Origin of the sequence: Uliginosibacterium paludis, assembly GCF_039631355.1 — a bacterium.
Taxonomy (GTDB): Bacteria; Pseudomonadota; Gammaproteobacteria; order Burkholderiales; family Rhodocyclaceae; genus Uliginosibacterium; species Uliginosibacterium paludis.
Genome location: NZ_JBDIVF010000004.1, coordinates 111,777 through 166,901, shown reverse-complemented (window position 1 = coordinate 166,901; position 55,125 = coordinate 111,777). Strand labels below are relative to the sequence as shown.

Genomic DNA, 55,125 nt, shown 5'->3' with positions numbered 1-55,125 from the left:
GCCCTCTGGCTCGGTGCGCCCGTGTGCTGGGCTGTATGGCCCTGCTGGGCTCGGCCATGCTGGAGATCGCTCAGCGCGGGCTTTCGATCGGCCTGACGGCATGGTTCGGGCTGCTGACGCTGGCCGCGATGACGCTGGTGCTCGCGTTGAGCTACCGGCCCGCATGGCTCGGTGCCCGGCTGATTCGCGCCCTTCTGGGCCGTGCCTTCGGTTCGGGCCCTTCGGCAAGGCCTTGATGCCATTTCCGGGACCTCGTCCGGTGAAGAACCTTCGTGTTGCAGCGAGGCCCCCCGGACTCGCCCGTGTGCCCCCGATCAACCCTCCGGACAGGCGTTGGCCTCTGGCGAACAAGTGCCGGCGCAGGCTGCATGAACCGCCTCCCTTGCGCCCGGCGCGCAAGGCAGGGAAAATTAATGGTGCGAACTGATTTGAATAGCAAACCGGATACATCGGATAGCGCAGAAAAGTCCCGGCGTGTGCGCTGGGTAGCCTGGCTGGTGACCGCGGCGCTTTTCATGGAAGTGCTGGACGGCAACATCATCGCGACCGCTCTGCCGCAAATGGCCGAATCATTCGGCACCGACGCCTTGCGTCTGAATATCGCGATGAGTGCCTACCTTCTGGCTTTGGGTGTCTTCATTCCTGTCAGCAGCTGGATCGCCGATCGCTTGGGCGCACGGCCGGTGTTTGCCTGGGCGATCGCTGGATTCACGGCCGCTTCGCTCGGCTGCGGCCTGGCAGGCAATCTGCACCTCTTCGTGGCCTTGCGTGTTCTTCAGGGTGTTTTCGGTGCGCTGATGGTTCCTGTCGGGCGCTTGCTGGTGCTCCGCAATACCCCACCGGCGCAGCGCATGGTGGCCATGTCCAATCTGGTCTGGCCGGCGCTGGTGGCCCCGGTGATCGCGCCACCGCTGGGGGGCTTCATCACGACACACGCCAGCTGGCATCTGATTTTCTTCATCAATGTGCCGCTCGGGATCATCGCCTTGCTGCTGGCGCTCAAGCTGGTTCCCCACGTGCCGCCTACGGCGCCTCGCCGCTTCGACTGGCTCGGATTTCTGCTCAGCGGGCTGGGTATATTTTTGCTGCTCAACGGCCTCGACTCGCTGGCTGCCGAGCCGGGCATACCGGGCCTGGGGCTGCTGATCGGAGGCCTGGTGCTGCTGGCCGTCGCATTGCGACATTTTCGCCGGGTGACCAACCCGATGCTGGATCTGTCTCCAATGCGGATCGCCACTTTCAGGGTGGCCATGCTTGGCGGGTCGATTTCGCGCATGGCCATCGGTTGCCTGCCCTTTCTGCTGCCCCTGATGTTCCAGTTGGGGCTGGGCATGAACGCATTTCACGCAGGCGCGCTGTTGCTGGTGGTCTTTGTTGGCAATGTGGGTCTGAAAACCGTAACGACGCCGATCTTGCGCCGTTTTGGATACCGTCCGGTGATGCTCTTCAACGGGGTGCTGGCGGCAGCGTGTCTGGCGGCTTGTGCTTTGATCGGCCCGAAGTCTTCCATGATGCTGATCGTCTCCATCCTTCTGCTTTGTGGCATGACCCGCTCCATGCAGTTCACCAGTCTGGGAACCATCGCGTTTGCAGATGTGCCCGACCGGCAGATGGGGGACGCCAATGCACTGTTCAACGTGGTCTCTCAGGTCAGCATGGCTGCAGGCATCACACTGGGCGCCATGGCTGTCCAGTTCGGGCTGCAGCTCAAGGAGTGGGCTGGGTGGACTGTGCCCGCTGCCGAATTCAAGTTTGCGCTGCTGCTCTCGGCTTTGGTGGCGCTGCTTGGGCTGGTGGATGTGCTGAGCCTGCCGCGGGATGCCGGTGACCGTTTCGTGGGCCGGTCGGGATAGCCGCCACTACCCTATCTCTGCGCAAAGCCCTGAACCTGGCTCTGGCTACCGTTGTGTCATCGCCTGCGCGATGCGAGTGCTGCATGACGCGTGCCGCGGCCCACGCGCAGCGCATCCTGTCGATGCGCTGCGCGTATTGCATGTCCTGAACTCAGTCTGCAGCGAGCCGGTAGCGCGCCAGCCAGTGTGCATAGGGCGCGGGCAGCACCCAGGAGGGGTTCTCAACGCCGAGCTGCTTTGCCAGCGCATAGGGGTAGTGCGGGTTGGCGAGCATCGCGCGGCCGATCATCACCAGATCCATCTGGCCGCTGGCGACCACGCGCTCGGCATCCTGCGCGCGCTCGATTCCCCAGCTTGATGCCACAGGAATGCCGGCTTCACGCTTCACGCGTTCGGCCACCGGCGCGAGGAAAGCCGGGCCCCAGGGAATGTTCGCTGCAGGTGTGCAGAAGTTCACGCTCACATTGAGCAGATCCAGGCCGCCTGCCTTGAACTCGCGCACGAGGTGGATCGAGTCGGCGAGGGTTTCCTCGTCCCGCCCGTCGTATTCGATTACGCCGAAGCGGGCGGTGAGCGGCAGATTTTCGGGCCATTCGGCGCGCACGGCGGCAAGCGTTTCAAGCAGGAAGCGGCTGCGGCCGGCGTGGTCACCGCCATAGGCATCGCTGCGCTGGTTGGCATGCGGCGAGAAGAAGCTCTGCGCCAGATAGCCGTGGGCGAAGTGCAGCTCCAGCCATTCGAAGCCGGCTTCGCGCGCGCGGCGGGTGGCGGCGGCAAAGTCGCCGGTGACGCGAGCGATGTCGGCCAGGCTCATTTCGCGCGGCACGCGCGGCAGGTTCGCGCCGAAGGCCAGCGCGGAAGGCGAGAGCGTTTCCCAGGCGCGCGGATCGTCGGCCGCGATGTGGTCGTCACCTTCCCAGGGGCGGTTGGCGCTGGCCTTGCGCCCGGCGTGCGCGATCTGGATGCCGGGCACGGCACCGGCTGCACGGATCGCGGCGGCAATGCGCGCGAGCTGCTCGGCCTGCGCGTCATTCCACAGGCCAAGGCAGGCCGGCGTGATGCGGCCTTCGGGGGATACCGCGGTGGCTTCCACGATCACCAGGGACGCGCCGCCGCGGGCAAGCCCGGTGTAGTGCGCGAGATGCCAGTCATTGGCGAGGCCGTCGGTGGCGCTGTACTGGCACATCGGCGGAATCGCGATGCGGTTGCGCAGGCGCGCGTCTTTCAGCTGGAAGGGGGAGAAGAGGGTCATATCTGTCGGGAGTGGGGAGTCGGGAGTGGGGAGTAGGGAGTCGGGAGTGGAGAGTCGGGCGCAGGGCGCAGTGAGCAAAGCGAACTGCGCCATCCCGGAAGCATGTCGGGCTTACTTGCCTTCGCGCAGCGCCTGCAGGACCAGTTCGGCGACCCGGGCGGAGGAGGCCGGGTTCTGGCCGGTCACGAGGCGCCCGTCACGCAGGGCGAAGGGCTGGAAGTCGGGGCCGCTTTCATAGCGTGCGCCGAGGCTGCGAATGCGCGTTTCCAGCGCGAAGGGCACGGTCTTGTCCATGCCGGCAGCCACTTCCTCGGTGTTGGTGAAGGCGGCCACGCGGCGGCCAGCCACCAGCGGCTGGCCCTTTTCGTCCTTCACATTCACCAGCCCGGCCGGACCATGGCAAACCGCGGCCACCACCTTGCCTTCGCCCCAGGCTTCGCTCAGCAGGCGGGCCAGTGCGGCGCTGTCGGGCAGATCCCACATCGTGCCGTGGCCGCCCGGCATGAAGACGGCGTCATAGTCGGCGGCATGCAGCCCGTCGAGCTGCTTCGAGCTTGCCAAGCGGGCTCGCAGCGCTTCGTCCTTCAGATAGCGCTCGACGCTGGCGGGGTTCTTCCCTGCGGCCTCGATCGAGTGCGGATCAATCGGCACGGCGCCGCCGGCGATGGAGGCGACTTCCACCTGCGCGCCGGCATCGGCAAAGGCGTAATAGGGCGTGGTGAATTCCTCGAGCCAGACGCCGGTGGGCTGGGTGCCGGCGGTGGCGTGGGAGGTGAGGATCACGAGGATCTTGAGGGCTGGCGTCATGTTGCTTTCCTTTCGGGGAGGACGTTGCCGCATGTCAGCGGCATGGTTCGGAAATTCGGGGCGGACCTGGATCAGGAGGCGGGTGGTGGCGCGAGCTGCAGCACGGTCTTGCCGGGCAGGCTGCCGTCACGCAGGCCGGCGAGCAGGGCTGGCAGTTCGTCGAAGCCCGCCTCGCGCAGCGCGGGCGCGGCGAGGCGGCCATCGGCCAGGTTCGCGAAGAGAATGTGTTCGGCAGCGGCAATCAGTTCGGCCCAGGCTTCGTCGCTGCCTTCGTGATGCAGCGCGCCGAGCGCGACTTCATGCAGGGACAGCGCCCGGCCAAAGGGCGCGCAGGGCCATTCCGGCAGACGCCCCTGGATGCACACCAGCTGGCCGCTGGCGAGCAGGCTGTCGGCCAGCATCCTTGCGCTGCTCACGCCGACGCAGTCGATGATCGCGTGGAAGCGAAGCGCTGCCGGCGGACGGGGGCCCGAATGACAGGCGATGGCACCAAGGCCCTGGAGGCGTTCGGCATGGCGCGGATGGCTCATCGCATGCACTTCGAATCCGCGGGCGCGGGCGAGCTGAACGAGGAAGTGAGCCACCGTGCCGCCCGCGCCGCTGACCAGCAGACGACGACCCCGCGCCGGGGGCAGCTTTTCGAGCGCCTGCCAGGCGGTGAGGCCGGGGCAGGGGGTGGCGGAGGCCAGCGTTGCCGTCAGCCCTGGCGGGCGGCGGATCAGCCCCCGCGCGCGAATCCTGGTGAAGCTCGCAAAGCTGCCATCGCGCTGCAGGTCCTGGTGGTAGGCCACCGCCTGGCCCAGCCAGCCGGCGGGCACGCCTTCGCCCAGCGCCACCACCCTGCCGGCACCGTCTACGCCAGGCACATGGTCCGGCTGCCAGCCGGGCATGCCGAGCACTTTCCAGTCGACCGGGTTGAGGCCCACCGCCTCGTTGCGTACCAGCACTTCACCGGCCGCCGGTGCGCTGAGCGGAATCTCGGCCTGCTGCAGGGCGAGCGGATCATTGCCCGTCCGCCAGACCCAGGCGCGATGGCGGTCCGGCAGCACGAAGCCGTCGAGGGTACGGAGGCCGTTCATGCTCAGTCGGCTGCGCCATAGGCGCCGGCGGAGTAGGTCAGCTCATAGCTGTGGCTGTAGATCTCCAGGATGTTGCCGAAGGGATCTTCCATGTAGACCATGCGATAGGGCTTCTCGCCGGGGAAGTACTCGCGCACCGGCATGCGCTGCTTGCCGCCGGCCGCCACGATTTTCGCGGCGAGGCCCTCCACGTCCGGGTCCTGTACGCAGAAATGGAAGACGCCGCTCTTCCAGTATTCGAAATTGGCTTCGCGCCGCTCGGCCCCCGGAAACTCGAAGATCTCCACGCCGACGCGGTCGCCGGTCGAGAGATGCGCGATGCGGAAACTGCCCCAGCCGGCGCCGAACACATCGCTGCACATCACGCCGATGGCGCTGTCATCTTCGCGGATCGTGGTGGGCGGCATGATCAGGTACCAGCCCATCACCCTGGTATAGAACTTCACGGCGGCGTCGAGATCGGTGACCGAGAGGCCGATATGGGAAAAGCTGCGCGGGTAGGGAGACATGGCCAGACAAGGAGTTTCAGGAGTGGTTGAGTTTAGAAAGCCTGATTTGTGACGTAAACTTATTGATGTTTATTGAGTGCATAACAAGTCATTATGTTTAGTCCGCAGTGGATCCATTCTTTTCTCGCCATTGCCGAAACCGGCAGCTTCACCCGTGCATCCGAGCGCCTGGGCCTTACGCAGGCTGCCGTCAGTCAGCATGTCCGCCAGCTCGAAACACGGCTGGGACCTCTGCTGCTGCGTCAGACGCGAACCCTGGAGCTCACGCCGGCCGGCACGGCATTTCTCGATTACTGCAGAGCGGTTCAACAAGCCACGCGGCGGCTGGAGGTGCGTCTGGCCGATGCCGATGCGCTCTGTGGCGAGGTCGGTCTGACCACGCCGGGTAGTGTCGGGCTGGCGCTGCACGGCCCCTTGGTGGCCTTGCAGTCACGCCATCCCGGCCTGGCTGTCCGCCACCGTTTTGCGCCGGACAACGAGATCCTGGCGGCGCTGCTCGAAAAGAAGTACGACTTCGGTGTGGTCACGGTCCGCCCCGACGACCCCCGCTTTGCGGCCAGGGAATTTGGTGCAGAAGTACTCGAGCTCGTTGTGCCTGCGGGGCAAAACGTTGATGCGTGGGATGATCTGGTCAGGCTGGGCTTCATCGAGCATCCGGATGGTCCAGCCATGGCCACGCGCTTGCTCAGCCGGGCCTTTCCCGGCAATCCGGGAGTGAGCAGTCTGCCCTGCCACGGTTACATCAATCAGGTCAGCCTGATTCTGGACGGCGTCGCGGCAGGATTCGGTTTTACGGTGATTCCGCGGCATGCCCGTCAGGTGTATGCACGGCCGGACGACATCCGGGTCGCCCTGAGCGGCAAGCCCTATCCCTTGTGGCTGGTGCACCGCGCTGAATGGCCTTTGACGGCGCGTGCGTCATATGTTCTCGAGCAGATCGACCAGTTCATGCGGGCGACATGAAGGCCGCAGCCAGCCCGGTTGCCTGAGCCTGGTGGCAGGAATGACGCCGCTGCAGCGATTGGTAAGCATGCAGTTCCGACCCGAGAAGGGTGAGACGCCGGAGCAAGGCTTCAACGCCTTGGTTGAATGCCTTTGTCATCTTGCTGGTGTCGTGCACCAGTGGCGCGTGCCTGTGCGCGCGTCCGCGAGCTTGTCAGCGCGAGTAGTGACGCGATGCGGCAAGGCGGCTTGGGGACATGTGGCTCGGAGGGATTTTTCGCTTTGCTTCGGAGCCTGGGGTTGGCTGCGCTCTTCGTGGTTTGCCAAGCTGGCGAGTGGCGATGCCGATGATCCGGCAACGCCGAAAAGCGGGGGCGGCGAGCGAACGAGGCGCTTCGGAGCGGGGGCTGCGAGGGGCTTCTGCGCGCAGGATTCGTATGCGCTGCTGGCGTCGGGGCGCGTGCGGCAGCCACTGCCTCCCCCTGGTTGTCGGCCCCGCAGGGCAGGGGAGGTGGCGGCAATTTCTGACGATGTGCGAGGGTGATTTTGCTGCCTGTCGGGGAGCAGAAGCGCACGGAAGCGTAAGGGGATTCGATGCAAATGGTGCCGAAGCTTGAGCGGATTGAGCGTCGTTGTGTGCGGGTGAGTCGAGCGGTTTTGCGTCAGATCCGATGTGTTGTCGGCGTCATGCGCAGGCAGATTTGAGGCAACTTTCCGTAGTCATGGGTGGTCCATTTTCGTCCGCACCCGAAGCTGAGGCGAGTGTTCGAGGGCGAGCGATTCTGCTGCCGACCACTTCCTGTCGAGCCGAGAAGCCAGACCCTTGGCGGTGAGCCCAAGCACAATCTGGTTCTCCAGTTCCGTCACGCGTGTGGCAAGCGTCGCAGGCGGCAGGTCCGCGACGCGCTCGTGTTTGTAGTAGCGCGTCATCAGCTCATCAAGTTCTGTCTCGGAAAGGTGGGCGAGTGGATCGGGGCGCGACATGACAAAGCGATCTCAAAAGCTGCGCACTATAGCGCGAAATGTCACTTATAGAGCGTGGCCTGAAAGTGTTCGGATTCCTAGCATCGGTGCATGGAAACCAATCTCAGCCCCGAGCAGCAAAGAGACCTGCAGGCTTTCGGCAAGCGCCTGGCCGTGATTCGCAAGTCGCGTGGCTGGTCCCAGGAAAAACTGGCTCTCGAGAGCGGGCTTGCCCGCAGCTATCTTGGAGGGGTCGAGCGCGGGCAGCGGAACATTGCCGTGCTCAATATCCTGAAGCTTGCCCGCACACTTGAGTGCGACCCAGGGGCGTTCTTCCAAACCTGATTACGGATCCACCACGGATGGCGGGCTTCAAAGAGTCGTCGGCCTGAATGCCTGGCAAGCAGGCAACTGTGCTCTCCGGCGGAATGAGTGCTGCGCACGAGCCAAGCGACACGTCCTTGACCGACGATGATCGGAGGGAGGAAGAACCTAACTTCCCGTACAAGGGGCGCCGTTTCGACGATTCTCATGGCCGAGACCATTGCCGATTTCACCAAGGTCCGAGGAGTGCCTATGTCCGCAGGTCGGCCTAAGCAGACGCTCAGCTCTTGTTCGCCAATAGTCTGGTTTGCGCTACTGGGCGGACAGCGAGGTGATCGATGAAAAGTTGAGCCGAAAGGTATGCCTTTGCACCGAGCAATAAATTCGCATAGCATCAAAAAAGCATTGATACCTCTCTTTGTGTCTTGGATCGGGTCCTAGACAACGACTTTGTCGGTGGGGACGTATCTCTGCGGAAACAACCCGAATGTCAGTCCTGACACCACGCTTAGCTTTGCTCCAAGCGCTTTCCAGACCCGAGGGAAGTTGTGGCTGTCCGTTCTGGCTCAACCTGAAGGAGCAAACCTATGAGTCATTTCCTGTCAAAAGCCGACATCGATCGTCGGTCTCTACAACTCAACCACATCTCACCCCAGTACTACCGGAAACGGGGTTACTTACTTCAGGACGCAACTGCGTTGGCAGCACTCACGCTGCAACGACTCCAGATCGAAGCCTCCCATCTGAAGCAAACGCAGAAACGCGAAAGCGACTGATCGTTGCGCTTGCCGGAACTCTCCTTGCGGGAGTTCTGGCTCTCATCCTGGGAAAAATCATGACAAAGACAGTATTGGTCACCGGCTCACGCGGCCTGGTGGGGCGGCGGCTTTGCGCGTCGCTGAGGAATGACGGGTTTTCGGTGAAGGAACTGGATCTGCTCGGGCACGGAGAGCATTACGGTGATGTGACCCGCTTAGCCGACGTTGAGACAGGCATTCAGGGTTGTGTCGGTGTTGTTCACCTGGCCGCCGTTTCAAGGGTCGTCTGGGGGCAGCGAGACCCTGAACTGTGTTGGCGCACGAACGTCACGGGCCTTCAAAACCTCGTTCATGCGGCATTGGCCCAGAGTTCCAAACCGTGGATTCTGTTTTCGAGCAGCCGAGAGGTCTACGGGCAGGCTCCATCACTCCCGGTTGCTGAGACAACCGAGTTGAATCCGCTCAATGTCTATGCGCGCTCCAAGGCAGAGGGCGAGCGCGTAGTTCTGGATGCGCGCAGCCAGGGTCTGCAAACCGCTGTCGTGCGGCTTTCGAATGTGTATGGGTGCACGAAGGATCACGCAGATAGAGTCATTCCTGCGTTTGCCAGGGCAGCGGTCGAAGGCTCGCCCTTACGCGTTGAAGGCAGCAACCACACCTTCGACTTTACGCACGTCAATGATGTCGTTCGAGGTCTTCGTGCCTTGATCGGACTGTTCGAGTCCGGCGAGCAGTCATTGCACCCAGTGCACCTGGTATCAGGGCACCCAACCTCTTTAGGCGAGCTTGCTGCGATTTGTTGTCGACTGGCGAAGAGCGATGCAGTCGTCACTGAGGCTGCGCCGAGGTCTTACGACGTTGCGCGCTTCTATGGAGACCCGGGGAGAGCACGTGAGTTTCTCGGCTGGGAGCCTGAAATTTCTTTGGAAGCCGGCCTGATACGTCTCATTGAAGACTTCAGGCAGGAACACGCATTGCACGGCGCCATGGAGGCATCAGCATGAAAATTTTGAAAGTGATTCACGGTTATCCGATGCGCTACAACGCCGGTTCCGAGGTCTATAGCCAGACCTTGTGCCAGGGGCTGGCTGATCGACATGAGGTCCATGTCTTTACCCGCGAAGAGGATCCCTTCGCGCCGGATTACCGCCTTCGCCAGGATCGAGATCCTGATGACGCAAGGATTACCCTGCATCTGGTGAATAACCCGAGGTTAAAGGACAGATACCGGGCTGAAGGGGTCGATCAGCGTTTCGCCGAGGTATTGGCCGAAGTGCAGCCCGATGTTGTGCATGTCGGGCACCTTAATCATCTCTCGACGTCCTTATTGAAGGAGGCGGCCAATCGTGGGATACCAATTGTCTACACGCTTCACGACTACTGGGTCATGTGTCCGCGCGGCCAGTTCATGCAGACCCTCCCGGAAGATCCTGACAATCTGTGGGCAGCTTGCGATGGGCAGGAAGATCGCAAGTGTGCCGAGCGTTGTTATGCGCGTTACTTCAGCGGGGCTCCCGATGAATACGAAGCGGATGTGGCTTACTGGCAAGACTGGGTGAAGCGTCGCATGGCACACATGCGCGAGATGGCCGAACTGGTGGATGTGTTCGTTGCCCCGGCGCGTTACCTTCTGGAGCGCTATCGTCATGACTTCGGCCTGCCCGAGCGCAAGCTTATCTATCTGGACTACGGTTTCGACAGAAAGCGTTCCGCCAACCGCACCAGGGTTCAGGAACCAGAATTCACGTTTGGGTACATTGGCACCCACATTCCGGCCAAGGGAATTCATGACCTGATCCGCGCATTTGGGCGCCTCACCGGCAAAGCCCGACTCAGGATCTGGGGGCGCCCGCGTGGTCAGGAAACGGACGCACTGAAAGACATCGCCGCAAGCCTGCCTGCCGAGATTGCAGACAAGATCGAGTGGATGCCTGAGTACAGGAATCAGGACATCGTTCGCGATGTCTTTGATCGCGTGGATGCGATTGTTGTGCCGTCGGTATGGGTGGAGAACTCGCCGTTGGTCATTCATGAAGCCCAGCAGGCGCGCGTGCCGGTGATCACCGCCAACACCGGCGGGATGGCCGAGTATGTCCATCACGAGGTCAATGGACTCTTGTTCGAGCATCGCTCATTCGCGGCGCTGGCGGAGCAGATGCAGCGTTTTGTCGATGCGCCTGAACTGGCGGCCAAACTGGGGAGTCGTGGCTACGTTTTCAGCCAGGATGGTGACATTCCCGATATCGATACCCACGTGCAGGATATCGAAGCCTTGTATCAGCGAGTCCTTCGTCGGCGGGACAGGACAAAGCTTTCGCATACGCAGGCCCCCTGGCGCATCACTTTTGATACCAACCCGGATACCTGCAACCTCAAGTGCGTGATGTGCGAGGAGCATTCACCACACAGTGCGTTGCAGCCACTGCGCAAACTGGATGGGCGTCGTCATCGCCGCATGCCCTTCGAGATGCTGAAGCGTGTCGTCGAGGAAACCGCTGGGAAAGGGCTGCGTGAAATCATCCCTTCAACCATGGGTGAGCCTTTGCTCTATGAGCATTTCGAAGACATCCTGGCTTTGTGTGCGAAGCACGACGTGAAACTGAATCTGACGACCAACGGGACCTTCCCGAAGTATGGGGCTAGCGATTGGGCTGCCCGCATTGTGCCGGTCACCTCCGATGTGAAGATCTCCTGGAACGGTGCCTGCAAGACCACCCATGAGTCGATCATGCTGGGCTCGAAATGGGAAGAATCGCTGCGCAACTTGCGTGAGTTCATTGCGGTGCGTGATGCGCATGCAACGAATGGCGGCAACCGTTGCCGCGTGACGCTCCAGCTGACCTTTCTGGAATCCAATGTCGAGGAACTGGCCGATATCGTGCGACTCGGTATCGATCTCGGCGTGGATCGGATCAAGGGCCATCATCTCTGGGCGCATTTTCCTGAAATCGAAGCCTTGTCGATGCGCCGCAATGCTGACGCGATCCGGCGCTGGAATGTCGCTGTCGAGCAGGCTCAAAAGATCGCTTTGGCCCAGCCGCTCGCGAATGGGCGCACGATTCTCCTGGAGAACATCTTCCCGCTGGATGAAGAAGCAACCCAGGAACTCACGCCTGATGGCCTGTGCCCATTCCTGGGGCAAGAGGCATGGGTCAGTGCTCAAGGACGATTCGATCCATGCTGTGCGCCGGACGCGCAGCGCAGGACTTTGGGAGAGTTCGGCGAACTGCTCGACACATCCTTGCTCGATATCTGGCAGGGCGATGCTTACCGCGCGCTAGTGGCCAGTTACAGGAATCGATCTTTGTGTGCCTCCTGCAACATGAGAAAGCCGGCCGGGGAGTCGCTATGAACTGGCGTGATCTGAGCGTGTCTGCATGTGGGAAGTACCATGAGCGCGATGGTCAGCCCGCGTATGACGGGCGTTTCGACGAAGTGCTTAAGTTCCATGCTCCTGGCTTGGCGCCCGTAAAGCGTGGCGACGAAGCCTGGCATGTTGGGCCAGATGGCAATGCCGCCTATTCCCGCCGCTTCATTCGTACGTTTGGTTTCTATGAGGGCTTCGCTGCGGCACAGGCCCAGGATGGCTGGCATCACATTCGTCCAGATGGAAGCGATACCTATCCTGACCGGTATGACTGGTGCGGAAATTTCCAGGGCGAACGCTGTACGGTGCGATTGCGCGATGGTCGCTATCGACATGTGTTCTCGGACGGCTCAATCGCGTATCCGGAAACCTGGCGCTATGCCGGAGACTACAAGGATGGATTCTGTGTCATTCAGAGTGATGCAGGCCTATGCACGCATCTGGATCTGAACGGTAAGCCGTTGCATGGCAACTGGTTCGCTGATCTGGACGTTTTTCACAAGGGATTCGCACGCGCACGTGATGGCGACGGGTGGATGCACGTTGATCTGCGTGGAGTGCCTGCCTATGCGCGACGATTTGCAGCTGTTGAGCCGTTCTACAACGGTCAAGCAAGAGTGGAGCGATTTGATGGCGGCCTGGAGGTCATCAATGAGCAGGGGCAACGCCTGATCGAACTTCGTCCTGCCAGGCAGTCTGAATTTGCGGCGCTTTCAAGCGATATGGTTGGTTACTGGCGCACTGAAACGATTGCGGCAGCGGTACGTCTGGGCGTCATCGAGGGCTTACCTTGCACATCTGACGCACTAGCCGAAAAGTGCGGACTCTCCAGCGATGGAGCCATGCGACTACTGCGGGCCCTAGGGGAACTCAGACTCGTTGAGCGTAAAGCTGAAAACTGGGGTTTGAGCGTTCGTGGTGAGCTCCTGTTGGCAGACCATTCGCTGAGTCTGGCGGACGCGGCCCTCGAATACTCAGACGCCCTCAGCGACCTGTGGTCTTCCTTGCCGGAGGCGCTCAAAGCGAAGGGAGATTGGCGCGCACCGGATATTTTTGGAGATGTCGCCAAAGATCCTGCACGTCTGCAAGGGCATCACCGAATGTTGCGCAGTTATGCCCGCCATGACTACGCACTGATTCCTGGTGCGCTCGGCTTGCAGGGCAATGAGCGTGTGGTGGATGCGGGCGGTGGATTCGGAACGCTTGCAACGAACATACTGAGTGCATGTCCCGACGCTCACGTGACTGTGCTCGATAAGCCTGAAGTGGTTGAGCAGGCACGCGACAGCCTTGGGTTGGTGCCGGGCTTGAACTGGCAGCCTGGCGACCTCTTTGAGCCCTGGAGTGCCCAAGCTGATGTCGTGACACTGGCCAGAGTGCTGCATGACTGGGACGACGGTGACGCAATCAAAATCCTGTCTCAAGCTCGCGCGGCCCTCCCGCTGGGAGGAAAACTTTTCATCATCGAAATGCTGATGGAAGAGCACGGTGTATCGGGAGCTTTGTGTGACTTGCACTTGCTGATGGCTACCGGAGGACGGGAGCGCTCGAAGGAGGCCTTTGAACGCTTGCTCGCTGAAGCAGGGTTCCGTCTGGTTGAGGTTCGTCGAGTAGCTGCGCTTCCTGCGGTGTTGTGTGCGGAGGCGATATGACCAAGGCGCACGCTTGGGAGATTCCTGAGTCACTCCTGCGCAATCTTGAGCAGACTCCGGTCGATCTGCCTATCGCCTTGCTCCTCCGGCATTCCGTGCGAGACGAACTCCCTCCGGGCGAGGCCGGTAATGAAGTGCCGATCACTGACGCGGGCAAGGACATTGCTCTCAAACTGGGCCAGAAACTTGGCGCTCGCCTGAGATCACTCCATAGCAGCCCACTGCCTCGCTGTGTTCAAACGGCCGAAGCCATGCGGCTCGGCTCGGGTGGCGATGCTCGTATTTCTGAGAGCCGGCTACTGGGCGACCCCGGTGTGTACGTGCTCGATGGCCGCTTGGCGTGGAGCAATTGGGAGACGCTCGGTCACGAAGAGGTGATGCGGCATCTTATGGCTGAAAAACAGGCTTTGCCGGGGATGGCGCAGCCTGATGAGGCGGCCCGGGTTCTTGTGCAGAGCATGTTGTCGTCGGCTGAAGGTGATCCAGGTATTCATGTCTTTGTGACACACGACGTTCTGGTAACCGCTACGGTCGCAAGGCTGCAGGGTGTTCATCATGCGTCTGACGACTGGCCGCTATTTCTTGAAGGGGCTCTATTCTGGCGAAGCGAGCTTGGTGTCTATGTTGTGTATCGAGACATCGCACACTTGGTTGCGCCTTCATATCTTGTGCCATCTAGTGGACTAAGTCCCTGAATCGCGCGCCGGCGCTCGTGGACGCGCCAGAGGGCCGTTTTACTCCCTATCGCAGCCGGTGCGGCGAAGTCCGTGGAGCGTCAGCAAAGGCCGAATTCCGGGTGCTGAGGATGGACTTGGCGAAGGGGGCGACAGGCTTTCTTGCTCAGGCCGACGCGTCGTCGTTGTCATTCGCGCTGTTATTTGGAGTCGTCAGCCATATCAGGCAGAGCAGCCATTCAGTCAGGAGCATGGCTGAATGGCCGTTTTCTGATTGATAGCACACCGAACTCATTCAGCATTCGCTCCATGCCATCAATGCAGTGCAGGACGGTGCGGCACACCAAAGCGGGATGTCAGGCTGGCAAGCCGCTTATGCGCTGAGCCCGCATCTGCCGCTCTCTGTCGAACCCTTGCTGGATGGGGCGAGTCTGCGCCCAGTACAGTGGTATTTCGACAACTTCCTGCCGGAAGATGCGCAGCGGGTGCTACTGCCAGAGCGCGTCTTGAATCTGCAAATGTCAGACGGACTACTGCGACGAAGTCTGTGCAGGGGCTTGTTGCTGCCGGAGTGATAGCTAGCCGGGTCGGCGGCCCACTCAAGAACATCTGAATGCCGCCATGCTGTGATGCCTGGGGAGAGCTTGATGGGGGGCGGAAAGCTGCCATCCGCTACACGACGCCAGAGCGTCGAGCGGGAAAAGTTGATCAAGCCAGGCTGGCCTGGGCGGCCGATCAGGTCTTTTTCCCTGAGAAAGGTGAGGGCGTTCATTTTGGGTGTGGCTTTCTATACGGTCAGGTAACGAGGTCATCCGGGTGGTGACTTGAACGTATAGCGAGGGCTTGGTAAAACCGGGCATGAATTTTTCATTCATGTTGACGGTGTCGCGGTGCCGGAGTGCGCTTGAACGTGGAGTGCGCCGGAGAGAGGCGCTCGCGGTGCAATTTCGCGCCCAAAAAAAGAAAAACCGCCACGAAGGCGGTCTCTCATTTTGTCTCAACCTGACTCACCTGATCACAAGATTTTAGGTGGGTAGGTAGGCGGGTAGAAGATTAAAATTCTCTGAAACCCGCTTGTAGACAGTGTTTGTGGCGGAGAGGGTGGGATTCGAACCCACGGTAGGCTTGCACCTACGCCTGATTTCGAGTCAGGTACATTCGACCACTCTGCCACCTCTCCGCGAGCCGCGCATTATATATGGCCAGGCGGAAATGTCCAGCGCTGTTTTCAGAACCCGGGATTCAGGCCTTGCTCAGGATGGCCTTGCCGTCCACCAGCGCTTCGACCTTGGCGAGCGTGACGACCGGGACGCCGGCAGCTTCCATGAGCTTGTGGCCCTGCTTGAAGCTCTTGGCGACGAGGAAAGCGGCGGCCACCGGGGTGCAGCCAGCTTCCTTGGTGATGTCGACCAGGGCGGCGGCGGTGCGGCCGTTGGAGAGGAAATCGTCCACGATGGCCACGCGCAGGCCAGAAGTGAGGTACTTCTGGCTGACGACCATCTTCACCTCGCCACCCTTGGTGGGCGATGGGATCTTGCGTGACAGCGCGGGAATTTCAACATCGGGGTGGTATTTCTTGCCGTATACCATCGGAATATCAAGTTCGAGCGCCACCATCAGGCCTGGAGCGATGCCGCTGGCCTCCGCGGTGAGGATCATGTCGGGTTTGAACTGGCGCAGGCGTGCGGCGATCTCGCGTGCCATGCGCTGCATGAAGCCGGGCTCGATGCGATGGTTCAGGAAATGGTCGATCTTGAGGATTTCGTTGCCCTGCACGATGCCTTCGCGTTCGATGCGTTCGGCAAGTTCCGGCATGGGGCTGATGAGTGAGGTCATGATGTGTCTCGGAAAGTGATGGATGCGGATTTCTGGGGCCTGAATGCAAGAACCGGGCTCGTCAGAAGGCGAGCCCGGTTCTCCGTGGGGTTCTTTCGTGCAGCCGGTTATTCCGGACGCATCTGCGGGAAAAGGATCACGTCGCGGATCGCCGGGCTGTCGGTCAGCAGCATGACCAGACGGTCGATCCCGATACCGCAGCCGCCTGTGGGCGGAAGGCCTGATTCGAGCGTGCGGATATAGTCCGCGTCGTAATACATGGCTTCTTCGTCACCGGCATCCTTGGCCTTGGCTTGAGCTTGGAAGCGTTCGGCCTGGTCTTCGGGATCGTTCAGCTCGGAGAAGGCGTTGGCAATCTCGCGGCCGACGATGAATAGCTCGAAGCGTTCGGTGATGCCAGGGTTGGCGTCCGAGGCCCGGGCCAATGGGCTGACTTCCACCGGGTAGTCGATGATGAAGGTCGGGTTCCAGAGCTGGGCTTCGGCGGTTTCCTCGAAGAAGGCGAGCTGCAGTGCGCCAAGGCCGACTTCTCCCTTGGGCAGGGCCTTGCGGCGAGAGAGCTCTTCGCGCAGCCAGGCGGCATCGTTCAGCTGGGCGTCGGTGAATTCCGGGCAGTACTTCATGACGGCTTGAACCACGGTCAGCCGATCGAAGGGCTTGCCGAGATCCAGGTCGCGACCCTGGTACTGGAACTGTTCGGTGCCCAGCGCTTCGCGAGCGGCATGGCGCAGCAGGCCTTCGACGAAATCCATGAGCGTGCGGTAGTCCGCATACGCGTCATAGAACTCGATCATGGTGAATTCGGGGTTGTGACGCGGGCTGAGACCTTCGTTGCGGAAGTTGCGGTTGATCTCGTAGACCTTTTCCAGACCGCCGACCACGAGGCGCTTCAGGTAGAGCTCCGGCGCGATGCGCAGGAACATCTGCTGGTCCAGCGCATTGTGGTGGGTGATGAAGGGCTTGGCCGAGGCGCCGCCAGGGATGGGGTGCATCATCGGCGTTTCGACTTCCAGGAAGCCGTGACCGTCCATGTAGCGGCGGATCGCGGAAATCAGCTTGCTGCGTGCGATGAAGGTCGCGCGGGAGTCATCATTGGTGATGAGGTCGAGGTGACGCTGGCGATAGCGCATTTCCAGGTTGGCCATGCCATGGAACTTGTCCGGCAAGGGGCGCAGACACTTGGAGAGCAGGCGGATCGATTCGCTCTTGACCGAGAGTTCGCCGGTCTTGGTCTTGAAGAGGCTGCCGGTGGTGCCGACGATGTCGCCGATGTCCCAGGTCTTGAAGTCTGCGTAGATCTCTTCGCCGACGCCATCACGCGTCACGTAGAGCTGGATGCGACCGGACATGTCCTGGATGGTGATGAAGGAAGCCTTGCCCATGACGCGCTTGAGCATGATGCGACCAGCAACGGTCACGCTGACCGGCGTGGCTTCAAGCGCTTCCGCTGACTGCTCGCCGTAAGCGGCGTGGAGCTTGTCGGCGAAGTCTTCGCGGCGGAAATCATTCGGATAGGCTTTGCCCGTCTTGCGCCACTCACCGAGTTTTGCGCGGCGCTCGGCGATGATGTGGTTTTCGTCCTGAGCGGGTTGTTCGACGGGGGGATTGTTCTGTTCGGCCATGATTCGGGTCTGGAAAGGCTCGCGCGAACCGGGCGTTCGCGACAAAGGCCGCTATTTTGACCGATTGGCGCCAGCATGTCACATCAGTGACATGGTTTTCAGTCGAACAGGGCGTCGATGTCGGCCTGGATGTCTTGCGTGGCGGCGGGGGTGGCGCTGGGGGCCTGGAGCAGCCCTTCGGCGATCAGGCGTTCGAAACTGCGAACCTGGTTGCGGCCGTTCTGCTTGCAGAAATACAGCGCGTCGTCGGCACGGCCGAGGATTTCCGCCGGCGTGAGGGTGGGGTCGATGCGGGCGAAGCCGACCGAGCAGGTGACCTGACCCACTTGCGGGAACTCATAGGTTTCGACGGCTTCCCTGAAGCGTTCAAGCACGCGTTCCGCGTTGTCTGCCGTCACGAAACGCAACAGTACGACGAACTCCTCACCCCCGAAGCGGAAGAGCTTGTCGTTGCTGCGGAAGGTTTTGCGCATCAGGTCCGCCACCCGGATCAGCACTTCGTCACCGAAGAGGTGGCCGAAACCGTCGTTGATGCGCTTGAACTTGTCGATGTCCAGCACCGCGAGCCAGCACTGCTGAGGGGCCTCGGTGTCGTCCGGCGCGACCGGTGTGCTCATGCCGGCCAGTTCGATGAAGCGATCGAAGTTGTCGTCGAAGGTCTTGCGGTTGTTCAGGCGGGTCAGCGTGTCGAGCTCGGCATAGTCGAGCAGCCCGATGTGCTCGGAATAGATGTGCAGCAGTTCATGCACGCAATCACTCAGCTCGTCGCTGGGACGCTCCTGGCAATGGGCTTCCACCATGGCGACCGGGCAGCCGATGGGGCCGACCGCGAAGATCAGTACGTATTCGCTGTCGATTTCGGAAACGGCAATGCCGGATTCGGAGTGCGCGCATTCCTCGAGCAGGGGCTCGGCTGCGAGATGGGTATCCTCGAAATCGAGATGATCCAGGCTGGTCGTGGCCGACTCACCCCCTGCAACGGCCCAGGCCACCGGAGCGGTCAGATAGCCATTGGGTGTGGAGCGGAATCCGTGCAGGAGCGCAAAACGTGCGTCGAGCACCTCGAGCGCGGCAACCACGAGGGATTCGGCAATAGCCAGGCGATCGCGTGAGGCTTCGAGCGATTGCAGTTTCTTGAGCAGACGAAGGAGGGCGACTTCGGTTCTCATGGTGCCGGGTTGTTGTGGTTGTTCCGGCTTTCCAACGGCATCCCGGCAGGAATCTTTACAGTAACCGGAGGCTGGATATAGGGGCAGGTCAGAAAGCTGCCCGCGGGCCGGGAAAGGGAAGCCCGATCAGACGGACTTCCCCGGACGGCTTCAGTCTATATGCCGACGCAGAACGCCGATGGGAGGCGCCCATGCGTCTGCAGGCTTTTTCTTGCGCGTGACCAGCGTGAGCTGGGCTGGCTGGAACACGTTGGCGTTGTGGGTGACCGGCGTGGTGATCAGGTATTGCGCGCGGGTGGCACGCAGGAAGGCACCGACGCGGTCGATGTTGGCGACGTCCAGGTGGGCGAAGGGTTCGTCGATGAACACGAAGCCGCCCGGGCGCGCGTCGTCCATCAACAGACCGATCAGCAGGATCAGGGACTTCATGACCTGCTGGCCGCCCGAGGCTTCTCCGTCATTGAGGGTCTGTGCGCCTTTCTGGTCGAAGTCGAAGGCCACTTCGAGGCCGGCTGACGCCAGCGTGCCATCGTCATTGTCGAGTACCGGCACCGGGCATTCGACGCCCACACCGGCCAGCTCGCCGAGCGCGCGCAGATTCTTGCCGTACTGCCGCACCGTGGCGCGCAGGCGGGCGATGTAGGCCGCACGGGCTTCATCGACCATCTGCCGGGTGCGCTCGGAGTAGGCCATGCGCTGGCCGTAATCGGCTTCGCGCTGCTGGAGCTCGAGCCCCAGCTTTTCCTTCACGATCAGGACGCTCTCGTCGGTCGGCCATTCGCCTTCCGCAATCCGGCGCTTGAGGCGGGAGAGCTCGTTGCGCGCGCCGGAGAGTCCGCCGTAATGCTCGGCGAGTTCGGCGAGGGCAGCGGGTTCGAGCCACTCGGCCGGCATGCCGCGACGCTTGCTGCGCAATCTCAACAGGCGGGCGGTCTGTTCCAGCCGCTGGGGGCGCGACTCGGTGGCCAGGCGCTTGATCACGTCGCGCGCCTGGTTCAGGTCCCGCGAGCGGCGGTCGGCTTCAATGGCGATGCCGGCGAGGCTTTCCTTGCACTGGTCGACCGTGGCGCGGGCCTGGTTGCGCGCGGCTTCCGCCGTTTCAAGCGCGCTCTGCAAGCTGTGGCGATCCTGCTCGGCCGCGTCGAACTCGGCCGAGCGGGCCAGCAGCAGCTCGGCAGCCTGCATGCCCAGCAGTTTTTCGCGCGCCGACTGCATGGCCGATTCGGCTTCGTCCTGCTTCTTGCGTGCCCAGGCCAGCTGTTTGTCGAGCTCGGCCACTTCCTTCTGCAGTGCTTCAAGCCGCGTCTTGCGTGCGAGCTCACCGAACCAGAAATCATGCGGCACGCCCAGGTGCCGCGCACCGCGCCGCTCGCGGTGGTAGGCCTCGCGAGTGATCCAGTCCTGATCACGCGGCAGTTTTGCCGCAGCCTGGGCGTTGTCCACCCGGCGGATGCGGCCGAGCAGCTCTGCCAGCCACTTTGGCGGCTCGCCGGCAAAGCGCACGACCTCGAGCAGGCTGCCGGGGCTGGCTTCGGGGCAGGGCACGCGGTCCGACACGATGAAGTGGCGGAAGCGTTCGCGCTCCCCCAGCGCCCAGGCTTCATGGCGGTCGGATTCGTTCTCGAGCAGGATCAGCGAGCGGTAAGGGCGCAGGATCGCCTCCAGCGCGCCTTGCCAGCTGGCGTCAGTGACTTCGGTGATTTCGGCAAGCAGGCGGTGCTCGATGCCTGCGTCATTCAGCGCGGCACGGAAGCGCTGCACTTCATGGTCCTGCGGCGAGCCAGTCTTGCCCTGGGTTTCACGCAGGCGGGCGGTGACTTCCTCGAAGCGCGCCGTGAGCTCGCGGACCTTGGCGCGAACCGCCTGCCAGTCGTTGTAGGCGCCGGCCGCGGCGTTTTCGGAATCCAGAGCGGCTTCGCCGTGTTCGCGCGCCACGCGCTCGCGCAGCGCATCGCGTTCGGCCAGTTTCTTTTCGACGTCGCGCATCGCGTCGCGGGCCGACAGCCATTGCGTGTCGAGGGATTGCAGGCGGCCGGTGGCATCGGTCAGCAGGGCTTCGGCCTGTGCCTTTTCTCCGGCAAGCCCCGCCACGCGGTCTTCCGACGCCTTGCGGGTGGCAATCGCTTCGATCACGTCCGTGCGGGCGCGCTTCAGGCGGGTGCGCCAGCTGGCGGTTTCGGCCTGCAGTTCGGCGATCTCCAGACGCGGAATGGCTTCTGCCTCCAGCGCACCGGCTTCATGCTGCAGCTCGCGCCACTCCAGGAAACGGTCGGCTTCGAGACGCCGTGCTTCGGCCTGTGCCTTGAGCTTTTCGAGGTCCAGCGCGAGGGCTTCGAGTTCGTGCTGTGCGGTTTTCTGTTCTTCGCGTGCGGCCTGGTAGTTGTCCAGCACTTCCTTGTCGCCGAACACGTCGAAGACCAGATCCAGCAAGGCGCGCGGGGAGTATTCGCAGAGCTTGTCGGTGTCGCCCTGCTCAAGCGACAGCACCTTGGCGATCGCGGGCGTGAGGCCGGCATAGGCCAGGCGTGACTGGTAGTCGCGCAGACCGATGAACTGCGCGGTTTCTTCCAGCACCTCGACGCTGACGAGGCCATCCTCGATGCAGTATTCCCGGCTCCAGTCGCCGCCAGCCCGCTTGACCCGGCATGCCAGCGTGACTTCGTCCTTCAGGCAGGGAAAGAAGGGCCGCTTGCCGGTGCTGCCGGGCTGGTTGGAGACCGTGGCCCGCAGCCAGGCGAAGCCGGCGTTCGCCCGGCGCACATAGCGGCGGAAATCGCGCTTGCCGGAGCAGCGCAGCGCGAAGAGCGTGCGCATGGCGTCGAGCAGCGTTGTCTTGCCGGAGCCGTTGGGGCCGACGATGGTGATGATGTGAGCGTCCAGCGGCAGCGTGAAGCGGCGCCAGAAATCCCAGTGGACGAGTTCAATGTCGCGGATGTGGAACATCGGGAATCCTGTATCGGTCAGGCGAGGGGATCGACGTCTTCGTCGGTCTCGTCGAAGAGTTCGTCGTCGTCTTCGCCCATGCCGGCGGGGAGCGCCCGCCCGGCTGCGGCAAGCACATCGGCCAGCGTGCCATTGATGATGCGGTCCGCCATCACCCGGTAGTCGAGCAGCACGTCGAGCAGCGGGCCTTCATGGATGTAGCCGTTGCTGCGCACGATGAAGCCCAGGCGTGCGAGCTTGCCGAGCGCGAAGTTGCGGATCTTGGTGCGGCCGCCCAGCTGCGCGCCGAAGTCGGCCAGCAGCGAGCTTTCCGACACCGCGCCGGAGACGGATTCGCCATGCTCGATCGGCTTGTCCTGGCCGAACATGTCGTTCTGGCCGTCGTCATCCAGCGAGCGGCGGCCGAGCTGGCGCTCACGCTTGGGCAGGATGATCAGCGCCCAGATCACCACCAGCAGGGCGATTTCGTCTCGGGTGAGGCCCATCGTGCTGGCCTGGTAGTCGCGGCCACCGAAGACGGCGTCCATGACTTCGTCGCGCAGGCCGACCGCCACATGCTCGGCGAACGGGTTGTCCAGCAATTGCAGGCCGACGGCTGCGAGATTGCTTTCGAGCTCGGCGCGGAAGGCTTCGTCGACCAGCGCACGGCGGATCTGGCTGTCGGTGCGCGGCAGCCAGCGATGAGCCAGCAGGCGGGCGGTGAGTTCGGTAATTTCGAGATTCATGGCTTGGGTTCCACGATCGTGCTGTCACGCCGCAGGACCTTGCCGGCGGACATGTGCGAGATTTCGTCTTCCATGACCTCGACGAGGTAATCCTCGAGCTGCAGGTCGTAGGGCATCTGGGTGAGATCGGCTACCGGGCCGGCAGCGCCTGCTTCCTCATTGCCGAGCAGGGAGAGCAGGGAGAGCCGGTAGCTCGCCGGACCGAAGCCGCCGCCCAGCACCAGCCGGCTTGCGGGGGCTTCGTCGGGAATGCCGGCCAGACGCTCCGAGAGGCGGACCAGCAGGCCCAGATCCTCGGAGGGCGCGACTTCGTTTTCCGGTGCATCCTCGCCCGGAGGCAGGCTGGCGTCGGCCTCCATCTGGCGGACTTCTTCGGAGAGCGCCGATTCGGCGCGGTCGAGCAGCTCATGCCCGCCGGCCACAAACTGCATCTGCGAGCCGGCGCCCAGTGCGCCGTCTGCCAGCGAGGCGACCGTGCGCAGGTCCAGCGTACGCAGCCAGGCGACGGCGTCGGACGAGGACACGCCCGATGCACCCAGCGTGACGCGCTGCGCCTCGATCTTGTTGAGCGCTCGCTGGAAGGCCGCATCCACCCGGGCAAGCCGGCTCTGCGCGAGGCCGATGGCATGCGCGATGCGGCTGGTTTCCGGGCTGATTTCCTCTTCGCCGAGCAGGCCGCGCAGGATGCGGGTGCCCTTGTCGAGCCAGCGCACATTGCCGGAGAGGCGCGAGCGGGCCGCGATGATGCGGAATTCGGAGCCGGATGCAATGGCGTCTTCGAAGGAAGCGGTCAGCGCATTGAGCTTGGCGAGCAGATGCTGCAGCACTTCGGCGGTGACCGTGCCGGTCGCCTGCATGCCGGCGAGCTGGGTGGTGAGAAAGCCGAGCTCGGAGTCTTCATGTTCGCCAAAGCGGAGCAGGACGGCCATGGCGGCCACCGCGTTGCGGCCGGCGTCCGAAAACTGGTAGCTGCCTTCGTCATAGACCAGCAGATCATGGCTGCGCAGACGCGAGAGCACGGTTTCGAGCTTGATCGGGTCGATGTAGCTGAAATGCCGGCGCAGCTCGTCAGGCTCCCAGCGCGGGTGATCGGCCCGCGCGCTGATCTCGCGCAGCACATGCAGGCGGATGAAGACTTCTTCTTCACCGCCGCGGAAGAGCGTGATGAAGGTTGCGATCAGGTCGCGCGAACGCACCAGTGCCCAGAGTGCGGGCACATCGTCCGGTGTGACACCGGGCGTCAGGAAGTCAGCGAGATCGAAGTCCGAAGGTTCGTGCATGGGCGCGGGCTGCGTTGCGTGGAAGCCGGGCGGCCCCGGAAAGGCCGCGAATTATAGCGATGAGGCCGGAGCCGGCCAGGCCGGGTGTCTGGCAGAGTGTGACATCCGGACGCCCGGCGGCCGGGCTCTCTCCCGTGAGGGTAAGCGGGCCGGCAGAAGCGGGTGCCGGCCCTGTTCCGTTCAGGCTCAGACGCCCTGCTTGAGGCTGGCCTCGATGAAACCGTCGAGGTCGCCGTCCAGCACGCCCTGCGTATTGCCCACTTCGTAGTTGGTGCGCAGATCCTTGATGCGGGACTGGTCCAGCACGTAGGAGCGGATCTGGTGGCCCCAGCCGATGTCGCTCTTCGAGTCTTCCAGTTTCTGCTGCTCGGCTTGGCGCTTGCGCAGCTCCAGCTCGTAGAGGCGGGCGCGCAGCATCTTCCAGGCTTCGTCCTTGTTCTTGTGCTGCGAACGGTCGTTCTGGCACTGCACCACGGTGCCGGTAGGCACGTGGGTCAGACGCACGGCGGAGTCGGTCTTGTTGATGTGCTGACCACCCGCACCCGAGGCGCGGTAGGTATCGGTGCGCACGTCGGCCGGGTTGATCTCGATCTCGATCGAGTCATCCACTTCCGGAAACACGAAGACCGACACGAAGCTGGTGTGGCGGCGCGCGTTGGAGTCAAACGGGCTCTTGCGCACCAGGCGATGCACGCCGGTTTCGGTGCGCAGCAGGCCGTAGGCGTACTCGCCGCTGACCTTGATGGTCGCACTCTTGATGCCGGCCACTTCGCCTTCGGACTCTTCCATCAGCTCGACGTTGAAGCCCTTGCGCTCGCAGTAGCGCAGATACATGCGCTCAAGCATCTGGGCCCAGTCCTGCGACTCCGTACCACCTGCGCCCGACTGGATTTCGATGAAGGCCGGCTGCGGATCCATCGGGTTGTTGAACATGCGGCGGAATTCCAGCGCGGCGACGCGTTTTTCCACATCGGCCACGTCGGCTTCGACCGCCACGAAGGTCTCCTCGTCGTCTTCACCGACGGCGAGTTCATACAGGTCGGCACAGTCGGCGAGGCTCGCGGCCACGCCGTCGAGCACCAGCACCACGCCTTCGAGTTCCTTCTTTTCCCGGCCCATGTCCTGGGCGCGCTTCGGATCATTCCAGACAGCAGGGTCTTCGAGCTGCTTGCTGACTTCGATCAGCTTCTCGGCCTTGTTGTCGTAGTCAAAGATACCTCCGCAAGTCGTCTGCCCGGGCGCGCAGCTCGGACATCTTGTTGGCGACGGCATTGAGGCGTTCGGCTTCCATCATGATCTTTTTCCGCTTCTGTTCAGCTAGGTAAGCCGCCGATTATAACCCGGGCGGGGGAGCGCCCTGCAGCCCTCCTTGGCGGAGGGCTCCGGGCAGGGTTTTCCATTGTTTTCACTTCTGCCGAAAGCTTTGCGGCGTTGTGCCGTTATGACCGGAAGTCAAATGGCACGCAGATGCCTCTACCCCCCGGAGCCCCAGCATGAACGCTTTCAAGAGACTTTCCCTGGCCCATCAGTTCGTCGCGGTGTCGGTCGCCCTGTCGATCCTCATCATCCTCGCGCTGGTCGTCCAGGTGTCGCGCAATACGCAGGCCAATACGATCCAGCAGATGCAGGAAGGCCTGCAGGGCGACGCGCATGACGGACTGCAGCTGCTCGACAACGCCTACCACATCAGCATCGGCCTGACTGACCGGGTCGCAGGCATTCTGACGGACAGTTTTCCTGAAGGTTTCACCGTGGACGCCGAGGCCCGGGTTGCGACCGGCAAGACCGAGGCTCCCGTCCTGCGCAGCAAGGGGGAGGTGCTCAACGCCGATTTTCGCGTGGTCGATGCCTTCAGCAAGGCAACTGGCGGGGTCGCGACGATTTTCGTGAGAGACGGGGATGACTTCGTCCGCGCGACCACCTCGCTCAAGACCCAGACCGGCGAACGCGCAATCGGCACCAAGCTCGCGCACGACCATCCCGCCTATCAGCGCGTGCTGGCAGGCGAAACCTATCTCGGCACGGCCGTACTCTTCGGGCGCCAGTACCTGACCAAGTACATTCCGGTGAAGGACGCCGCCGGCAAGGTCAATGCCATCCTCTTCGTCGGCTTCGATCTGGCCGATGTTTTCGCGAGCCTGCGGCGCGCCCTGGCGGATCAGAACAATGGCGACGAATCCTTCGTGGTCTATGCCAGCGGCGCCCGGGCGGGCGAGCTGATGTTCCATCCTTCGCTCGAGGGCAAGAAGATCGACGAAATCCGCGACGATGCCGGCCAGCCCGCGCTCGGGCAGGTGCTGGGCAGCCCGGAGGGCCTGCTCGAGTACCGCCCCGCGGGTGCTGCGGGCAAGCGCATCCTGGCCTGGGCGAAGTCGGAGAGCTGGGGAGGCATCATTGTCGTACGCAGCGGCGCGGTGGATTTCTACATGCGCAACAGCATCGCGCTGCGCAACGCCATCCTGATTGCCGGCCTCGCGGCAGCACTGGTGCTGAGCGGCTTGCTCTGGTTCTTCATCAACCGCCAGCTCAAACCCGTCGCCCGCGTGGTGGCCACCCTTGAGCGCATGGGGCATGGTGATTTTTCAATCAGGCCGACCGGCATCGTGAAGAGCCAGACCCGCAACGAGATCGACATCATCGCGGCCAGCGTGGAGGAGACCGCCGCGAGCGTGGGCAACTTGGTCATGGTCTTGCGGCGCAATGCCGAGGATCTCACGCGTAATGCCCGCAGCATCGCGGATTCCGCTGCCTCGGTTGCCGAAGTCGCGACGACCCAGAACGTTGCGGCGCTGGCGATGGCCGCTGGCGTGGAAGAGATGACGGCGAGCATCACGCATGTGAGCGACAGCTCCCAGCACGCCAAGACGCTGGCTTCGACCATGCTCGGACAGGCCGAATTCGGCAGCGCGGAAGCGGCCGCCGCGCTCAAGCAGATGAACCGGATCGAGGCCGCCGTTTCTGGCGCGTCCGCCCATATCGAAAAACTGGACGGCGAGGCGCAGCGCATCAGTACGGTGGTCTCGATCATCAAGGAGATCGCGGATCAGACCAATCTGCTGGCCCTGAATGCCGCGATCGAAGCGGCGCGTGCCGGCGAGCAGGGCCGGGGTTTTGCCGTGGTGGCGGACGAAGTGCGCAAGCTGGCGGAGCGCACCGGCAACTCCACCAAGGAAATCACCGCCATGATCGACTCCATCCAGGCGGGCGCGCATGAGGTTTCGCAGGGCATGACGACAGCGGTCGAACTCGTGGGTGGCGGCGTAACGGCCGTGGAGCGTGCACGCAGCGCGATCGACGAAATCCAGCACGGCGCAGACGCCATTGCCGAGGCGACCGCCAGCATGGCGGCTGCGCTGCAGGAGCAGAGTCTGGCCAGCAACGCCATTGGCAGCGAAGTGGACCAGATCGCTCATCTTTCCGACCGCACGACGGGGTCCGCCCGGCAGTCGTCCGAAGTGGCCAGCCAGTTGCAGGTGCTGGCCGATGCCATGAACAGCTCGGTGGCACGCTTCCGCGTCGATTGAGCGCGTCAGGGCAACTCACGCAAGCGCAGGAAGGCCGGAAAGCGTGGCAGGCCGGCTGCGGTCAGCGCCTGATAGCGATAGGTGAGCAGACTGCCTGGCGCGGGCGGATGCTCGCGCTGGGCGTCGGTGAAACCGGTGCCGAGGCGGAAGCGTTTGCCATCGGGCATTTCCATCAGCAGCGAGCCCATGCGTTGCGCATGCCGGCCCCTGCCGGGCAAAACTTCAATCACCCGCGCCTCCGCGTCCAGCCAGGGCTTGAGCTTCAGGAGCACATCACTGCGTCCGGTGACATAGGGTGCATCCGCGAGATGAAGCATCAGGCCTTCGCCGCCTGCCGCCACGATGCGATCCATCTGGGCTTTCAGGCTGGCGTGGTCGGTGCCGGGGCGTTGCTCGACAGCCACCAGTGCCGGGTTGCCCGAGGCTGCCACGATGTTGCGGATGCGGGCCGCGCGCTCGCGAAAGTCGCCCGGCGCGCCCGGCAGCTCGAAGATCATGTAACGCAGCTCGCGCCATTCCGCATCCACCGGGTCCAGCTTGCGGACCACGCCGGACAGCCACTCGAAGCGCTGGCGACCGGCCCAGAGTTCGCCGTCGAGCGGCACCGGTGGCAGCGCGCGGATGAACCAGTCCGGCGCGGGAACCGCCTGCCCGCTGCGGAAGACGAGATCATGGCCATTCCAGATGGCACGCACGCCGTCATATTTTTCGCTGACGAGGTAATCCCGCGGGTCGATACCCTGGCGATAGATCTCGGCGAGCAGGATGTCGGGCTGGGCCAAGGCTGCTGGCGGCATCAGCAGCGCAAGACAGGCCAGGAGGTGACGCAGGGGCGAGAGCAGTCGCGGACAATGGCTGGGCAGCATGCGGGGGCTCCGGAAGCGGGGCCGCACAGCTTAGCCAGATGTCATCCGGCGCAGACCTGTCCGGAAGGCTTGCTGCAGTGCGGCGCTCAGTGACTCAGCTTGAGCCCGACGATGCCGGCAAAAATCAGCGCGAGGCTCACCAGGCGCAGCGTGGCGGCGGATTCGCCGAGCACGAGAATGCCGAAGAGCGCCGTGCCGATCGCGCCGATGCCGGTCCATACGGCGTAGGCCGTTCCCAATGGCAAGGAGCGCATCGCGACGCCGAGCAGGACCACGCTGCCCACCATCGCCGCGACGGTTCCGACCGAGGGCCAGAGGCGTGAAAAACCTTCGGTGTATTTGAGGCCAACGGCCCAGCCTACTTCCAGGAGGCCGGCGATGATGAGGATGATCCAGTGCATGAGGAAGGCTCCGGGTTGATCGATCAAGGGTGGCAGGCGGACGGACTGCCGCAGCCCGAACGAGAGGCGGTTTTCCGCAGCGCCTCCGGCTCGAGGCGCGGCATCAGTCGCTGGTGGCCATGCGCATACCCAGCATGACAAACACGCCGCCCGCAAGCCGGCCGAGCCAGCGCCCGAGCCTGCGGCCCGGCGCCAGCCTCGCGGTGCGGGCACTGAGGCCGGCCAGCAGGATGCCGTAAATCGCGCTGCCCGCGGTGAACAGGCTGCCAGGAAAAAGGAAGGCGGCCGCCTTGTGGGCCGCATCCGGTGCGATGAATTGCGGCACGAAGGCGAGGAAGAACAGCGCGACCTTGGGGTTCAGCACATTCGTGAGAAAGCCCTGGCGAAACGCGGCCCGCAGCGGCGCGGGCACGGCGGCCTGCGCGGGCGGCCTGCTGTGTGCCCTGCCGAACAGCAGGGCGAGCCCCATCCAGATCAGGTAGGCGGCGCCCAGCAGCTTGACGAGGGTAAAAGCGAGCGCGGAGCCGGCCAGCAATGCGGAGAGTCCGAGGGCCGCGGCCATCACATGCACCCAGCAGCCGGCGCAGATGCCCAGTGCGGCAGCGACGCCGGCCCTGAAACCCTGGCTCGCACTGCGCAGCGCGATGAAGAGGCTGTCCGCGCCGGGCGTGAGGTTCAGCAGCAGGCAGGACAGGATGAAAAGCGGCAGATCATGGATGTCCGGCATGGCTGTTTCCTTGTTTTTCAGATGCTCTGGCGCGGCTTCAGGCGTCGACCGGCAAGGGCTCGTAGCCGGAACGATCGATCGTGAGCGCAGGCCAGCGCGAACAGTAGGAGGCCGCCTTGCGCTCGAACAGTTGGCTGTAGGGCAGGAGTGGGTTCGGCGTCAGGACGCCGTCATACAGCAGCTGCAGGCCGTTCGGCGCGTACACTTCGCCCGGCCGGACACCGACGCAGGTGGCCGGAATCAGGAAGCGGCGGATGCCTTCGCAGCTGCTCTGCAAGGGCGCATAGGGTTCGCCGAAATAGTCTTCATACCAGAGATGCACACGCGCCTGATTGGCGACTTCGAGCGTGATGCCCAGATCCGCCAGCACCGTATCCACACGCGCCTGAACCGCACGCTCGGCGGCTTCGCTCAGATCTGCCGGCTCGAAATAGAAGAGGTCGTAATCCTTGATGTGCGCTTCCGGCGGCTGGCCGGCCTGCAGATTCCACACGGTCTGGAACAGGCAGCCTGCCACCAGCCAGCCTTCCGGCAGGCCGAGGGCGTCCCATCGCTCGAGAATCGCGCGGTTGTGGCGATTCTGCTGCACATCGTGCAGGAATGCATGCTGCAGGTTTGAGGGCGCGGGGATCGGGTGGCTCACGGCGTTTGCTCGGCGCCGGGCCGGGCGAACGATTCCCGCCGCCCGGCGCGATCCGAAGTGATTTCCTGCATCCGCATCCTCTCCACCTCCGGCAGCATCCGGCGGGTTGATCAGTAGATCTCGCGCGTCTCGAGGAACTTCACGTTCGGATGACGCTCCTGAGCCATCTGCAGATTCACCCGGTTCGGCGCGAGGTACACATAGTCGCCGGCGCCATCGAGCGCCATGTTGGCGGGCGCCTTGTCGAGCAGCGCCTTGATGTCGTCATCCTTGCCGCGCAGCCAGCGAGCGGTGGCCCAGGAGCAGGATTCGAACACGCACTCCACGCCGTATTCGGCGGCCAGCCGGTAGGCCACCACGTCGAACTGCAGCACGCCCACCGCGCCGAGGATCAGGTCGTTCGATGCCAGCGGTTTGAAGAGCTGCGTGGCGCCTTCTTCGGCGAGCTGCTGCAGGCCTTTCTGCAGCTGCTTCATCTTCAGCGGATTCTTGATCTGGGCGCGGCGGAAGAGGTCCGGCGCGAAAGACGGGATGCCGGTGAACTTCAGGTCTTCGCCTTCGGTGAAGGTGTCGCCGAGGCGGATCGTGCCGTGGTTGGGAATGCCGATGATGTCACCGGAATACGCCAGGTCGGTCGTGTTGCGATCCTGCGCCATGAAGGTGATCGCATTGTTCACCGCGAGCTGCTTGCCCTGCGAGACCTGCTTGATTTTCATGCCGCGCTCGAAGCGGCCCGAGCACACGCGCAGGAAGGCGATGCGGTCGCGGTGCTTCGGGTCCATGTTCGCCTGGATCTTGAACACGAAGCCGGAGAACTTCTCTTCATCGGGCGCGACCTGGCGGCTCTCCGCCGGGCGGGCGAGCGGCATGGGCGAGAGATCGACGATCGCGTCCAGCACCGACTGCACGCCGAAGTTGTTCACGCCCGATCCGAAGAAGACCGGCGTCTGCTTGCCGGTCAGGTACTTTTCCTTGTCGAAGGCGTGTGAGGCACCGCGCACCAGCTCGACCTCCATGCGCAGCTCGTCGGCCTGCTCGGCGATGAGTTCATCCAGACGCGGGTTGTCCAGCCCCTTGATGATTTCCGAGGTGCCTTTCTCGGCATGCGGATCGAAGAAGGAGATGGTGTCGTCGTAGAGGTTGTACACGCCACGGAAACGCTTGCCCATGCCGATCGGCCAGGTCATCGGCGCACATTCCATTTCCAGCGTCGACTCGATTTCGTCGAGCAGGTTGATCGGCTCCTTGCCTTCGCGGTCAAGCTTGTTGATGAAGGTGAGGATGGGTGTGTCGCGCATGCGGCACACATGCAGCAGCTGGATGGTGCGGGATTCCACCCCGTTGACCGAGTCGATCACCATCACCGCCGAATCCACTGCGGTGAGGGTGCGGTAGGTGTCCTCCGAGAAGTCTTCGTGCCCCGGGGTGTCCAGCAGGTTGATGATCGCGTCGCGGTAGGGGAACTGCATCACCGAGGAAGTGACCGAGATGCCGCGCTGCTTTTCGAGCTCCATCCAGTCGGACGTGGCATGGCGTGCGGCTTTGCGCGCGCGCACTTCGCCGGCCACCTGGATCGCGCCGCCGAACCACAGCAGCTTTTCCGTCAGCGTGGTTTTACCCGCGTCAGGGTGGGAAATGATCGCAAAAGTGCGGCGGCGGGCGAGTTCGTGCTGGAGTTCGGTCATGGCATGCGGCTTTCAGGCAAGGGGCGGATTATAGCGGCCGGTGCCGGCCGGCGACAGCGCCGCGGGGCTTGCCGCCGCATTCCGCCGGGTTCAGCATGAAGGGCTTCATTGTCCGCAGGTGCCGCTTCATGAGGTTCTTTGCCAATCCGGCCCAGGCCGGCCATTGCCCCGGCTTCGAGTTCTTCCGCGGCAAGCGGGTGCCCTGTTTCGAAACGCCCGAACGTTTCCACTTTGTGGAGCAGGCCTTGCGGGAAGCGGGGTGCGTTCTTGAAGCACCTGCTGCGTTTGCGGATGAAGCCCTGCTGGGCGTGCATTCCGCACGCTACCTCGAGTTTCTGAAGGGTGCCTGGGCTGAGTGGCTGGCGACGGGCAACGAGGGTGATGCTTTTCCCGCGGTCTGGCCGGGCGCGGGCATGCGGCGCGATCGCCTGCCGCAGAACTTTGCTGCGCGGATGGGATTTTTTGCATTCGACACCGGCACGCCACTCGCGGCCGGTACCTGGCAGGCGGCACGAAGTGGAGCGGATTGCGCGCTCAGCGCGGCGCAGAGCCTCCTTGCGGGCGAGCTCAGCGCTTTCGTCCTGACCCGGCCACCCGGTCATCACGCCGGCATCGAAACCTTCGGCGGTTACTGCTTCCTGAACAATGCGGCCCTGGCCGCTCAGGCGCTGCGGGAGGGCGGCGCGTCGCGGGTGGCGGTGCTGGACGTCGACTACCACCACGGCAATGGCACCCAGGAAATCTTCTACGCGCGGCCGGACGTGTTCTTCGCAAGCATTCATGGCGACCCGATGACGGAATACCCCTTCTACCTGGGACACGCCGACGAGCAAGGCGAGGGCGCGGGGTTGGGCGCCAACCTCAATCTGCCACTGCCTGCCGGCGCTCCGGCGGCTGACTGGTTTTCCGCGCTGGAGCAGGCGCTTGAGGCCATCGCGCATAGCGGGGCAGAGGCGCTCGTGGTGTCGCTCGGGGTCGATGCCTGGGAAGGCGACCCGATCAGCCGCTTCCGCCTGAAAACCCGGGATTACGCCACGCTCGGCGAGCGGCTTCGCCGCTTGGGCTTGCCTGTCGCGTTCGTGCTTGAAGGTGGCTACGCGGTGCGGGAAATCGGGCTCAATGTCCTGGCCTGCCTGCACGGTTTCGAGCCGGCCTGATCGCGCCGGGTTTTACGCCGTTTTGCAAGCGTGACACTGAAGTCCGCCGCGGCCGGGTCGATCTTCCACTTGTCATCTTCATGAAATTGGAAGGAAGCGGCCATGAGTTCAGCTTCGGTATCAGGGGTGAGCACCGGCAGCAGCACCGGTACGGCGTCTTCATCCGCACTGGCTTCGCTGGAAGCCCGTCTGGCGAGCTTGCAGAAAACGCTTGAAAAGGCCAGGAAAGAGGCAGACAGCGAGGACAAGACCAAGAAAATCGAGCAGTTGCAACAGCAGATCGCCGAGGTCCAGGCCCGCATTGCGAGCCTTAAAGCGGAGCAGAGCCGCAAGGGAGCGAGCAGTACGGCCACGCAGGAGACGGAAACCCGCGCTGCGCCATCCAGCCGCGCCGCCTCGGCAGGCACCGGTGCCATCGTCGACGACTACGCATGAAAAAGCCCGGCGCGCGGGCCGGGCTTTCGGGTTCGGACAAGCTCGCGATCAGCCGAAACGGCGACGCTCAGGACCGGTCCGCACCATCTGCCAGAAGGCGAAGCCGGCAATCAGCATGAAATTCACGATGGACCACTCGGCAATCGAGAGCCCGAGAAAGGTCCAGTCCACCACCGAGCAGTCGCCATAGCCCTGGAAGAGCATCGGCAGCGCTTCGCCCAGCGGGAAGCTGTTGAGCATGTAGGAAAGGTCCGGGCCGCACACCGTTTGCGTGGGCGGGAAGTGCTGCAGCCAGCTCTGGCGGATCGCAACGCCCAGGCCTGCCAGCGAGACCGCGAAAATGAGGAAGGCATATACCCGGCGCATGAAACCGTTCGGGTTATGGATGGCGCCCAGCAGACCGATCAGGCCGGCGCCCACGAAGGCGTAGCGCTGCATGATGCACATCGGGCAGGGCGTGATGCCCTTGAATGACTGGAGCAGCAGTCCGAAGCCGATCAGGCCGAAGCTGTAGACGCAGATGGCGACGAAAACGGGGCGCAGCGGAAATCGGGCGTGCATGGCAGGCGTGTTGCGATGTGGGCGGTTGGAACCAGCGGAGAGCGGATTCTAGCCCGGAATGCCGGCAGGGGCAGGCCGGACGGCGGACGGTGTGACGAAAACCCCGAGCGCGGCCGCTTTTTTGTGCTGCCGCGCTCGGCCGGATGGAAGCGATCAAGGGGCCGTCCGCAGCCGGGCCACCGCATCGCGGATGGTTTGCGTGTCGAAGGCTTCTTCGCTCTGACCGGTGAGGACGCGGACATCCTTGGCTTTGGTGTTCGCAGGCACCTGCGTTTCACTCAGCCCCAGCTCGCGATAGAGCGCATCCGGCGCCAGTCCGTAGGTGTCTGCAATCTCCGCCAGCGTCATGAAGCCGCGTATGGCCTGCGGATCAAGCTCGCCATTGACGGAGGCTACCGCAGTCAGTGAGACGGGAAGCGTGCGCCACACGCCGCCGAGCTGCGCGAGCCCGATGCTGCCGGCAAAGAGCACGAGTCCGGCGGTGCCGATCAGTGCCGGCCGAAGCGTGCGGCCCGCGACGGCCGGCAACAGGAAGGTCTTGCCCTCATCCGGCGTGTTGCGTTTGCCGGTGGGGCAGGCGGTGGTGCAGCTCAGACAGCCGATGCATTCGCTGGAGCGGATGACGGCCTGCTGCATGACCGGGATGTTTACCGGGCAGGCCTGGTCGCATTTCGTGCAGGCGAGGCAGGCGTTCTCTTTGCGCCGGATGCTGAAGAAGCCCAGCTTTGTCGTGAGCCCGAGAAAAGCGCCCAGCGGACAGAGGTATTTGCAGAACAGGCGATCGATGAAGAGCCCGCCGATCAGCATGGCAAAGAGGATCGCGCTGCCCACCGCGAATTCGCTCCACATTTCACCCCAGCCCGCGAAACCGTGCGCGTAGGCGGCCCAGGGATCGTAAGGCCGGATGATCAGGCTGCCGGTTTTCCAGGTGAACACCAGCGCCCACACGAGCACCACGTATTTCATCCAGCGCAGCGGTTTGTCGAGGACCGGCGGAACGGTGAACACGCGCTTGCCGAAGAGCCGGCGCCCGAGCTTGCGGGCGAGCTCCTGCAGGGTGCCGAGCGGGCACAGCCAGCCGCAGAAATGGCGGCCGACGGTCAGCGCCAGCAGAATCGTGCCGCCCAGCAGCACGAAGTCCGAGCTGTTCAGGCGCTGGATGTATTCGCCCGTCATGGCGAACCTGAACAGCGCTTCGAGCCCGCCGAAGGGGCAGAGCGCATCGATGGAGGCCGCGCCTTCAGGCCCGCCGCCGAGTGTCTGGTGCCGCCAGGCTGCGAAACTGGTCAGTGCCAGAAAGCCCAGTTGCAGGGCGAGCCGTGCGGGCTGCACATGCCGGCTGTGCTGATGTGTGTTTTTCATGATGCAACTCCCCGAATGCCTGCGTTGATCGGTCTCTGTCGGAGTTGCCCGGGCGTCCGGCGCGTCACCGGCAGGAAGGCTTCCTGCCGGTGACGCGCGGCGTGCGGGTTTTATTTGCGCTGCATCGGGCAGGCGGCCTGCTCGCTGGCGGAGAGCACGCCGTCCTTGTCGGTGTCGAGCGCATCAAAGCGGGTCAGGGCGGCGGGGCGGCCCATTTTCTCGACGCTGGCGCGAGTCACGCGGCCTTCGCTGTCTGCCGCGCCCATGGCACAGCCCGCTCCGGCCTTGCCGCCCCCGCGCATCGCGGCGTGGCGCATGCCGCCCGCTGCGCCGGCACCGACACCGGCACCATCAGGCCTGCCGGCGCCGCGCATGTTGTTGCGCATGGCCTGCATTTCGTCGGCGCTGATCTTGCCGTCCTGGTTCGTGTCGAGCGCGGCAAAGCGTTCTGCCAGGCGCGGCATGCCGCGCTGGGCTTCTTCCTTGCTGAGCATGCCGTCACCATCGGTGTCGGCCGCCTTGAAGCGTTCGGTGGCGCGCCCCTGCATCGGTGCGCCCGGCGTACCGGGCGTGGTGTTCTGCGCGAGCACGGCCGCGCTGCCCAGCGCGAGCATGAGCAGCGTCGGAAGGGTGAGGGTTCTGAGATTCGTTTTCATGATGTACTCCTTGGCTGGACTGTCTGGATAACCCTTTTGTGCATCGGGTTACTGCATCCTAGTCAGGGGTACGGGCGCATGTGTTTCGCGCCGGAAAGCATGTGTAAGCGCTTGTAAGCGCGTCGGAATCAGTCCGCCGGGCGAGTGATCAGGGCCGCGATGGCGGAGTGGCTGGCGGCAATTTCGCTGGCGATGCTTCTTTCGAACATCATCATCGAAAGCCCGAACACATGGGTGAAGAGCAGCAGCGCACGGGTGTGGGCGTGAGCGGGCGGGAATCCGGCCAGCTCGAAGAGGCGGGTGGCGTTGAGCAGGCGGGCCTGGTCCACCGCTTCCACGACCGAGGCCACCAGCGGATCGCGCCGCGCCCAGTCGCGGATGGCAAGCTCGAGCTTCATGCGGCTGAAGTTGGGCTGGTTGGCATAGGTGTCGATGATCCGGTGCAGCTGTGGCATGGCTTGCTCCGGTGCAACGGCGACCTGGCTCGAGAGCTCGCCGATACGCTCGTCGCGCCATTGCGTCGCGATGGCGTTGAGCAGCGCCTGGCGATCGCGGAAGTGCCAGTAGAAGCTGCCCTTGGTTACCTTGAGGCGGCGCGCCAGCACTTCGACGCGCAGGCCCTCGAGCCCTTCCTCGGCGAGCACGCCGGTGGCAAAGCGGATCCAGGCATCGCGATCCAGCGCACTGCGGGTCGAAGCGGTGGGTGATGCGGTGTCTTGACTGCTCATGGAGGGCCGGGCTGCGGAATGGAGGACGACGTATTATCCTGCCCGGAAGGAATTGGACAAGCCGGACAGCGTCCGGTCGATCAGGTGATGTGTTTCAGCAGGAGCAGGGCGTGAAGATTCTGGTGCCGGTCAAACGGGTGGTGGACCACGAAATCCGGGTGCGGGTGAAGCCCGACGGTAGCGGGCTGGATGAGTCCGGCTTGCGCTACGCGATGAATCCCTTCGATGAGATCGCGCTCGAAGAGGCACTCAGATTGCGTGAAGCAGGGATCTGCTCCGAGATCGTGATCGCGAGCTGCGGCGACGCTGCCGTGCAGGACACCCTGCGGCACGGCCTCGCGCTCGGTGCCGACCGGGCGATCCGGATCGATACCCCGGTCACGCTGCAGCCGCTGGGCGTGGCGAAACTTCTCAAGGCGCTGGCCCTGCAGGAGGCGCCGCAGCTCATCCTGATGGGCAAGCAGGCGACCGACAGCGATGCGGCGCAAACCGGACCGATGCTCGCCGCGATGCTGGGCTGGCCGCAGGGCTGCTTCGCCTCGGCGCTGAGCGTGAAGGCCGATCGAGTGGAAGTCCGTCGCGAGATCGATGGCGGGCTCGAGACCCTCTCGCTCAGCCTGCCGGCTCTGGTGACGACGGATCTGCGCCTCAACCTGCCGCGTTTCGTGACCCTGGCCAACACCATGAAGGCGCGGCGCAAGACCATCGAGCTCATGCCGGCAGAATCCTTCGGTGTCGATTTCATGCCGCGCCTGCGGGTACTGCGCAGTGAAGCGCCGCCTGAGCGCCTGCCGGGCGAAATGCTGGACTCGGTGAGCGCGCTGGCCGGCCGGCTGAAGCCTTTTCTGGCAGACGCGGAGGCCCAGGCATGATGAGGACCCTGCTCGTTGCGGATCATGACAACCGCAAGCTCTCGCCGCTCGCCGCGCGCGTGCTGACCGCGGCCCGCCCGCTCGACGCGCCGGTCGATGTGCTGGTCATCGGTCATGGCTGTGATGCAGTGGCCGATGCGGCGGCCTTGCTGACCGGCGTGAGCCGGGTGCGTTTGCTCGATGCGCCGCACTACGCCGATCTGCTGGCCGAGAATCTCGCCATGGTGATCGCCCAGCTCGCCGGCAGCTACAGCCATGTGCTGTTCTCCGCCTCAAGCTTCGGCAAGGCGCTGGCGCCCCGGGTGGCCGCCATGCTGGATGTGGCGCCGGTTTCCGGCGTGACGCGGATTCTGGCTCCGGACTGCTTCCAGCGGCCGAGCCATGCCGGCAACGTGATCGAAACCGTGCAGTGCGACGAGCCGGTGCGGCTCTTGAGCATTCATGCGGCCGCCTTCGAACCCGCCGCTGCGGGCCCGGCGCCGGCCACGATCAGCGAGCTGCCGGCGGGGCCCGACATGGGCGTGAGCCAGGTCGTCTCCCGCGAGCTGCATGACACCGGCAGCCGGCCGCCACTCGAAGCCGCCCGCGTGGTGGTGTCAGGAGGGCGTGGCCTGGGCTCGGCCGAGGCTTTCGAGCGCCTGCTCCTGCCGCTGGCCGATCGTTTCGGTGCCGCTCCGGCGGCGACCCGCGCGGCGGTGGACGCGGGTTTTGCGCCCAACGACTGGCAGGTGGGGCAAACCGGCAAGACGGTAGAACCGGAGCTGTATCTCGCGGTCGGCATCTCGGGTGCGCTTCAGCATCTCTCCGGCATGCGCAATGCCGGCTGCATCGTCGCGATCAACAAGGATCCCGAAGCCGAGATCTTCAGGCACGCCGACTTCGGGCTGGTGGGCGAAGCCGCAGAAATCCTGCCGCAGTTGCTCGCGGAGCTCGGCGGGTGAGTCTCTACGTCTTCGATTCGGAGCAGGCCCGGCTCGAATCTCACGCCACGCGCGCGTCCGCACTCGCAGGCAGGGATGCCGCCGGCCTGCGAGCGCAGCGCTGGCTGTTTTTCGAAGCCGATGGCCAGCCCCTGCGTCTCGACATGCTCGCCGATGGCAGCATGCAGATGCGGCCCTGGGCGTCGTGTTCGTCCTGTACGCTGGCGCAGTTGCTGCCCTTCGTGCGTGAAGTCGGGCCGGGGCTCGATGCCGCTGCGCTCGAGTCATTGCGCGAGCGCTTGCTGGCGTGAGGGAAAATGCCGGGCGCGGGTGCCCGGAGCCGTTGCTATCATGGCGGCCAACGGAAACTGGAGTTTTGCGATGATGCAGGCAGAAACAGCAAGGCAACTGACCGGCCTCTACACCATGGCAGCCATGGTCGAGGCACGGGACCCCTATACCGTCGGCCATGCCTGGCGCGTATCGCGTTATGCCAAGATCCTGGCCGAGGGCAGTGTGCAGGACGAGCTCACCATTGCCCAGGTGTCGATCGCGGGCTTCCTGCACGACCTGGGCAAGATCGGCATTACCGACAGCCTGCTGCTGAGCCCCGATCATCTCATCCAGTCCGAATATGACGTGGTCAAGGAGCACTCGAACGTGGGTGTGCGGCTGCTTGCCGGGCATCCGATGGAGTCTTTCCTCTCCGCGGCCATCCGCCACCACCATGAGCGCCCCGATGGCCGGGGCTATCCGGACGGACTGAAGGGGCTCGAGATTCCACTCGCGGCTCGCATGATCGGCATCGCGGATGCGTTTGACGCCATGACCAGTGTGCGTCCTTACCGTCGTGCGCTGCCGCTCGATACGGCGCTCGACGTGATCGAGAAGGGGCTCGGGGCGGAGTTCGATGCGGAGTTCGGCGCGCGTTTCGTATCGCTGGCGCGGGCAGGTGCCATGGCGCATGTGTTCGGTCATTCGGATCTGGGCGTTCCGGTGCAGGAATGCCCGAAGTGCGGTCCGGTCGTCAGCGTGTTCCGCACCCATCAGGAGGGCGACCGCGTCTACTGCCGCCTTTGTGCCGACGAGTTCGTGGTCGAGCGCAAGGCGGGTGTCAGGCTGGTTCCGACCGGTGGCAAAGGCGGCGCTGCCGTGGCGGTGCCCGAGCCCGATGCCGAGCTCATCTCACGCATGATCCTGGATGCGGTAGGCCATCTTCCGGCCTGAAGCAGCCGGTGGGCTCAGGCCGGCTTCCAGCGCTTGAGACCGGCACGCGCCGGTGCGTCGAACCAGCGCGTCAGCAGCCACGCCAGCAGCACGGTCAGTGCGGTTTCAATCAGCATCAGCAGCGGCAGCAGGGCCGGGTCCGGCTGGATCGTGCGCCAGATCGTCGTGAAAACGCGCAGCACCGCTGCATGCGTGACATAAAGGCCGTAGGAGATGTGGCCCAGGAACAGCATGATGCTGGCCGCGTGACCCCTTGTCGCGACATTTGCTCCGATCCGGATGATCAGCGGGAACGCCAGCGAAATCGCGCAGAACATGAAAGTGGCATTCCAGGTGCTGCTGCCCGAGGGCGCCAGCAGCACGGCAATCAGCAGCGCGACCAGCATGCCGGCGCGGTGTGGCGGCTCGGTAGTGACCGGGCCGGCTTTCCAGGCGTGCCAGAGGCAGATGCCCAGCGAGAAGGGATAGAGCACGCGCAACACGCCCAGATGCAGATTGTCGAAGCTGCCGCCTGCCCAGAGCTGCTGCAGCCCCAGTAGCTGCGCGGCATACAGCACGCCCACAACGGCGGTTACGTAGCGCATGGTGCGCGGGCTCAGGCGAACGAAAACCAGGATCAGCAGAAGGTTCGCGAGCCATTCGAAGGCCAGCGACCAGGCCGGGATGTTGAGTCCGAACGCGGAGGGCCAGCCTTCGGCCAGCACATGAGGTGAGGGCAGGAAGACCAGATTCAGGACAAAGGAGAAGACGGCCTCGGGGGTGAATCCATAGCGGCCGGCGAAGAGCAGCAGTCCCAGCAGCAGTCCGGTGGCATGCAGCGGAAAGAGCCGGAGCCAGCGAATGTAGAGGAATCGTTTCAATCCCAGACCCGCCCGGATCCGGTCTGCATAGGCATGCATCAGGACGAAGGCGCTGAGCATGAAGAAGAAATCCACCGCCAGGTTGGCAAAGATCATGGCCTTTGGCCAGAACGGCGCACTGGCATGGAGCAGTACCACGATGAGGGCCGCCACGCCTCTGCAGCCGTCCAGAAACACCAGCCTCGCATCTGCCATCGAGCTTCCTCCCTGAATCCGGCAGCACGCGGTGTGTGTCCGCGTTGATCGTCTGCGTCGTGACCTGCAATGGTCGTCTCTTGCCGCTGCCTGTCACAGTATGGTCACCGGACTGGCGCTCCGATACCCGGGCGCAGGGCTTTTCGCCTCGATCCGGACGAACGGGGGGGCGCCCGCTGCAGTCAGCTGGCCGGGGTTGGAGAGCAGTCGGCGGAAACGACACGGGCCGCAGAAGCGGCCCGTGCTCATGGCGTATGCCCGGACTCAGAATTCCTCGTGTTCGCCCAGGTAGCGCCATTGGCCCACCGGCAGCTTGCCCAGCGGGATGCGGCCGATGCGGATGCGCTTGAGACCGACCACCTTCAGACCCACCATTTCGCACATGCGGCGGATCTGGCGCTTGCGGCCTTCCTGCAGCACGAAGCGCAGCTGGTCTTCGTTCTGCCAGCTCACCTTGGCCGGCAGCAGCTCGACGCCGTCAAGTGTCAGGCCGTGATGCAGCAGGCGCATGCCTTCCTCGCTCAGCTCGCCTTCCACGCGCACCAGATATTCCTTCTCGACCGAGCTGTATTCGCCGATCAGCTGCTTGGCCACACGGCCGTCCTGAGTCAGCACCAGCAGGCCGGTGGAGTCGATGTCCAGGCGCCCGGCAGGTGCCAGCTTGCGCACCAGGCGGGACTCGAAACGCCGCCGCACCGGGTCGTCTGTCCAGTGGTTTTCGGGGGTGATCAGCACGGCAGCCGGCTCATAGCCGTCTTCAGCCTGGCCCGAGACATAACCGATGGGCTTGTTGATCAGGATGGTGACGCGGCGCAACTGCATTTCCTCTGCCACCGCATTGAGTTCGATCTTCTGGTCCGGCGTGACCTTCGCGCCCAGTTCGGCCACGACTTCTCCATCGACCGTGACCCAGCCACGCTCGATGTATTCATCGGCCTCGCGGCGCGAGCACAGGCCCAGCTCCGACATGCGCTTGGAAAGACGCATCGCATCGAGCGCGTCCTCGGCGTGTACGGCCGGCGGATTGGCGTAGCGCTCGGGCGGCGCCGGGCGGCGCGGGCGCTGGGGCTCGAAGTCCTGCGTCGGAGCGGGGCTGTCGCCGCGATCCGGGCGCGCTTCGGCACGGCTGCGGCCAAAGCTGTTGCCGCGCGGAGCTGCCGGCATCATGTCGTCACCGAATCTGGGGGCCGGTGCCGGGCCGTCGCGTTCGATGTCGCGGCGCGGACGCTCCCCGTAGCTGCGGGAGGCGTTGTCGCGGAATGCCGGGCGGGCAGGGCGCTCCTCATTGCGGAAGGCCGGCCGTTCGCCATGCGGGCGACGCTCTTCGCGGTGTCCATCATCACGCTCGCCGAAGTTCCGTTCGTTGCGCGGTCGCTCGGCATCGCGGAAGCTGCGGCGTTCGCCGCCACGGGCAGGGTCAAAGCGCTCGCCGCGCGGGGCGGGGTCGCGATAGCCGTCGCGGCCTTCGAATGCGGGCCGGCGGCTGCCGCGTTCGCTGTCCTGACGCATGTGGCCTTCGTTGCCGAAGCGGCGGTCACCACCATCGTCACGGAAGCCGCGTTGCGGCCGGGTATCACGGTTGCCGGCCGGGCGGCGGTCGTCGCGACCCTGCGGGCCACGGTCGACAAAACTGCGGGCAGGGCGCTCGCCGTCACGGCGTGGCGGACGATCTTCGCGTGGGCGGCGTTCGTCGAAATTGCGTCCAGCCGTGCCGCGGAATTCTTCGCGCGGCAAGCGTTCGCCAAAGCCGCGCCGTTCGCTTTCGGCCCGTGGTGCAAAGCTGCGGCGATCTTCACCGCGTGGGGCATCGCGACGCTCGCCATAGGGGCGCGGCGAGCGCTCGCCGAAGCCTTCACGGCGCGGGCGCTCGTCCCGGAAACCGCGATCCGGCTGATTGCGGAAACCTTCCCGCGGGGCGCGATCACCGGCGCTGCGCGGGCCACGATCGCCGAAGCCGCGGGCCTCGCCATCCCGGCGGGGCGACCGCTCATCACGGTTGCGGCCTTCGCCGAAGCCACGCTCCCTGTCCGGACCGCGTTCGCCGTCGCGGAAACCGCCGCGGGGGCGCTCGTCGAAACCGCGCCCGGTACGGGGCGCACGCTCTTCCCGCGGCTGACGTTCGGCGGGCTTGGGCGGTCGCGGCTTGCTTGAACCGCGCACCGGCGGACGCGTGCGGCGTTCGGCCCCGGCTGTTTCAGCCGGGCGGCTGGGAAGGGAGAGTTTCGAGCGTTTGCTGTCGTCAGCCATGATCTGTTTTTCTTCTTCAGGGGAATTTACAAGCGTAGCCCGGAAGCCGGCATTTGGCCTGCTTCCGGTACGAGGAGGTGCCCGGCACGCGCCGGGCTTGAATGCTCAGGGCTGGTAACCCAGCAGTGCGAGGTGTTTCGGACGCAGGTAGCACCAGTCTTCCGGACCCAGCTCGGGCAGCGAGCCGTCTTCGAGCGAGAGCGCTCCGACGGCATAGCGGTGGAGTTGCTCCACATGGTTGCCGGCCGCCGCGATCATGCGTTTGACGAGGTGGTACTTGCCGTGGTCGATCACCAGCTCGATCTGCCGTTCGCCGACCTGGCGGGCCTCGAGGGCTGCGACGATTTCCGGTTCGTCATGCAGTTGCACCCCGGCAATCAGCGCGGCGATCTGCGCCGCTTCAACCGGTTGCGCGGTGGTCGCGCGATAGCTCTTGGTGACCTGCCGTTTGGCCGACGAGATGGCGTGGATGAACTGGCCGTCATCCGAGAAAAGCAGCAAGCCGGTGGTGTCGACATCCAGCCGGCCCACGCTCTGCGCATCACGGGCCACGACCGGTTCCGGCAGCAGGTGGTAGATCGTTTCGTTGTGCTTGGGTTTGTGCGAGCACTCGTAGCCGGCAGGCTTGTAGAGCGCGATGTAGATCTTCTCGCTGTATTCCCATTCCCAGTCGCCCACCTCGAAGACGAGGCCGTTTTCATCGAGCTCGATGAACGGGTCGGTCATCACTTCACCGCTGATCTTCACTTCGCCGTCGCGCACGAGCTTGCGGCATTCCTTGCGCGAGCCGAAGCCCTGGGACTGGAGAATTCTGTCGAGTTGCATCACGGGTAATGGGGATACTGCGTTCAAACGGCTGCGGATTATCTCACCTTGAACGCGGTTTTTGCAAAAAATCTGCCCAAATCAGTGACTTAGCGGTTCTCGTAACGATTCAGGTCAAGGATTCCGGCTTCGATCGGCTCGCTGCGCAGGTAATCGGCATTGAAACGGTCAGACAGCGCCCAGAAGTCATTGCTTGTCCGGCGTACGCCGAACCGTTCGATGAGGGCGCGGTAGTCGGCTTCGCTGGTCAGTTCGGCGACGCGCCGGGTGAATTCCGGCAGTTCCGCCCGCGAGAGGCGGTAGAAGGCATTCGGATAGACGCTCACGAAGCCGGGCACCACATCCAGCGTGAATTCGTCGGGCAGCAGGGTCTTGTCCTCGCGCAGCAGCATGGTGATGTTGCGATGCGCCGTGTTGCGCAGCAGGCTGAGGTTGCGGGGCGTCTGCCCGCTGTCTTCGATGCGCAGCAGGCTGGCTTCCGGCATCCAGACCAGGCTCTTGCCCGACACGCTGGCGAGCGCTTCGAGGGCCTTGCGGAGCGCGGTATCAGGCTCCGACGACAGCAGGTGCTGCGTGGGCAGCGCCTTGCCGACATGGCCTGCCAGCATCGTCATGAGTTCATGCTCCGGCCGCTGGCCGCCCTTGAAGCTCAGCCCCGTCTCCCGGTTGAAGTGGGCGTAGCGGCCATAGACGTGGTCCTTCACGCGGCTGCTGGCGTTGCGGTACCAGTAGTCGCGCACCGCTACGCGATCGGCCATGGGCAGCATGGCAATGAAGTTGAACTCGCCTTCCATGCGCAGGAAATCCATGTAGAGGCGGGTATTGACCTGGTGCCCGATGTTGCCGAAGACGTCGTAGCCCGCGGTGAGCAGGTAATGGACGCGCTCGAGCAGGGAGTAGCTGAAGATCCAGGCCGTCTTCGGCTTTTCGCCGACCAGCCCCTTCAGCACGGTGGCGCTGTCGAAATGGCGATAGATGCTGAGTGCGGCGTTCGGATTGTGACCTTCGCCGTTCCAGATCAGGTTCAGATTCACGTCTTCCGGGCGCTGGAAGCGGGATTCGAAGTACGCGGACTTGGCTTCGAGGAATTTTTCCTCCTGATGCGAATAGCGCAGCAGCGGCGTGAGCACCAGCGAGTTGCTCTGCTCGCCGGCGGGCAGGTCGAGGTTCCGGCTTTCCCGCTCAAGGAAGTCCGCGTCATGCTCGGTCAGCGTTTCCGGATCCTGGAAGAAAACCCAGAAATGGTCATTGATCACGTTCAGCGCCGTCTGACCCCGGCAAACCGGCCCCTTGATGAAGCCCATCACGGTGAATTGCGCTTCGTCGAGCATGAAGCGGTAGCGCGACTTGACCGGCAGCGCGGCAAAGGTCTTGAAAGGGTTGGCGGCAATGCTGGCGGAGTAGCCCGGCAGTTCGCTCACCTCGTAGGGCGTGTCCTGGAACAGGGCTTTCCAGCGCGCCATGCGGGCCGGGCTCAAGGCATACGGCATGTGGGTCTTGGCTGCGATGGCCTCTTCGACCGGAATCAGGCGATACCAGACACGGGGCACGTGCGGGTCATCGAAGGGGCGGCGGGTCGCGATCTCCCTGACCGGCTGGCCGGGGGGGGTGGCGGATCGCAGCAGGCGGTAGTAGCGCAAGGGCGCTTCGCCCTCGAAATACAGATTGCCGAGGAAGAGATGTTCGTAGATGTAGCGGCTGACCAGCTGGTCGCGCAGCGAGTCGCCATTGAAGAAGCGTTCCCAGACGGCAATCTGGCGCAGCGCGGCCGGAGTCGGCCTGATGGCGCCGTCATAGGGCGCCCCTTCTTCCAGCCAGCTCCGGATGATGCTGCTCTCGCGCGGTGATAGCGCGGGCAGGCCGAAGGGCATGCCCATCTGCGGATTCTTGCGGGCGAACTCGTCGTATTCGGCGATGTTGGGGCACTGGTTGCTGCGGTCGAGCGAGAAGTCGAGGCTCTCGGGCGCGGGTTGCCCAGGGGTGAGCGGATGGGCGTCCTTGAGGTCCAGCGCTCGGGCGATCAGGCTGGCCTGGAGCTCGGCCGCCTGGCTTGACGGATATTCGTTGAGAACCGGGAAGAAGCCCTTGCGGCGCCACGCAGAGGGCGTGTCCGCATCGATGAAGAGACGGGTCGGCGCGGCTTCGAGCAGACGGGCGCCGTCATAGACCTCGGCCTTGCTCGCGCCCCGCGTGATGCCTTCGTAGGAGCCCAGCTTGAGCTGGCAGGCCGCGTCGTAACAGGCATGACAGACCACGCAGCGTTGCGCCAGGATGGGTTGCACGTCCCGGCGGTAGGAAATCCCGCTCGTGTGACCGTCAGCTGGGTGATCAAAGCGGCCCGGATCGGGCGGACCGAAGGTGTCGAGCAGACGGTTGCCGACCAGGGTGGCACAGCCGACGAGCAGGCTCAGCAAGCCAAGGGCGATAAGGCGTTTCATGCGGGCAGGGCGTGGAAAAGTGCGGAACAGGATGCGGTGGCTTCATTGCCCGCGCATGAAGAGTTTGTCCAGCTCGGTCATCGAAAGCTGCGTCCAGGTCGGGCGACCGTGATTGCACTGGTCGGCACGCTCGGTGGCTTCCATGTCACGCAGCAGGGCATTCATTTCCGGCAGGGTCAGCTGACGGTTGGCGCGGACCGCACCATGGCAGGCCATGGTCGCGAGCAGCTCGTTGCGCCGGGTGGCAATGACTTCGCTGGCCGGAAAATCGCGCAGCTCGGCGAGCAGGGCGCGCAGCAGATCGGCCACATTGGCGCGGCCAAGGAGTGCGGGCACGCTGCGTACGGCCAGCTCGTTCGGGCCCGCCGCGGCCACGTCAAACCCCATGCGCAGCAGGGTGTCGGCATGCTCTTCGGCTGTAGCCAGCTCGATCCGGCTCGCATTGAAAACCGCCGGGATGAGCAGGCGCTGCACGCCGGGATTGCCTTCGAGCACATGCTTGAGCTGCTCGTAGAGAATGCGTTCATGGGCGGCATGCATGTCGACGAGCACCAGCCCCTGCGCGTTCTGCGCCAGCACATACACGCCATGCACCTGTCCCAGCGCATAGCCGAGCGGGGCGGATGCCTGGTTGCCGTCGGGTGCGGCAGGCAGGCTCTGGATCTGTGGCGCGAGCTGGCTGTAACGCTCGGCCTCGTAGCTGCGACCGGGCGCCGGCCTGCTGAAGGCCGCAGGGGAAAAGCCGCTGCCGGCGCCTGCCGGACTGGCTGACTCCGCAGTGCTCTGCCAGGCCGAGAGCGCGCGCGGCAAGCCGGGCTCCTCCACCGCGAGGCGGGCCTGCTCGGTCGGGCCGGCGTAGCTGGCGGAAGCCTCGGCGGGCGTTGTCGACATGCTGGCCGATTGCACCGGCGTGGCCAGTGCGCGGGTCAGTCCGTGAAAGACAAACTGGTGAATGGCACGGCCTTCGCGGAAGCGGACTTCGGTCTTGGCCGGGTGCACATTCACGTCAACCCCGGCCGGATCCATGTCGAGGAAGAGCACGAAAGCCGGATGGCGCGCCCCGTGCAGGATGTCGGCATAGGCTTCGCGGAGTGCGTGCTGGATGAGCTTGTCGCGCACGAAGCGGCCATTCACATAGAAAAACTGGGCGTCGCGATTGGCGCGTGCATAGGCAGGGAGTGCGGCGAAACCGCTCAGCCGGAAACCGCCGCTGTCGACATCCACCAGCCGGCAGTTGGCCATGAAATCGTCGCCCAGCACTTCTCGCACGCGACGGGCTGCGTCACCTGCTGCCAGGCGCAGCGAGACGCGGCCGTTGTGCGAGAGCTGGAAACCGACATCCGGACGCGCCAGCGCCACACGTCGGAAGACGTCGTCGCAATGACCGAACTCGGTGGATTCGGACTTGAGGAATTTCCGCCGTGCCGGCGTGTTGTAGTAGAGATCTTCAACCTCGATCACCGTGCCTTCGTTGAGCGCGGCCGGAACGGGGTCGCGCTCGCGTTCGGTCACGCGCCAGGCGTGGGCGGCGCCGGTAGCGCGGCTGGTGATCTTCGTGCGTGCGACCGAGGCGATGGCGGCCAGCGCCTCGCCACGGAAGCCCATGGTGCCGACCGCTTCGAGGTCTTCGAGCGAGGCGATCTTGCTGGTGGCATGGCGCTCGAGCGCCAGCGCGAGGTCGTCCCGGTCGATACCGCAGCCGTCATCCGTGATGCGCAGCTGCTTCACGCCGCCCTGGGCCAGCGCCACTTCGATCGCCCGACTGCCTGCATCGAGGCTGTTTTCCATCAACTCCTTGAGGACCGAAGCGGGGCGCTCCACGACCTCGCCGGCGGCGATCTGGTTGATGAGGACTTCGGGAAGCTTGTGGATGGCGGGCATGCGGAGCACTGCAGCGAACGGGAGCCGGCATTATCGCCGAGGCCTTCGCATGCCGGGTGCGGCGATGTGAGGAAATCCGGCCGGCGGCTTCTACTCGGCGTCGATTTCGGCGGCAAGCGTGGCTTGCCAGTACTCCGGCGGCGCCCCGACGTTCTGCATGACCGTGCTGCGCCTGATGTGCAGCAGCTCGCTGATCGCGGTGTAATCGTCGGGCAGGGCCGGGTCTCCCCAGCCATTCGCCGCATGGCGGGCCAGGTCGCAGGCCAGCTGGACGGTGCGGATGCGCGGATTGAGCGCGTTGTCGGGATTCATCAGGGTGACCAGCAGCTCCGGCAGGTGCCAGGCTTCGACCAGTGCAAGCTGCAGGTCACGGATGGTGACGCCGAGGATGGCGTCCTGGGCCACCACGCTGCGCAGGCCCGGCTGGTCTTTCTTGAGCTGTTCGACTTTCTGCATCAGCTCGGGCGCGAAGCTCCAGAACAGGATTTCCGCCGCCTCGTGCAGCAGTGCCGCAACGGTGACTTCATCAACGTTGATGTCATGACGGATGCGGGCGAAATCGCGCGCCCAGCGCGCCGCGTGCTGAGCACGGCTGATGACGTGGAGCAGGCCGACCAGGGCTTTCGGATGCCCGGCGAGCGTGCTTTCGACCGTGGGAAGGTTGCCGAAGCGCTCGAAGAAGGGCTGGGTGCCCATCATCATGATGGCGCGGTCGATCGTGGTGATGTCGTGGTTCTGCTTGCGGTGGCGGTGGGTCTCAAGATAGACCAGTACGCGCAGCGCCAGCAGGGGGTCACGAATCACCTCTGCGGCAAGGCTGCGGCCGCTGACGCGCTCCTCATGCTCCCTGAGCTCTGCCAGCGCGCGCATGCTTCGCCGCAGCGCCGGGATCTCCCGTTCGGAGAAGTAGGCAATATAACTTTCGATCGAGTTGAGAGGCGTGGTAAGCATCGTCGTTCCGAAGTCCTGCTGTCAGCCCGGATAACGACCTGGGGGCAGCACAACTTTAGGGATTTCAGACGCTTGCCGTTAGTCGCGCAAGTGCTCTCGTATGCCGGAAAGCAAGCAGCGCGCGGGCGCGGTGACACGAAAACAACGCTAGCATTGCTCACCTTCCATGCTGGCTTCAAACTTGGTGCTTGTGAGACCTGACCAGACTGCCTGACGTGTTTCGTGCTTACCGGATCGACCGGAATGCGGTGCCTGCTGCGGGAAAACCGGCGGATCGTTTCGTGGAAATGGACGAGTCCGAGTTGGATGACGGTGACGTACTGATCCGGGTCGGATATTCCTCCGTCAATCATCGTGATGCCCGGGTGGCAAGCGGTGTCGAGGCGATCAGACGCTATCCCTGTGTGGCGGGCAGCGATCTTGCCGGATGGGTGGTGAGCAGCGCGGCACCCCGGTTCAGGCCGGGCATGGCGGTGCTGGCGACCGGGTATGAACTCGGTAGTCGCCATCACGGTGGCTACGCGGATTACGCACTGGTGCCCGGGGGCTGGGTTTTTCCCGTGCCGGAAGGCATGGGGTGCAGGGATGCGATGGCGATCGGCAGTGCGGGCCTTGCTGCCGCGATGGCCATCACGCGCATGGAAGAGAATGGCTTGCGGCCCGAGCGCGGGCCGGTGCTGGTCAGTGGTGCCAGTGGCGGTGTCGGCTCGCTGGCGATCGACATGCTGGCCGGGCGGGGATACGAAGTGGTGGCTCTGACTGGCAAACCCGGTCAGGCGGAATACCTCGGAATGCTGGGCGCTGCACGCGTGCTTTTGCGCAGCGAAATCGAACTTTCCGTCACTTCCGGACTCGACAAGGGAGTCTGGGCAGGGGCGGTGGATGTGCTGGGAGGCGATGTTCTGGCGTGGATGCTGGCCGGGATCAAGCCGGGCGGGGTGGTGGCAAGCCTGGGGAACTGCGAGTCATCGGCTTTGCAGGCAGGTGTCTTGCCCTTCGCCTCACGCGGTATTTGCCTGATCGGGGTGGATACGGTCTACGCTGGATTCAAGGCACGGGAAGTAGCCTGGGGCCGACTGGCGTCAGACCTCAAGCCGCGCCATCTGGATCACATCGCGCGGGAAATCGCTTTTGAAGCGTTGCCCGGCACATTCGGGGATTTCATGAACGCCTGCGCGCGCGGCCGGACCATCGTCCGGATCGCCGGACAAGGCGGAGTAAAGGAAGAGACATGAGTGAAGTGGTTGCGCAGTTGCCGCGCGTCCTGATCGTCGATGATTCGCGCATGGTGAGAGCCTCGCTGATCAAGCAGATCCGCGACAAGTTCGACGTCAGGGAAGAGGTTGATGGCGAGGCCGGCTGGCAATCCCTTCTGCTCGATCCGTCCATCGAAGTCGTGATTTCGGACATCGGCATGCCGCGCCTTGATGGTTTCGGCCTGCTGGCCAGGATCCGCGGATCGCGCCTCTCCCGCGTCAATACCCTGCCGGTCCTGATCATCTCGGGCGAGGACGAAAACGAAGCCCGGATGAAGGCCCAGTCGATGGGGGCAACCGACTTCATTACCAAGGGCACACCGCGGGTCGAACTTGTGGCCCGGATCGAGGCACTGGTCAAGCTTGCCCAGACCCGTCGCGAACTCGAAGAGAGCCGCGAACAGCTCGTGCGTCGTAACCGCGGTGATGTGAGCGTGATGGTGGTCCAGGTTGATGGTTACGACAAACTCTGCGAAAGCTACGGCCACAGCGTCGGCCAGCTGGTGCATCGCAAACTGTCGAAGCTGCTCTCGGCCAAGGTTCGCAAGGAAGACACCATTGCCCACCTCGCGGAAGGTCAGTTCGCGGTGATTTCGCCGTCTGCCGATCTGGATGCCTGTGGCGCGTTTGCCCTGAGACTGCGCCGTGCGATCGATACGATCGTCATGACCTACAAGGAGCACCGGATCCGGATCAGTCTGACCATCGGTCTGGCCAGCGCGCATGGCGACCCGAATCTGGCACTCGAGGAGCTGCTGCAGCTGGCCGCGTCGCGTGTGGCCGATGGCGCCTTGCTCGGCGGCAACCGTGTGGTCTCCGAAGCGGGTGAAGTCACGCCCGACACCATTGGCCGCTTCAGCCGGCTGGCGGTGAGCGTGGATCATGCGCTCACGCAGATCCGCTCCGGCAGCAAGGATGAGGCCCGCAAGCGTCTGCGCGAGCTGGTCTATACGATCATGCCGCTGCTGGAACTCATGGAAGACGATTTCCGCCTCTCGCTGAACCTGCTCGCGCTGGCCGAAAAGGCACAGATCACCTCGCTCGACATGCACACCACCACGTCGACCGCGACGCTGGTGTCCAACACTTCAGCCGTCACGCAATGGCGGGGCTGACCGCCTGACGCGGCTCGGCGAGCCAGGTTTCGAGAAAGCTCACGAAGCTGCGCACGCGCGCCGAGAGGTGTCGCCGACTGGGGTACATGGCCCAGATCGGCATGCTGGCGTTATCCCAATCCGGCAGGATCCGGACCAGTCGACCCTGAGTCACCAGGGGGCCGAGAATGAAATCCGGCGCGCGGGTCACGCCCCGGCCAGCAGCTGCGATCTCTGCCAGCGCACTGCCGTTGTTGCCGGTGATTGCGGCTTCGAAACTGACCGCGAACTCGTCTCCGGTCACGCCCTGAAAGCGCCAGGCTTCAGGATCCGGCGCATAGCTGTAGGCAAGGCAGGCGTGATGCGCCAGTTCTTCAGGATGTTGCGGCGTGCCATGCTCGGCCAGGTAAGCCGCGCTGGCACAGGTAATCAGCGTGACACCGCCGATTCGCCTGGCCACCAGATTCTGGCTGCCCTGCCGACCGATCCGGATCGCCAGATCCAGCCCTTCCTCGACCAGATCCAGCGGTCGGTCAGAGAGCTGAAGGTCGAACTTCATTTCCGGATATTTTCGCGCGAACTCTCCCAATGCCGGTGCCAGATGGCTCGCTCCGAAACTGATGGACGCGGTCAGTCTCAGGGTGCCGCGTGGATTGAGGCTCGCGTTGCCAACCATTTCTTCCGCTTCTTCCAGATCGGCGAGCAGAAGCAGGCAGCGTTCGTAATAGGCACGACCGTTTTCGGTCAGGCTGATCCGCCGGGTGCTGCGGTTGAGCAGGCGGGCGGAGAGCAGGGTTTCGAGTTGCGCGAGCTGACGGGAGACCGCGGAGGTCGACATGTTCAGCCGGTCCGCCGCAGCGGCAAAGCTGCCCAGCTCTACGACCTTGCAGAAAACATGCATGGCTTCAAAACGATCCATCTTCGACTATCCCGATTCCAGCAATAAACCCTGTCATTCTATGGTGTTTATTCCGGTTTTGGCTGGCCGGATAATCCCCTCATCGAAAGGCTTCAGCCGTGGATCTCGCCCGGCTGGCCGCCAGAGGATTTTCATCATGACCACAGCGCTGCCGGTACTATTCATTTCGCATGGCTCCCCGATGCACGCGGTCGAGCCGAGTCAGGCCGCGACCGACTGGGCCGCAGAAGCGCGGCGCATTTCCCGCCCGCGCGCCATCCTCATGGTGTCCGCACACTGGGAGAGTTCGCTGCCACTGGTCAGTGGCGCAGCGCAGCCTCAGACCATCCATGATTTCGGCGGCTTTCCGGACGAGCTTTACCGGATCCGCTACGCAGCGCCGGGGGCGCCGGATGTCGCGCAGGAAGTGGTGAGCTGCCTGCAGGCCGCGGGCATCCAGAGTGGCGTGGAAGGATTTCGCGGCCTGGATCACGGCGCCTGGGTGCCCTTGCTGAAAATGTATCCGGCAGCTGACGTGCCGGTGCTGCAACTCTCCGTCCAGCCCGAGCTGGGCGCCGCACACCACCTTGCGCTGGGGCGGGCGATCGCTTCGCTGCGGGAGCGCGGTGTGCTGATCGTTGCCTCGGGTCACATGACCCACAATCTGCGTGACTACATGATGAGCTGGCGCGGTGTGAAGCAGGATGCCTATGCGCTCGAGTTCCGCGACTGGATCACGGCGCGGCTGCTCGCCGACGATCTGCCGGCACTCGTCGAATGGGAGGCGCGTGCACCGCATGCACGCCGGGCACATCCGACGACCGAGCATTTCATGCCTTTCTTCGTCGCGCTGGGGGCCGGTGCTGCGGCGGGACGTCCGCAACGCTTCCACGACAGTCTGGAGCAGGGCGTGCTGGCCATGGATGCCTGGCGCTGGGGCTGAACCAGAGGGTTGCTTGTCCGGCCCCGCGTGCGGCGAATTTCAGAGACGCTGCCAGACGATGAGCTGCACGCCCGCAGCCAGGAGCCAGATCAGGGTGGCAAGTGAGAGCGTCCAGGCTAGGCTTGTGCGCAGGCAGAGCAGATAGACCGCCAGCAGATAGAGCGCATAGGGAATCAGCGACACCAGTCCGAAGAGTGCGGTGGCACGCAGGTCCTCCATGCTGCGGGTGCTTCCCACGATGTAGTGCGCGATCAGCGCAAAAGTGGGGAAGAGCGGCACCAGACCCGCGATGTAGAAGTTCCTGCTGCGTGAAAGCAGGCTGATGATCAGGACGGCTGCTGCACCGAGGGTGCATTTCGCGGCAAGGGCAAACATCGGGAAGGCGCGGATCCGGCAAAGCGTCGAGGCTAGCAAATCCTCCCCGGCGGGAGCAATGCGGACGCAAAAAGGCCCGACCGTTGCCGGTCGGGCCTGGCGGATCGCGCAGCGCTTACTTCAGCTTGTCGGCGATCGGCAGTTTCGCTTCCTTCAGCCCCGCAGCCACCAGCTTGCCGACGGCTTCCGCGCCGGTTTCCTGGAAGTGGGTGTTGTCGGGCTTGGTCTTCGAGCCGGTGTTCTTCGCGTAGTACGGATACACGGCAGGATCGACCGCGAGGTAGTAGTTCAGCGAAGCTTCCTCGCCAACCGAGCTGAAGAAGGCCATGCTCCTGGCATCGAGGTCGACCAGGGCGACATTGTTGGCCTTGGCCGTGTCGCGAATGGTCTGCGAGTAGTCACCCGGCACCTTGCCGCGACCCCAGGTATGGGTCGTTTCGGCAATCTTGCCGTCCTTGAAGCTGCGACGCGTGACCGGGGTGATCAGCACCGGGGTTGCGCCGACCTTCCTGGCGATCGCGATGTACTTCTCCAGGGTCTTCTGGAACGACATCTCTGCCGGAACACCTGCCGCAGCACCCGGGTAGGTGCAGAGATTGGCAATGTCGATCACGTCGCGGGCGGGCGCGGGGCGCGGCGGCTCGTAGCCGCACTTCTCGTCGTTGTGGCCGAACTGCACGAGCAGATAGTCACCCTTGCGGATTTCCTGCTCGATCATGCCGAACCAGCCTTCGGTAATGAAGCTGCGCGAGCTGCGGCCCGACTGGGCGACGTTCACCACCTTGACCGACGAATCCTTCAGCTGGCGATCGAAGATCTGGCCCCAACCCATCCGCGGCTTCACTTCCACGTCATAGTTGCTGGCGGTAGAGTCGCCCGCCACGAAAATGCGGGTGGTTCCGGGCGCCTGGATGGTCTTCTGCTCAGCCTGCGCAGCAGCCAGGTTCAGCGGGCTGAACGAGGTGATTTCACGGTAGTTGTAATCGAACAGCGAGGTTTCGCCGAGCACGCCCTTGCTCGACAGATAACCCCGGTTGTGGCGGACCACGCCCAGCACCGCGGCCAGCCCGGGCGCTTTGCTGCTGACGGGGTCGAAATCGGCTTCGGTGACGCCTGCTTCCTTCAGTGCGGCGCCCAGCAGCGGCTGCAGCAGTGCGTTCTTTGCCTTGAGCTCGGCAGCGCTGACTGCCGGGGCCTTGCCCGCCTCGATCAGGCTGACAGGGCCATCGAGCTTGGCGCCAGTGGCGACGGCGGAGGCCACATAGTCGGTCAGGGCGTTGATGTTGGCCGTGGTGGCGCCTGCGGGGCTCGCCAGCAGCGCGACATACTGACGACCGCCGGCTTCGGCAACCAGCAGCAGCGGTGCGACGAGGCCGTCTGCCGCGAGCGAGTAGCGGCCTGTGGCGTCGGAGTTCTGGACCCTGCGTTTGCCCTGGGCGTCGATGACGGTGATGCTTGCCTTGCCGGCGGCGTCAGCCACCACGCCACTGAGGGTCACGCCGGCCAGCGGTGCGGCGGCGGAAGGGGCTGCCACCGGCGCAGCCGTGTTGCCGGTAACCGGTGCGTTGCTGGCGCAACCGATCAGGGAAGCGCCAATCATGGCTACGATGGAAAGACGGAGTGCGAAACGCTTGTTCATGTTG

The 55,125-nt window shown here is 64.1% G+C and carries 51 protein-coding genes and 1 tRNA gene (1 of these 52 cut by a window edge); 20 read left to right on the top strand and 32 right to left on the bottom strand.

The features are described from left to right. Both ABDB87_RS12800 and ABDB87_RS12795 read left to right on the top strand, forming a co-directional pair. Positions 1–236: the 3' portion of a DUF3325 domain-containing protein gene (locus ABDB87_RS12800; RefSeq protein WP_345927609.1), read on the top strand. Its footprint begins 103 nt before the window's first position; the window shows 236 of its 339 coding nt (coding positions 104–339); its start codon lies beyond the left edge, outside the window; the stop codon is at positions 234–236. A 240-nt stretch (positions 237–476) separates the two neighbouring features. Then, the gene (locus ABDB87_RS12795) at positions 477–1,853 is read left to right on the top strand and encodes an MFS transporter (protein ID WP_345927607.1); all 1,377 of its coding nucleotides are present in this window, start codon (positions 477–479) and stop codon (positions 1,851–1,853) included. 151 nt (positions 1,854–2,004) lie between these two features. On the opposite strand, the gene ABDB87_RS12790 is transcribed toward ABDB87_RS12795, so the two are convergent. The 4 genes from ABDB87_RS12790 to ABDB87_RS12775 form a co-directional block, all read right to left on the bottom strand. After that, positions 2,005–3,105 carry an NADH:flavin oxidoreductase/NADH oxidase gene (locus tag ABDB87_RS12790; protein ID WP_345927604.1) on the bottom strand — a complete coding sequence of 367 codons (1,101 nt, stop codon included), beginning with the start codon at positions 3,103–3,105 and terminating at the stop codon, positions 2,005–2,007. Between the two features lie 111 nt (positions 3,106–3,216). Continuing rightward, positions 3,217–3,912, bottom strand: coding sequence for a type 1 glutamine amidotransferase domain-containing protein (locus tag ABDB87_RS12785; RefSeq protein ID WP_345927602.1), 696 nt, complete (start codon positions 3,910–3,912; stop codon positions 3,217–3,219). Positions 3,913–3,983: 71 nt separating this feature from the next. Then, the gene (locus ABDB87_RS12780; RefSeq protein ID WP_345927601.1) at positions 3,984–4,991 is read right to left on the bottom strand and encodes an alcohol dehydrogenase catalytic domain-containing protein; all 1,008 of its coding nucleotides are present in this window, start codon (positions 4,989–4,991) and stop codon (positions 3,984–3,986) included. Between the two features lie 2 nt (positions 4,992–4,993). Beyond that, positions 4,994–5,500: a lactoylglutathione lyase family protein gene (locus tag ABDB87_RS12775; protein WP_345927600.1), complete on the bottom strand. Its 507-nt coding sequence runs from the start codon at positions 5,498–5,500 to the stop codon at positions 4,994–4,996. A 93-nt stretch (positions 5,501–5,593) separates the two neighbouring features. On the opposite strand from ABDB87_RS12775, the gene ABDB87_RS12770 reads away from it, so the two are divergent. Then, on the top strand, positions 5,594–6,463 hold the full coding sequence (locus ABDB87_RS12770) for a LysR family transcriptional regulator (protein WP_345927599.1): 870 nt from the start codon (positions 5,594–5,596) through the stop codon (positions 6,461–6,463). 699 nt (positions 6,464–7,162) lie between these two features. On the opposite strand, the gene ABDB87_RS12765 is transcribed toward ABDB87_RS12770, so the two are convergent. Then, complete coding sequence (locus ABDB87_RS12765; RefSeq protein WP_345927598.1) at positions 7,163–7,426, bottom strand: hypothetical protein; 264 nt, start codon at positions 7,424–7,426, stop codon at positions 7,163–7,165. Between the two features lie 90 nt (positions 7,427–7,516). Between ABDB87_RS12765 and ABDB87_RS12760 the strand changes: the two genes are divergently transcribed. From ABDB87_RS12760 to ABDB87_RS12735, 6 genes are all read left to right on the top strand, one after another. Then, complete coding sequence (locus ABDB87_RS12760; protein WP_345927597.1) at positions 7,517–7,750, top strand: helix-turn-helix domain-containing protein; 234 nt, start codon at positions 7,517–7,519, stop codon at positions 7,748–7,750. 566 nt (positions 7,751–8,316) lie between these two features. Beyond that, positions 8,317–8,505 (top strand): hypothetical protein, encoded by a 189-nt coding sequence (locus ABDB87_RS12755; RefSeq protein ID WP_345927596.1) that lies wholly within the window; start codon positions 8,317–8,319, stop codon positions 8,503–8,505. A gap of 59 nt (positions 8,506–8,564) precedes the next feature. Beyond that, positions 8,565–9,491 (top strand): NAD-dependent epimerase/dehydratase family protein, encoded by a 927-nt coding sequence (locus tag ABDB87_RS12750; RefSeq protein WP_345927594.1) that lies wholly within the window; start codon positions 8,565–8,567, stop codon positions 9,489–9,491. Further along, complete coding sequence (locus tag ABDB87_RS12745; protein ID WP_345927592.1) at positions 9,488–11,839, top strand: glycosyltransferase; 2,352 nt, start codon at positions 9,488–9,490, stop codon at positions 11,837–11,839. Before ABDB87_RS12750 ends, ABDB87_RS12745 begins: the two co-directional genes overlap by 4 nt. Beyond that, complete coding sequence (locus tag ABDB87_RS12740; RefSeq protein WP_345927590.1) at positions 11,836–13,506, top strand: methyltransferase; 1,671 nt, start codon at positions 11,836–11,838, stop codon at positions 13,504–13,506. The genes ABDB87_RS12745 and ABDB87_RS12740 overlap by 4 nt, the downstream gene beginning before the upstream one ends. Further along, positions 13,503–14,201, top strand: a complete 699-nt coding sequence (locus tag ABDB87_RS12735) for a histidine phosphatase family protein (protein WP_345927587.1) — start codon at positions 13,503–13,505, stop codon at positions 14,199–14,201. The genes ABDB87_RS12740 and ABDB87_RS12735 overlap by 4 nt, the downstream gene beginning before the upstream one ends. Positions 14,202–14,553: 352 nt before the next feature. Here the strand turns inward: ABDB87_RS12735 and ABDB87_RS12730 are convergent, their stop codons facing one another. The 9 genes from ABDB87_RS12730 to prfB all read right to left on the bottom strand — a co-directional run bounded on the left by ABDB87_RS12730 (position 14,554) and on the right by prfB (position 25,046). Beyond that, a complete protein-coding gene (locus tag ABDB87_RS12730; RefSeq protein ID WP_345927586.1) occupies positions 14,554–14,952 on the bottom strand; it encodes a helix-turn-helix transcriptional regulator in 399 nt (132 codons plus the stop codon). Between the two features lie 318 nt (positions 14,953–15,270). After that, positions 15,271–15,360: transfer RNA gene (locus ABDB87_RS12725), tRNA-Ser, on the bottom strand. Between the two features lie 62 nt (positions 15,361–15,422). Continuing rightward, positions 15,423–16,016, bottom strand: coding sequence for a xanthine phosphoribosyltransferase (gene xpt / locus ABDB87_RS12720; protein WP_345927584.1), 594 nt, complete (start codon positions 16,014–16,016; stop codon positions 15,423–15,425). A 107-nt stretch (positions 16,017–16,123) separates the two neighbouring features. Further along, positions 16,124–17,638: a lysine--tRNA ligase gene (lysS, locus tag ABDB87_RS12715; protein ID WP_345927582.1), complete on the bottom strand. Its 1,515-nt coding sequence runs from the start codon at positions 17,636–17,638 to the stop codon at positions 16,124–16,126. 98 nt (positions 17,639–17,736) lie between these two features. Next, a complete protein-coding gene (locus tag ABDB87_RS12710; protein ID WP_345927580.1) occupies positions 17,737–18,807 on the bottom strand; it encodes a GGDEF domain-containing protein in 1,071 nt (356 codons plus the stop codon). A 150-nt stretch (positions 18,808–18,957) separates the two neighbouring features. Beyond that, the gene (locus tag ABDB87_RS12705) at positions 18,958–21,750 is read right to left on the bottom strand and encodes an ATP-binding protein (protein WP_345927578.1); all 2,793 of its coding nucleotides are present in this window, start codon (positions 21,748–21,750) and stop codon (positions 18,958–18,960) included. A 17-nt stretch (positions 21,751–21,767) separates the two neighbouring features. Beyond that, complete coding sequence (locus ABDB87_RS12700) at positions 21,768–22,475, bottom strand: hypothetical protein (protein WP_345927576.1); 708 nt, start codon at positions 22,473–22,475, stop codon at positions 21,768–21,770. Next, entirely contained in the window at positions 22,472–23,755 is a 1,284-nt protein-coding gene (locus ABDB87_RS12695) for a hypothetical protein (RefSeq protein ID WP_345927574.1), read from the bottom strand. Before ABDB87_RS12695 ends, ABDB87_RS12700 begins: the two co-directional genes overlap by 4 nt. Positions 23,756–23,941: 186 nt before the next feature. After that, positions 23,942–25,046 (bottom strand): peptide chain release factor 2 gene (prfB, locus tag ABDB87_RS12690; protein ID WP_345927879.1). Its coding sequence is split into 2 segments (ribosomal slippage): positions 23,942–24,964 and positions 24,966–25,046, totalling 1,104 coding nucleotides; the frame shifts between segments, so codons are not numbered across the junction. 202 nt (positions 25,047–25,248) lie between these two features. On the opposite strand from prfB, the gene ABDB87_RS12685 reads away from it, so the two are divergent. After that, positions 25,249–27,279, top strand: a complete 2,031-nt coding sequence (locus ABDB87_RS12685; RefSeq protein WP_345927572.1) for a methyl-accepting chemotaxis protein — start codon at positions 25,249–25,251, stop codon at positions 27,277–27,279. Positions 27,280–27,284: 5 nt separating this feature from the next. On the opposite strand, the gene ABDB87_RS12680 is transcribed toward ABDB87_RS12685, so the two are convergent. From ABDB87_RS12680 to ABDB87_RS12660, 5 genes are all read right to left on the bottom strand, one after another. After that, positions 27,285–28,145, bottom strand: coding sequence for a DNA ligase (locus ABDB87_RS12680; protein ID WP_345927570.1), 861 nt, complete (start codon positions 28,143–28,145; stop codon positions 27,285–27,287). An 86-nt stretch (positions 28,146–28,231) separates the two neighbouring features. Continuing rightward, the gene (gene sugE, locus ABDB87_RS12675; protein ID WP_345927567.1) at positions 28,232–28,546 is read right to left on the bottom strand and encodes a quaternary ammonium compound efflux SMR transporter SugE; all 315 of its coding nucleotides are present in this window, start codon (positions 28,544–28,546) and stop codon (positions 28,232–28,234) included. A gap of 103 nt (positions 28,547–28,649) precedes the next feature. Further along, positions 28,650–29,273, bottom strand: coding sequence for a LysE family translocator (locus ABDB87_RS12670; protein ID WP_345927565.1), 624 nt, complete (start codon positions 29,271–29,273; stop codon positions 28,650–28,652). A gap of 37 nt (positions 29,274–29,310) precedes the next feature. After that, a complete protein-coding gene (locus ABDB87_RS12665) occupies positions 29,311–29,916 on the bottom strand; it encodes a nucleotidyltransferase family protein (RefSeq protein WP_345927563.1) in 606 nt (201 codons plus the stop codon). 110 nt (positions 29,917–30,026) lie between these two features. Further along, a complete protein-coding gene (locus ABDB87_RS12660) occupies positions 30,027–31,601 on the bottom strand; it encodes a peptide chain release factor 3 (RefSeq protein WP_345927561.1) in 1,575 nt (524 codons plus the stop codon). A gap of 128 nt (positions 31,602–31,729) precedes the next feature. Here ABDB87_RS12660 and ABDB87_RS12655 point away from each other — a divergent pair, with 128 nt between their 5' ends. Together ABDB87_RS12655 and ABDB87_RS12650 are read left to right on the top strand one after the other, a co-directional pair. Beyond that, positions 31,730–32,758 (top strand): histone deacetylase family protein, encoded by a 1,029-nt coding sequence (locus ABDB87_RS12655; RefSeq protein WP_345927560.1) that lies wholly within the window; start codon positions 31,730–31,732, stop codon positions 32,756–32,758. A 102-nt stretch (positions 32,759–32,860) separates the two neighbouring features. Continuing rightward, on the top strand, positions 32,861–33,193 hold the full coding sequence (locus ABDB87_RS12650; RefSeq protein ID WP_345927558.1) for a FlxA-like family protein: 333 nt from the start codon (positions 32,861–32,863) through the stop codon (positions 33,191–33,193). A 48-nt stretch (positions 33,194–33,241) separates the two neighbouring features. Here ABDB87_RS12650 and ABDB87_RS12645 read toward each other — a convergent pair whose 3' ends face one another. The 4 genes from ABDB87_RS12645 to ABDB87_RS12630 form a co-directional block, all read right to left on the bottom strand. Further along, a complete protein-coding gene (locus ABDB87_RS12645) occupies positions 33,242–33,754 on the bottom strand; it encodes a disulfide bond formation protein B (RefSeq protein WP_345927556.1) in 513 nt (170 codons plus the stop codon). A gap of 153 nt (positions 33,755–33,907) precedes the next feature. Continuing rightward, positions 33,908–35,116 (bottom strand): 4Fe-4S binding protein, encoded by a 1,209-nt coding sequence (locus tag ABDB87_RS12640; protein WP_345927554.1) that lies wholly within the window; start codon positions 35,114–35,116, stop codon positions 33,908–33,910. Between the two features lie 110 nt (positions 35,117–35,226). Further along, the gene (locus ABDB87_RS12635) at positions 35,227–35,772 is read right to left on the bottom strand and encodes an EF-hand domain-containing protein (protein ID WP_345927552.1); all 546 of its coding nucleotides are present in this window, start codon (positions 35,770–35,772) and stop codon (positions 35,227–35,229) included. A 128-nt stretch (positions 35,773–35,900) separates the two neighbouring features. Next, on the bottom strand, positions 35,901–36,500 hold the full coding sequence (locus ABDB87_RS12630) for a TetR/AcrR family transcriptional regulator (protein WP_345927550.1): 600 nt from the start codon (positions 36,498–36,500) through the stop codon (positions 35,901–35,903). Between the two features lie 110 nt (positions 36,501–36,610). Between ABDB87_RS12630 and ABDB87_RS12625 the strand changes: the two genes are divergently transcribed. From ABDB87_RS12625 to ABDB87_RS12610, 4 genes are read left to right on the top strand one after another with little or no spacing between them, the layout of a single operon-like run. After that, entirely contained in the window at positions 36,611–37,372 is a 762-nt protein-coding gene (locus tag ABDB87_RS12625; RefSeq protein WP_345927548.1) for an electron transfer flavoprotein subunit beta/FixA family protein, read from the top strand. Beyond that, positions 37,369–38,313 carry an electron transfer flavoprotein subunit alpha/FixB family protein gene (locus ABDB87_RS12620; RefSeq protein ID WP_345927546.1) on the top strand — a complete coding sequence of 315 codons (945 nt, stop codon included), beginning with the start codon at positions 37,369–37,371 and terminating at the stop codon, positions 38,311–38,313. The genes ABDB87_RS12625 and ABDB87_RS12620 overlap by 4 nt, the downstream gene beginning before the upstream one ends. Further along, positions 38,310–38,603: a hypothetical protein gene (locus ABDB87_RS12615; protein ID WP_345927544.1), complete on the top strand. Its 294-nt coding sequence runs from the start codon at positions 38,310–38,312 to the stop codon at positions 38,601–38,603. Before ABDB87_RS12620 ends, ABDB87_RS12615 begins: the two co-directional genes overlap by 4 nt. A gap of 40 nt (positions 38,604–38,643) precedes the next feature. Continuing rightward, positions 38,644–39,519, top strand: a complete 876-nt coding sequence (locus ABDB87_RS12610; RefSeq protein ID WP_345927542.1) for an HD-GYP domain-containing protein — start codon at positions 38,644–38,646, stop codon at positions 39,517–39,519. Between the two features lie 14 nt (positions 39,520–39,533). Here ABDB87_RS12610 and ABDB87_RS12605 read toward each other — a convergent pair whose 3' ends face one another. Further along, positions 39,534–40,574 carry an acyltransferase family protein gene (locus tag ABDB87_RS12605; RefSeq protein ID WP_345927540.1) on the bottom strand — a complete coding sequence of 347 codons (1,041 nt, stop codon included), beginning with the start codon at positions 40,572–40,574 and terminating at the stop codon, positions 39,534–39,536. Positions 40,575–40,838: 264 nt separating this feature from the next. Then, on the bottom strand, positions 40,839–42,083 hold the full coding sequence (locus tag ABDB87_RS12600; protein ID WP_345927538.1) for a pseudouridine synthase: 1,245 nt from the start codon (positions 42,081–42,083) through the stop codon (positions 40,839–40,841). Here ABDB87_RS12600 and ABDB87_RS12595 point away from each other — a divergent pair, their 5' ends adjacent. Beyond that, positions 42,084–42,725 carry a hypothetical protein gene (locus ABDB87_RS12595; RefSeq protein WP_345927536.1) on the top strand — a complete coding sequence of 214 codons (642 nt, stop codon included), beginning with the start codon at positions 42,084–42,086 and terminating at the stop codon, positions 42,723–42,725. A gap of 201 nt (positions 42,726–42,926) precedes the next feature. Here ABDB87_RS12595 and ABDB87_RS12590 read toward each other — a convergent pair whose 3' ends face one another. The 4 genes from ABDB87_RS12590 to ABDB87_RS12575 all read right to left on the bottom strand — a co-directional run bounded on the left by ABDB87_RS12590 (position 42,927) and on the right by ABDB87_RS12575 (position 48,916). Beyond that, a complete protein-coding gene (locus ABDB87_RS12590; RefSeq protein ID WP_345927534.1) occupies positions 42,927–43,646 on the bottom strand; it encodes a pseudouridine synthase in 720 nt (239 codons plus the stop codon). Between the two features lie 89 nt (positions 43,647–43,735). Further along, a complete protein-coding gene (locus tag ABDB87_RS12585; protein WP_345927532.1) occupies positions 43,736–46,084 on the bottom strand; it encodes a fatty acid cis/trans isomerase in 2,349 nt (782 codons plus the stop codon). Positions 46,085–46,126: 42 nt separating this feature from the next. After that, positions 46,127–47,965, bottom strand: a complete 1,839-nt coding sequence (gene mutL / locus ABDB87_RS12580; RefSeq protein WP_345927530.1) for a DNA mismatch repair endonuclease MutL — start codon at positions 47,963–47,965, stop codon at positions 46,127–46,129. A 90-nt stretch (positions 47,966–48,055) separates the two neighbouring features. Beyond that, positions 48,056–48,916: an HDOD domain-containing protein gene (locus ABDB87_RS12575; protein ID WP_345927528.1), complete on the bottom strand. Its 861-nt coding sequence runs from the start codon at positions 48,914–48,916 to the stop codon at positions 48,056–48,058. A 215-nt stretch (positions 48,917–49,131) separates the two neighbouring features. Here ABDB87_RS12575 and ABDB87_RS12570 point away from each other — a divergent pair, with 215 nt between their 5' ends. After that, the gene (locus ABDB87_RS12570; protein WP_345927526.1) at positions 49,132–50,151 is read left to right on the top strand and encodes an acrylyl-CoA reductase family protein; all 1,020 of its coding nucleotides are present in this window, start codon (positions 49,132–49,134) and stop codon (positions 50,149–50,151) included. After that, complete coding sequence (locus ABDB87_RS12565; RefSeq protein WP_345927524.1) at positions 50,148–51,287, top strand: GGDEF domain-containing response regulator; 1,140 nt, start codon at positions 50,148–50,150, stop codon at positions 51,285–51,287. Before ABDB87_RS12570 ends, ABDB87_RS12565 begins: the two co-directional genes overlap by 4 nt. On the opposite strand, the gene ABDB87_RS12560 is transcribed toward ABDB87_RS12565, so the two are convergent. Next, a complete protein-coding gene (locus ABDB87_RS12560; RefSeq protein WP_345927522.1) occupies positions 51,268–52,185 on the bottom strand; it encodes a LysR family transcriptional regulator in 918 nt (305 codons plus the stop codon). The two genes, ABDB87_RS12565 and ABDB87_RS12560, sit on opposite strands and share 20 nt — an antisense overlap. A gap of 136 nt (positions 52,186–52,321) precedes the next feature. On the opposite strand from ABDB87_RS12560, the gene ABDB87_RS12555 reads away from it, so the two are divergent. Then, the gene (locus tag ABDB87_RS12555; RefSeq protein ID WP_345927520.1) at positions 52,322–53,107 is read left to right on the top strand and encodes a DODA-type extradiol aromatic ring-opening family dioxygenase; all 786 of its coding nucleotides are present in this window, start codon (positions 52,322–52,324) and stop codon (positions 53,105–53,107) included. 39 nt (positions 53,108–53,146) lie between these two features. Here ABDB87_RS12555 and ABDB87_RS12550 read toward each other — a convergent pair whose 3' ends face one another. Then, the gene (locus ABDB87_RS12550; RefSeq protein WP_345927518.1) at positions 53,147–53,482 is read right to left on the bottom strand and encodes a GlpM family protein; all 336 of its coding nucleotides are present in this window, start codon (positions 53,480–53,482) and stop codon (positions 53,147–53,149) included. Between the two features lie 115 nt (positions 53,483–53,597). Next, the gene (locus ABDB87_RS12545; protein WP_345927516.1) at positions 53,598–55,121 is read right to left on the bottom strand and encodes a rhamnogalacturonan acetylesterase; all 1,524 of its coding nucleotides are present in this window, start codon (positions 55,119–55,121) and stop codon (positions 53,598–53,600) included. Positions 55,122–55,125 lie beyond the last annotated feature (4 nt).

Excerpts from the sequence above, each read along its gene's own strand:
- ABDB87_RS12750 (WP_345927594.1), top strand. The coding sequence starts at position 8,565 with ATGACAAAGACAGTATTGGTCACCGGCTCACGCGGCCTGGTGGGGCGG.
- xpt (WP_345927584.1), bottom strand. The coding sequence starts at position 16,016 with ATGACCTCACTCATCAGCCCCATGCCGGAACTTGCCGAACGCATCGAA.
- ABDB87_RS12770 (WP_345927599.1), top strand. The coding sequence starts at position 5,594 with ATGTTTAGTCCGCAGTGGATCCATTCTTTTCTCGCCATTGCCGAAACC.
- ABDB87_RS12785 (WP_345927602.1), bottom strand. The coding sequence starts at position 3,912 with ATGACGCCAGCCCTCAAGATCCTCGTGATCCTCACCTCCCACGCCACC.
- ABDB87_RS12550 (WP_345927518.1), bottom strand. The coding sequence starts at position 53,482 with ATGTTTGCCCTTGCCGCGAAATGCACCCTCGGTGCAGCAGCCGTCCTG.
- ABDB87_RS12680 (WP_345927570.1), bottom strand. The coding sequence starts at position 28,145 with ATGCTGCCCAGCCATTGTCCGCGACTGCTCTCGCCCCTGCGTCACCTC.
- sugE (WP_345927567.1), bottom strand. The coding sequence starts at position 28,546 with ATGCACTGGATCATCCTCATCATCGCCGGCCTCCTGGAAGTAGGCTGG.
- ABDB87_RS12555 (WP_345927520.1), top strand. The coding sequence starts at position 52,322 with ATGACCACAGCGCTGCCGGTACTATTCATTTCGCATGGCTCCCCGATG.
- ABDB87_RS12585 (WP_345927532.1), bottom strand. The coding sequence starts at position 46,084 with ATGAAACGCCTTATCGCCCTTGGCTTGCTGAGCCTGCTCGTCGGCTGT.
- ABDB87_RS12560 (WP_345927522.1), bottom strand. The coding sequence starts at position 52,185 with ATGGATCGTTTTGAAGCCATGCATGTTTTCTGCAAGGTCGTAGAGCTG.
- ABDB87_RS12730 (WP_345927586.1), bottom strand. The coding sequence starts at position 14,952 with ATGAACGCCCTCACCTTTCTCAGGGAAAAAGACCTGATCGGCCGCCCA.
- ABDB87_RS12660 (WP_345927561.1), bottom strand. The coding sequence starts at position 31,601 with ATGACCGAACTCCAGCACGAACTCGCCCGCCGCCGCACTTTTGCGATC.
- ABDB87_RS12545 (WP_345927516.1), bottom strand. The coding sequence starts at position 55,121 with ATGAACAAGCGTTTCGCACTCCGTCTTTCCATCGTAGCCATGATTGGC.
- ABDB87_RS12650 (WP_345927558.1), top strand. The coding sequence starts at position 32,861 with ATGAGTTCAGCTTCGGTATCAGGGGTGAGCACCGGCAGCAGCACCGGT.
- ABDB87_RS12630 (WP_345927550.1), bottom strand. The coding sequence starts at position 36,500 with ATGAGCAGTCAAGACACCGCATCACCCACCGCTTCGACCCGCAGTGCG.
- ABDB87_RS12775 (WP_345927600.1), bottom strand. The coding sequence starts at position 5,500 with ATGTCTCCCTACCCGCGCAGCTTTTCCCATATCGGCCTCTCGGTCACC.
- ABDB87_RS12620 (WP_345927546.1), top strand. The coding sequence starts at position 37,369 with ATGATGAGGACCCTGCTCGTTGCGGATCATGACAACCGCAAGCTCTCG.
- ABDB87_RS12565 (WP_345927524.1), top strand. The coding sequence starts at position 50,148 with ATGAGTGAAGTGGTTGCGCAGTTGCCGCGCGTCCTGATCGTCGATGAT.
- mutL (WP_345927530.1), bottom strand. The coding sequence starts at position 47,965 with ATGCCCGCCATCCACAAGCTTCCCGAAGTCCTCATCAACCAGATCGCC.
- ABDB87_RS12645 (WP_345927556.1), bottom strand. The coding sequence starts at position 33,754 with ATGCACGCCCGATTTCCGCTGCGCCCCGTTTTCGTCGCCATCTGCGTC.
- ABDB87_RS12710 (WP_345927580.1), bottom strand. The coding sequence starts at position 18,807 with ATGAGAACCGAAGTCGCCCTCCTTCGTCTGCTCAAGAAACTGCAATCG.
- ABDB87_RS12605 (WP_345927540.1), bottom strand. The coding sequence starts at position 40,574 with ATGGCAGATGCGAGGCTGGTGTTTCTGGACGGCTGCAGAGGCGTGGCG.
- ABDB87_RS12610 (WP_345927542.1), top strand. The coding sequence starts at position 38,644 with ATGGCGGCCAACGGAAACTGGAGTTTTGCGATGATGCAGGCAGAAACA.
- ABDB87_RS12790 (WP_345927604.1), bottom strand. The coding sequence starts at position 3,105 with ATGACCCTCTTCTCCCCCTTCCAGCTGAAAGACGCGCGCCTGCGCAAC.
- ABDB87_RS12780 (WP_345927601.1), bottom strand. The coding sequence starts at position 4,991 with ATGAACGGCCTCCGTACCCTCGACGGCTTCGTGCTGCCGGACCGCCAT.
- ABDB87_RS12765 (WP_345927598.1), bottom strand. The coding sequence starts at position 7,426 with ATGTCGCGCCCCGATCCACTCGCCCACCTTTCCGAGACAGAACTTGAT.
- ABDB87_RS12735 (WP_345927587.1), top strand. The coding sequence starts at position 13,503 with ATGACCAAGGCGCACGCTTGGGAGATTCCTGAGTCACTCCTGCGCAAT.
- ABDB87_RS12740 (WP_345927590.1), top strand. The coding sequence starts at position 11,836 with ATGAACTGGCGTGATCTGAGCGTGTCTGCATGTGGGAAGTACCATGAG.
- ABDB87_RS12695 (WP_345927574.1), bottom strand. The coding sequence starts at position 23,755 with ATGCACGAACCTTCGGACTTCGATCTCGCTGACTTCCTGACGCCCGGT.
- ABDB87_RS12700 (WP_345927576.1), bottom strand. The coding sequence starts at position 22,475 with ATGAATCTCGAAATTACCGAACTCACCGCCCGCCTGCTGGCTCATCGC.
- ABDB87_RS12685 (WP_345927572.1), top strand. The coding sequence starts at position 25,249 with ATGAACGCTTTCAAGAGACTTTCCCTGGCCCATCAGTTCGTCGCGGTG.
- ABDB87_RS12755 (WP_345927596.1), top strand. The coding sequence starts at position 8,317 with ATGAGTCATTTCCTGTCAAAAGCCGACATCGATCGTCGGTCTCTACAA.
- ABDB87_RS12640 (WP_345927554.1), bottom strand. The coding sequence starts at position 35,116 with ATGAAAAACACACATCAGCACAGCCGGCATGTGCAGCCCGCACGGCTC.
- ABDB87_RS12705 (WP_345927578.1), bottom strand. The coding sequence starts at position 21,750 with ATGTTCCACATCCGCGACATTGAACTCGTCCACTGGGATTTCTGGCGC.
- ABDB87_RS12655 (WP_345927560.1), top strand. The coding sequence starts at position 31,730 with ATGAGGTTCTTTGCCAATCCGGCCCAGGCCGGCCATTGCCCCGGCTTC.
- ABDB87_RS12670 (WP_345927565.1), bottom strand. The coding sequence starts at position 29,273 with ATGCCGGACATCCATGATCTGCCGCTTTTCATCCTGTCCTGCCTGCTG.
- lysS (WP_345927582.1), bottom strand. The coding sequence starts at position 17,638 with ATGGCCGAACAGAACAATCCCCCCGTCGAACAACCCGCTCAGGACGAA.
- ABDB87_RS12760 (WP_345927597.1), top strand. The coding sequence starts at position 7,517 with ATGGAAACCAATCTCAGCCCCGAGCAGCAAAGAGACCTGCAGGCTTTC.
- ABDB87_RS12600 (WP_345927538.1), bottom strand. The coding sequence starts at position 42,083 with ATGCGTCAGGACAGCGAACGCGGCAGCCGCCGGCCCGCATTCGAAGGC.
- ABDB87_RS12745 (WP_345927592.1), top strand. The coding sequence starts at position 9,488 with ATGAAAATTTTGAAAGTGATTCACGGTTATCCGATGCGCTACAACGCC.
- ABDB87_RS12575 (WP_345927528.1), bottom strand. The coding sequence starts at position 48,916 with ATGCTTACCACGCCTCTCAACTCGATCGAAAGTTATATTGCCTACTTC.
- ABDB87_RS12635 (WP_345927552.1), bottom strand. The coding sequence starts at position 35,772 with ATGAAAACGAATCTCAGAACCCTCACCCTTCCGACGCTGCTCATGCTC.
- ABDB87_RS12590 (WP_345927534.1), bottom strand. The coding sequence starts at position 43,646 with ATGCAACTCGACAGAATTCTCCAGTCCCAGGGCTTCGGCTCGCGCAAG.